The organism is Marinobacterium iners DSM 11526 (assembly GCF_900107855.1).
GTDB lineage: Bacteria > Pseudomonadota > Gammaproteobacteria > Pseudomonadales > Balneatricaceae > Marinobacterium > Marinobacterium iners.
In genome coordinates, this window is the sequence record NZ_FNRJ01000015.1 from 57,018 (window position 1) to 106,509 (window position 49,492).

Below are 49,492 nucleotides of genomic sequence, written 5' to 3' on the forward strand. Positions count from 1 at the left end.
TGTACGCCTCACGCCAGGCATCCGAGTTCATCACGCCGTTCAGGTGCGATACCGGTGACCAGGCCTGTGCCAACTCATCGTTGAGTTGCTCCAGCTCAGCCACCAGCGACCAGTCATTGCGCTCCGGGTCGGCAGTCAACGCCGCGATGCGTTCGCGATTGCGCGTCAGTAGTTCATCGACAGCGGGCACGGCATGCTCGGGCTGGATACGGCTGAACGGGGGCAGCAGGTGGGTCTCAAGCAGCGGGTTGGACATCGGTGTCTCCATCGGTTGCGGCCTTTCAGCGGTTGTACGTCTGCAGGCGTTCAAAAGTGCACTTTGCTATACAATGGGGGCCACAGAGCCTTATTTCAATCGATTCAGGAGCGGTTATGAATATACGCCCTTATCAGGGGATGACACCAAAACTAGGCGAGCGGGTGTTTGTCGATCCCAGCGCGGTTGTACTGGGTGACGTGGAGATCGGTGACGACAGCTCGGTCTGGCCGCTGGTGGTGATTCGCGGTGACATGCACCGCATCCGCATTGGTCGCTGCAGCAGCATTCAGGATGGTTCGGTACTGCATATCACACACGCAGGCCCCTACAACCCTGATGGCTTTCCGCTGATTATCGGTGATCATGTCACCGTCGGTCATCAGGCGATGCTGCACGGCTGCACCATCGGCAACCGTGTACTGGTGGGTATGGGCGCCATGATCATGGACGGCGCCGTGGTAGAGGATGAAGTAATCGTGGGTGCCGGCAGCCTGGTGCCACCGGGCAAGACGTTGAAAAGCGGCTATCTCTACGTGGGCCGTCCGGCCAAGCCCCAGCGCGAGTTGACGGAACAGGAGCGCGCGTTCTTCACCTATACCGCCGAGAACTACTCACGCCTGAAAGACAAGCACCGCGCGGAGGACTGGGCTCAATAAAGATATTTGATAATCATTATCGTTAAATGCAGAATGTGCGGCAGGTCATAACCAACGTATTGGAGCCCACCCCACATGCCTCCGTACATCATGTCCCTGGCGCTGACATTGTGTGCTTTTGCAGCACTTAAGGCCCAAGCGTTCTCACCGGATGACTACCGGCAGCCGGCTGCACAGTGGCCTGCTGCCGAACTGCACAAGCAGGCAGGTCCCGTAGCTGAGCTTGCTCCGCTGCCTGAGCTTCCTCCTGTCGACTGGCATACGCCGGCTATCGAGACGCTGGGACAGCAGCTGTTTTTTGACCCCCGACTGTCAGGCTCTGGCCAAATTGCCTGCGCCAGTTGCCACGATCCTGACTTGGGCTGGGCCGATGGCCGCCGTGTCGCCTTTGGTCATGACCGTCAGGCCGGGGCACGCAACAGTATGAGCATTCTGAATGCTGCCTGGTTCGATCATCTGTTCTGGGATGGCCGCGCCACAGGCCTGGTTGAGCAAGCACTGCTGCCGATCACCAACCCGATAGAAATGAATGCCAATCTGGACCAGGTCCTGACGAGGCTGAACCAGATCCCGGGCTATCGTCAGGCATTCACAAACGCTTTCGGTCCCGGGCCTGCGGATGCAGTGCGGCTGGCCAAGGCTCTGGCCGCTTTTGAGCGCCGCATTGTTTCACGACCCAACAGGCTGGACCGTTTCATTCAAGGACAGTACAACGTCCTCAATGACCAGGAAATCTTCGGCCTGCACCTCTACCGAACCAAAGCTGGATGCCTGAACTGCCACAATGGCCCGTTATATTCCGATGGCAAGTTTCACCACACGGGACTTAGCTACTATGGCCGTAAATACGAAGATACGGGACGAGAGCAGGCAACAGGGCAAATCGAAGATCGGGGCAAGTTTCGCACACCAAGCCTGCGTGATCTCAGCCACACGGCTCCCTGGATGCACAATGGTTTTTTCCCCAGCCTTCGCGGCATACTCAACATGTACAATGCCGGCATGATCGGCGATAGTCAGTTGCACCCCGATCTGCCTCAACTATCGCCACTTATACGCCCACTGCACCTGAGCAACCATGAACTTGATGCTCTGGAAGCCTTCCTGAATACCCTGAGCCGGCGCCCACTGGCCTTGCGGGCGCCTAAGTTACCGCCCAAACAAATAAACATTAATGATAATGATTCGCATCATTAAATAGTTTACCATGTTGTCACTCCCCGCTGTCAGTTGCTTCCTCTGACCTGCGGTACACCTGCCATCAACACGTTTGCCAAGGGACAACATGCGATATATCCATCTTACTCCTCTCATTACCGTGCTGGCCGGACTCTATATGCCACCCACGCTGGCAGATGCCCTCAGAGATTCAGGCGAAGCCTGCGATAACGAGGAGCCTTGCATTACATCGTTGCCGCAAATCACAGTAACCGGTTATGACATCGCCACCGGGGTTCAGGTCATCGATCAGACGTTGATCGAACAGCTACCCACAGGCGAAGGTAACCTGGCCGACCTGCTGCGCATCAATCCGGCAGTGGATTTTTCCCGCAACGGCCGAGGCTCTGCCAACAGCGGCATCATGCGCCCGGAGGAGTTTTCTTTCCATGGTCAGCCGTACTACCAAAACCTGTTCATGATTGACGGCATCGATACCACCAGCGATATAAACCCCGGTTCCGGCGGCGACCTATTCAGCAGTCCCAGTCTGACCGGTGTGATCGGTGGCAGCTCACCCCAGGGCTACTATCTGGATGTGGACCTGCTGGAACAGGTAGAAGTCTACGACAGCAACGTGCCCGCCAGCTTCGGCGGCTTTGCCGGCGGGGTGGTCAGCGCCAAGGTGAAGCATTACGACGGCAACGACTTCGTCAACCTGCGCTACGGCATCCAACGTGACGAATGGGAATCCTTCCACATCGATGCGCGTGACGAGGAAGAATTCGACACAGCTGACAGCTATAGCGCGGAATACACCCCTATTTATCGCAAGGACAACTACACTTTGTCTGCTCAACAGGGCATCGGTGAGGATACCGGCCTGACCCTGGGTGTCAGTCGACGCAGTTCCAATTTCCTGCAAAGCTACAGTGATGGCCTGGACATGCTGCACCGGGTTTACTACGACGACCGAATCGACAACCTGCACGCCAAGCTTGATCACCGCTGGCATGAGCGACTGCACACCAGCTTCAGCCTGAGGCATTCCGATCGTAGCCATGACGGTCTGACCTCCACCCGCTATGACGACATGTTCACCAAGAGCCACAGCAGCTGGGGCCTGGGTGGTAATCTGGAATACACGCTGGACTCCGGTGCCCGCTTCAACCTCGATATGGCGCTGGATCGCATGAGCGACGAGCTGGACAGCGGCAGCAACCTGTTCACACGGCACGAGTCACTGGAAGGCATCCTGCCAACCCAGTCCGGCGGCTATGGCGATACCAACCAGCAACAAACTGCCTTTTCCCTGTCGCCCGAACTGGAGCTGGCTCCCATGGCTTGGGGCAACAGCCGCCACAACCTGATCATCGGCGGCGACCTGAAATACACCGAAAGCTTCTATGAGCGACCGGAAGGCGCCTTCTTCCGCGAATACAACTGTGTCGTCGACAACGGCAGCAACGGCTGCATCGACCAGAATGGCAGTGGTGACAGTGATTTTGGCGACGAATATCTGGCTCGCGCATTCGACTACGGCGCCGGCAAGGTATCACTGGACTTCACCACTGCAGCCCTTTATCTGGACGACCGCATCGAGCGGGGCAATTGGCAGTTCCGGCTCGGCCTAAGGGCCGATTACAACAGCTGGCTGGAAAACCTGGATGTCGCACCCCGCCTGAGCGCGACCTGGGATACCTTCGGTGACGGCAGCACCCGACTGACGGCCGGGGCCAACCGTTATTACGGGCGCAGCTTCCTGCGCTATGCCATCAATGATGTCATTCGCAGCTGGAACACCCTGACCTATTACGACACCAACGGGAACATAACCAAGACAACCACCTACGCTGACCTCTCCCGCAGCAACAATCTGGCTACCCCCTATTCAGATGAGCTGATGCTGGGTTGGGCACAGCAACTGGGGCCCTTCAACAGCAGCCTGAAACTGGTGCGTCGTGCCAGCCGTGACAGTATCCGTCGCAACGAGGACGACGACGGCAACTACTACTACGACAACAGCGGCAGCAATGACACCGATAGTATTACCTGGACACTGGATCATGCCGGTCACCCTTTGAAATTAGCCGGCACTGAAACGGTCGCCAGCCTGTCCGTCGGCTGGAAACAAACCGAATCTGACCTGCAAAGCGATGACGCCTATGACCAGGAACCTAACCCTGTCTATTACAAGGGCCGCGTCATCGATGGCAGCGAGTTGCCCGCCTGGGATTACAATATTCCGCTTAACATCGGCCTGAGCACTATTACACAGGTCCCTGCGTGGAACCTGACCTGGTCCAATTTTGTCAGCTTGCGCAGTGGCGGCACCATCGCCCGTGACAACGGCGACAACTACACCGACAGTGATGGCAGCCGATACGATATCTATGAGGATTACACACTGGCCGACCTGGTGACCCTGGACACCAAAGTGCAGTGGAAACCGCGCCTCTGGTCATCCAACCAGGGTTATCTAATGGTCGAGGTCAGCAACCTGTTCGATCAGGTGGTTAGTACCAAAATCAGTCGCTACGACAGCATCAGCGATACCTACACTCCCGGCCGCAAGGTCTGGCTGGAAGTGGGCATGCGCTTCTAACGTTTTGAGAGAGCAGAGCAGTCCGTCATCCGGGCTGCCCAGCCATATTGATTCAGGAGGTCAGGCCTTGGCCTTGGCGATCTCCCGCAGCCGCTTCACCACCTGCGCATTGATGCTGCGCTGGGTGAAGTGGCCGTCTTCCTTACGCACACCGGCGGTGCGACCCATCAGGATCTCTAGGCACTCATCCACGCTAGCCACGGCGTAGATGTGGAACATGCCATCTTCCACCGCCTTGACCACCTCGGCCTTGAGCATCAGGTGACGCACATTAGCCTTGGGAATGACACAGCCCTGCCACCCGGTGAGCCCACGGGTTTTGCAGAGGTGGAAGAAGCCCTCGATCTTCTCGTTCACCCCGCCAATCGCCTGTACCTCGCCATACTGGTTGATGGAGCCGGTAACCGCATACTGCTGGCGAATCGGGATATGGGTCAGGGCAGAGATCAGGGTACAGATCTCTGCCAGTGAGGCGCTGTCGCCGTCCACATAACCGTAGGACTGCTCCATCGCCAGGCTTGCCGAAACCGCCAGCGGAAAATCACTGGCGTAGGTGTGTCCCAGAAAACCCGAAAGTATCAGAACACCTTTGGAATGGATCGGCTGGCCCAGTGTCACCTCACGTTCAATATCGATAATACCCTTGCTTCCGGGATGCACCGTGGCGGTAATGCGCGCCGGGCTGCCGAAGGAGACGTCGCCTACCTGCAGCACCGTCAGGCCGTTCGATTTGCCAATCGCCTCACCCTCGGTATCGATCAGCACCGTTTCATTGAGAATACTTTCCAGAATTTTCTCTGACAGCCTGCCGGTGCGGCGCTCCTTGGCCTCCAGCGCCAGCTCAACATGTTCGGCATTGATCAAGGCATCATTCTGTTCGCGACGGCGAAAATCCGACTCGCAGAGCAGGTCAACCAACTCCCCCACATGGGCCGACAGCAACTCCTGATCACCCGCCAAGCGAGAGCTGTGTTCAACAAGGCGTGCCACTGCGCGCCGAGTCAGGGGCGCAAGGCTTTCTTCCTGCGCCAGCGTTTTCATCAGCCGCGCATACTGACGGATGGAGTGGGGGGTGCGGTGCACATCCTCGTCAAAGTCCACCACCACGCGGAACATCTTCTCGAAGTCGTGATCCAGTTCCTGCAGCAAATAGTAGGTTTCACGTTCACCTACCAGTACCACCTTCACCTTGAGTGATGCTGGCTGCGGACTCAGCGTGATCGCGCTGATGCCGGTATATTCGCTGATCGGGTTTTCGATGCGAATCTCATGAGACTTGAGGGCACGCTTAAGCGCACTGTAAACGAATGGCTGTTCCAACAACTTCTCCGCTTCCAGCACCAGATAGCCGCCATTGGCGCGATGCAATGCCCCCGAGCGGATAAGGGTGTAGTTGGTGACCATCGAGCCCATTTCGCTGACGTATTCCACCCGACCAAACAGATTCTCGTAGCTGGGATGCGCCTCAAATACTACTGGTGCACCCTTGGTTTTGTGGTTATCGACCAGCAGGTTCAGGCCATAGTTCTGTTCCAGATATTCCCGACGCATGGCATCGGTCTTGGCTTCAAGCGGGCTGTCATCGCCCACCAGATCACCAGAATTACGGATCAGATCACGCTCTATGTGGTTAAGGTAATCCACAATGCTGTTGATATTGGCGTACTTGTCTCGCAGCGGCTGAACAAGCGGCTGCACGGCCTGTCGTGCAGTTTCTCGGTCCAGCACTTTCATCTGTTCGGCCGCGGTACGGCGCCAGACCGGCAGACCGGTCAGGCTGTCATTCAGCATCTCTTCCAGTTCTGAGATATGAGCCTGGATCGCATCCCGATCTTCTTCAGGCAACTGCGAGAACACCGCTTCATCCATCGCCTGCCCATTGCTGACCGGAGTAAAGCCTACCGTCGCACCATCCCGGTAGACAGCAATGCTGTATTCGCGCCCCTTGCGTTCCACCTGATTGAGGGCGTCGTCGTAATGGCGATTGAACTCGCGCTCAATCTGGCTTTTCATACGCTGGTAAGCGGGATTTTCAAATGCGGCCGGCAGCTCGGTCAGCACGGTATCCAGCAGCTGACGAATGTCGCGCTTAAGCTGGGAAGCCCGTCCGGCGGGCAGTTCAAGCACGACAGGGTAGCGGTTGTCATTCAGGTTGTTGATGTAACACCAGTCGCTGGGCTTGCTCTGCTTTTTGGCCGAGCTTTTCAGGCTGTCCATGGCAAAGGAGAAACGTCCCGTATGCGGATTGCCCATTACGAACAGGTTATAACCCGGCCGCTGCATGCCGATGCCAAAGGCCATGGCTTCGATGGCACGGTCCTGTCCGAAAAAGCCGGTGAAGGGCTCCAGTGACTCGGTGGTTTTGAAAGGAAGGAGTTCGGGATCGCAGTTGCGATAGAGCGCCTCGGGCGCCAGGGGCAGATGCTTGTCCATGCGCGCACTCCGCAGACAGAGAATGTTTCTCTGTTATACCGCCTCACAATTGATTGATGCAAGGCGGTTGCGGGAAAAGGCTTTGAAATTCAGTGGGCTGTCAGAGACTCGCGCAGCGCCTGAATAACAGGAGCCGTATCGGGACGCACACCGCGCCAGATCAGGAAAGCTTCAGCGGCCTGCTCAACCAGCATCCCAAGACCGTCCATGACCCGGCCCGCGCCTTGGGCCTGTGCCCAACGGCAGAACGGAGTGGACTCGGCGCCATACATCATGTCATAGCAGGCTGTGTGAGCACTTACTGTCGCTTCGGGAACTGGCGGCAGCTCTCCCTGCAGGCTGGCAGAGGTGCCGTTGATGATCAAATCAAAGGCAGTCGCCGGAATGGCATCAAAACCACAGCCCATTACACCTGCGGCCGAATCAAACAACTGCGCCAGTGTTTCGGCTCTGGCAGAGGTGCGATTGGCGATCAGGATAGACCTAGCACCCGCAGCCAGCAGCGGCTGCAATACGCCACGAACGGCGCCACCGGCACCGAGGATCAGCACCCGAGCACCCTCCAGGTCGACTTCATTATTGTCGGCCAGATCACGCACCAGACCGACTCCATCGGTGTTGTCACCGGCAAGGCGGCCATCTTCGAGGCGATACAGGGTATTGACCGCGCCCGCCAGCTCAGCGCGTTCACTGCGCCACTGAGCCAATGCCCATGCCCGTTCCTTGAACGGCACCGTGATATTCAATCCCTTGCCATTGCCCTGCAAAAAATCCTCAACTGCCGCTTCAAACGCATCCTCATTAATACGCTCGGCGCTGTAGCTCAAATCCTGTGCCGTTTGATGCGCGAAACGAGCATGAATCTGAGGTGATTTGCTGTGGGCTATCGGATTGCCAAACACGGCGTAGCGGTCGGTCATGTTATACATCCAGCCAGTTTCGCGGTTTCAGGTAACGTTCATAGAGCACGGCTTCCTCGGTGTCAGGCTCAGGCTGCCAGTTGTAGTCCCAGCGCACCTCCGGCGGCAACGACATCAGGATAGACTCGGTGCGCCCCCCAGACTGCAACCCGAAGAGGGTTCCACGGTCATATACGAGGTTGAACTCCACATAGCGGCCACGTCGGTGCAGCTGAAAATCACGCTGCCGCTCACCATATGGCATATCCTTGCGTTTTTCGATGATCGGCACGATCGCCGGTACATAGGCATCGCCGATGGCTCGCATCAAGCCAAAACTGTCGTCAAAGCCCAGCTCATTAAGGTCATCAAAAAACAGACCGCCGATACCACGTGGCTCCTGACGGTGCTTGAGGTAAAAATAGTCATCACACCACTGCTTGAAACGCGGATAGATATCGTCACCGAAAGGAGCACAGGCGTCGTGCGCGACCTGATGCCAGTGTCGACAGTCATCGTCGTTGCCGTAATAGGGAGTCAGATCGAAGCCACCGCCAAACCACCAGACCGGCGCTTCTCCTTCCTTTTCGGCAATAAAAAAGCGCACGTTGGCATGGGAAGTGGGTACATAGGGGTTGTGAGGATGGATGACCAGTGACACACCCATCGCCTCGAAGCTGCGACCGGCCAGCTCTGGACGGTGAGCCGTTGCTGAGCCCGGCAACGCCTTGCCATAAACGTGAGAAAAATTGACCCCGCCTTTTTCAATCACGCCGCCCTGACTGATTACTCGACTGCGACCACCGCCGCCTTCGGCACGTTCCCAGCTGTCCTCAACGAATCGCGCCTTGCCATCAGCCTGCTCCAAAGCAGCACAGATACGCTCCTGCAGATCGAGCAGATAACGTTTTACTTCTTGGGTATCAGGGACGGACATATATAATCTCCATTCTCAAGAAAGTAAGTATTTACTTTCGCTATAGAGCTTTAAATTTAGAGTCTCATCGTAATAAAAAGACTGAGCAGGCAAAAAAAGGGCGCACACCTTATAAAACAATACCCATAGGCGTAGTCAACACTTACTTCGCCTACAGGCCTTTATAGAAAAGCCTGGATGAATAGCTCAACTTGCCAGCTGAGCCAGCGCCCATTCGGCAACCACGCTGTCTTCTTCATCCAGCTGAGCACCCAGCGCCTGCAAGCTTTCAGCAAGAGTAGGCACATCAGGCCGACAGATGTTGACGTGACCTACCTTGCGCCCCGGACGGATCTCTTTGCCGTACCAGTGTACATGCGCACCCTGTACGCTCAGCCATTCGGGCTTCCAGTTGCGACCAAGCAGGTTGTACATAACCGAGACACCGCTGACTTCGGGGGTGATCAGCGGCAATCCTGCCAGCGCGCGCAGGTGCAGCTCAAACTGGCTGGTGCTGGCACCTTCCTGAGTCCAGTGACCGGAGTTGTGCACTCTGGGTGCCAACTCGTTGACCAGCAACTTGCCGTCCACTACAAAACACTCCATCGCCATCACACCGATGTAGCCTTCGTCATCCATGATGCGACCCAGCCAAGCTTCGGCATCACGCTGCTGTTCGGCGGGTATGGGCAGGCCGGCAATGCTGGCACGCAAAATGCCGTCCTGGTGCCAGTTGCAGGTAAGGGGGTAGAACACTTTTTCACCTGCGGCATTGCGGGCACCGACCAGTGAAACCTCATGGCTGAACGGAATCATCGCCTCGGCAATGCACTCACCTGCCCACTCGGCTTCAGGTTGATTGCCTTTCTGCCAGCGCCACTGACCACGACCGTCATAGCCACCACGGCGGCGTTTGACGATAACGCGTTCGCCAACCGACTCCAGCTGTGCCTGCAGATCATCGCCTTCGAGGGACAACCAGGGGGAGGTCGGTACCTGCAGACGATCGAGCAGCGACTTCTGCCGCTGACGGTCGATCACCATATGCAGGGCAACCTTGTTGCGAAAGTTGGGGTGCTGTTTAAGCTGCAAGCCGCTGACGCTGTCAGACCAGTGTTCGATCTCAACCGTGATCACATCATCCGCACGCAGTTCCAGCTGCACGTCAGCGTTGGGATCAACCGGCATCACTTCCAGTTGTATGGGTGCACCGGCCTGCTGCAACATCTGGCCCAACTGGCCGTTACCGGCTACGACGATTCGTGGCAGCATCACTCAACCTCGCGGATCGGGATTATCAAGTACGGTTTGTGTCTGAGCCTGACGCCAGTCTGCCAGGCGCTGTCCCAGCGCGGAATCTCGAGTCGCCAGAATCTGGGCGGCCAGCAGACCGGCATTGAAGGCACCGGCACCACCGATGGCCAGAGTACCGACCGGTACGCCTCGCGGCATCTGCACAATCGACAACAGGCTGTCCTGACCGTTGAGCGCCTTGCTTTGAACCGGAACACCCAGCACCGGCACCAGCGTCTTGGCGGCAATCATCCCGGGCAGGTGGGCAGCGCCACCCGCACCGGCAATGATCACCTCAATACCGTTGGCAGCCGCGGTTTCGGCAAAGCGGAACATTTTGTCAGGGGTGCGATGGGCTGACACCACTTCTGTGTGATACTCGACACCCAGGGTGTCCAGAATTGTTGCCGCCTCTTCCATGGTGGGCCAGTCTGAACGTGATCCCATCACGATCGCCACTTTTGCGCTCATCGGTTATCTACTCCCGTCATCACTCTGACAGCACCGGCCGCCTGGCGGCTCCGGTACAATCCGGTCGGGTTTTCCGGCCGGACCGGAAAACGGAAAGGCGGAATTATAGCAAGCACTGAGGCAAAATTCCCCACTGGATCAGCGGATACGACACACCCGCGAGGCGGTCAGTTCTATCAGACCTTCCAGTTGCAGCTGCATCAGCAGCGCCTGCAGGCGAGGCAGGGGCAAATCAGACTGGCCGGCCAGCGTATCCAGCCAGATCGGTTCCCAAGGAATTTTTTGCAACAGCTGCTGCAACTCAGGTGCCAATGGCGAGCTTTGCGAAGAAGCCTGATGACGAGTCGGCTCTTGTACCAACAGCCCCAGAATACTGCCCACCTGTTCAACCACGTGGTCAATCGTTTCAACCAGCGTGGCTCCCTCCCGAATCAGCGCGTGGCAGCCACGGCTCAGCGGGTTGTGGATAGAGCCCGGGATGGCAAACACTTCGCGCCCCTGTTCCAGGGCTTGTCGCGCGGTGATCAGGGAACCGCTGCGCAACGCAGCCTCCACCACCAGCGTACCGATTGACAGGCCACTGATAATTCGATTTCGACGTGGGAAGTGCCCCGGCAGCGGTGCTGTTCCTGGCGGGTATTCCGATACCAGCACACCGCCGCTGGCCAGAATCTGCTCTGACAGCCGTTGATGGCGCCGCGGATAGATGCGATCGACCCCGGTCCCGAGTACGGCAACGGTGGCACTATCAACATCCAAACATGCCTGATGTGCCGCCGCATCAATCCCCAGTGCAAGGCCGCTACAGGCGATGACACCGGACTGCGCAAGTGCGGAGGCAAAATCATATGCCAGTTGTACGCCACTTCGACTGGCATGCCGACTGCCGACAATGCCCAACTGCGGCACATTCAGTGCTGCCACTTCCCCCTTGATCCACAGTACCAGCGGTGGGTCTGGAATAGCCGCCAACAACTCGGGGTAATCGGCGTGGCTGAACCCCAACACCTTAATGCCTAGTGTATCAGCCTGCTGCAAGAGCTGATCCGCCTCAGTGAATCGGGCGCCTTGATATTGGAACTGGTGTATCGCCTCGAGCGTATCGCGGCGTAACCGAATGGTGGAGGGCAGGGCGATTTCGGCTCTGAGCAGCCGTGTGATGCAGACACCTTCCTGGCGGAGTCGCGCCAGCGTTGCCGGGCCAATACCCGGCAGTTGGCTGGCAGCGATCCACTCCCTTGGATCGCTCATAACTACTGTTCCTTAACGTCCCGGGGCGCGCAACTCGTCGCCGACAGAGATCACATTGGTCGCCTTGAGTACCAGACCGTAGCTGACACGCTCGAACGCCTTGAACACCATCAGCTCACCGGCACGCTCTGCCGGCAGCGCAACAACTTCTTCCGTCACCGGATCCTTAACCAGCTCGCCTTTTTTGTAAACCGCGAATACATGGCCAGGCTCAACACCATCCGCTGCACCGAAGCTCAGTGCCACGGCGTCAAATTGACCAACCTTAGCGACACCACCCAGTACATCAATGATAACAGCGTCGGTCAGATCAGGGCCCGGCTGAGGGTGGAAGATTGACTGAATTCGCTCTTCTCCACTGGGCAGCAGGCGATCCAGTTTACGCACCTCTTCACGGCTGTTACGAAGATCCAGTGTCAGGATGTCCTCATCTCGAGATGTAATCTGCGCATCTGCCACCTTGTACAGCTCGAAGCCCAAGAACTCACCGGTTACAGGATGATGGTATTCACGCGCCGGACGATAAAGGCTCTGGATCTGGATATTTTCATCTACAGGTATGCCACGGGCGTACACGCGATCACCTGCCCCGGCGATAATGCTCTCGTTGCGACCACCGATAACATAGGGAGCTGTTTCAACCACATCCTGCTCTGTCACAATATTGTCGTTCAGGAAGCTTGCGATATCGCGCAGCGGAATCGCCGGAATCGGCTGGTCCAGAGGCTGGACCCTAACCTGCGGGCTCAGTTTGCGAACACCGCGCCTGACGCCCAGTCGCGGCTGGCCATCAACCCATGTCAGGTAAACCACATCGCCTGGATAGATCAGGTGAGGGTTGTCAATCTGCGGGTTAACATCCCACACTTCGGGCCAGCGCCAGGGGCTCTGCAGAAACCGGCCTGAAATGTGCCAAAGAGTGTCTCCCTTGACTACAACATATTCTGTCGGGTGCCCATCCTGGAGCTGTATCCGGTCGGCACGTTCCGCTGCGGTCGCGACACCCGCCCATAACAGGCAGGCCCCGACCAAGCCATAAAGCAATCCTCTCATTCTTCCGCTCCCTTGTAGTTTCTGGCCCGGGCAACCCGCCACACAAGCGTGCTTGAAGGCCGCAAAGCAATGCATCAGGCAAGTTATTCAGTATAATGATGGCAGATCAAACTTTTTGCCACTAAACAGCCGGATTTTAACCTCCGACAAAGCAGATTACCTATGGCCAAGCTCAATATTCTTGAATTTCCTGATCCGCGTCTACGCACCATCGCGGAATCCGTCGAACAGGTTGATGATACGATCCGTCAACTGGTCGATGATATGTTTGAAACCATGTATGACGCCCCGGGTATCGGCCTTGCCGCCACTCAGGTTAATGTACACAAGCGTGTCGTCACCATCGATATCTCTGAAGATGGCAGTGAGCCTCTGGTGCTGATCAACCCGGAGTTCACCGTATTGCAGGATGAATTGGAGCAGATGCAGGAAGGCTGCCTCTCTGTACCCGGTTTCTACGAGGATGTTGAGCGTCCCAATCGCATCCTGCTTAAAGCGCTGGACCGTGACGGCAACCCTTATGAGCTGGAAGCGGAAGGGCTGCTGGCCGTGTGTATCCAGCACGAACTGGATCATCTCAACGGCAAGTTGTTCGTAGATTACCTGACTGCGCTCAAACGCAATCGCATTCGCGGCAAGCTGGAGAAAAAGCACCGGCTTGAAGCCCATCAGGCCTGATCCGGCCACGTGTTCTTAAACAGGTTTGCACACGCAAGCCTGTTTTTGTATGGAGCCCAACCATGAGTGATACACCGCTGCGCATCATCTTTGCCGGCACCCCCGATTTCGCCGCCAGCTGTCTGGATGCCCTGCTCAAGACCAAACACAACATTGTGGCAGTTTATACTCAGCCGGACCGCCCGGCAGGGCGTGGCCGCAAGCTGCGTCCCGGCCCGGTCAAGGCACTGGCTCAACAGCATGACCTGCCGGTATTTCAACCTCTGTCACTCAAGGACCCGACTGAGCAACAGGCACTGCGCGAACTGAACGCAGACCTGATGGTGGTAGTGGCATACGGCTTACTGCTGCCACAGGCAGTTCTGGATGCACCACGTCTGGGTTGCATCAACGTACACGCATCTCTGCTGCCGCGCTGGCGCGGGGCCGCTCCGATTCATCGCGCCCTTCTGGCTGGTGACAACACAACCGGGATTACCATCATGCAGATGGACGCCGGCCTTGATACCGGTGACATGCTGAGCAAGGTTGAATGCCCGATTCTGGCTGACGATACCAGCGGGAGCCTGCATGATCGTCTGGCCGACCTTGGGGCGAGAGCACTGGTGGAGTGTCTTACACCTCTTGCAGCCGGCACACTTGTTCCGGAAGTGCAGGATGGCAGCCAGGCCTGCTATGCACACAAGCTGGAAAAGCAGGAAGCACAGATCGACTGGTCGCAACCTGCAGAGCTTATCGTACGCTGTGTACGTGGTTTCAACCCATGGCCGGTGGCGTATACCCGCCTTGGCGATGACAACCTTCGAGTGTGGGCCGCTACCGCGGACCTCCACGAAACTGCCGCAGCCGTACCCGGCACCATTGTCGAATCCTCTGCCGACACCGTACGCGTGGCCACCGGCAAAGGCAGTGTATTACTGACTGAACTGCAGCTGCCCGGTGGCAAGCCACAACCGATCAAAACGCTCATGAACGCCCATCAGGCACGCTTTGCTACTGGAGTTAAACTTGGCTGATTCCATCAACGTCCGAGCGCTGGCCGCCAAGGTACTGGCCCCCTTGCTGCGTCAGCATGGTTCCCTCAGCAGCCATCTGCCCGATGCCCTGCAGCACTGCCCAGAACAGGACCGAGCCCTGTTACAGCAACTCTGCTTCGGCACCATGCGAGAACTGTTCCGGCTTGAGGTAATTGCCGACAGCCTGTTGAAAAAACCCTTTCAGGACCGTGACTATGAGCTGCAGGCCCTGCTGTTAATCGGGCTATGGCAGTTGCGCCACAGCCGCATTCCAGCTCATGCCGCGCTGAACGAGACCGTGGATGCCACATCAGCACTCAACCATGACTGGGCCCGCAAGCTGATCAACGCGGTACTGCGTCGCTACCAGCGTGAAGCTGGACAGCTTGAAGCAGGGTTTGCAGACAATCCACAGTTCCACTGGAACCACCCGCAATGGATGATCAGCAAACTGGAGCACAACTGGCCTGAACACTGGCAGGGAATTCTTGCTGCCAATGACCAGCAGGCCCCCATGACCCTCAGGGTTAATAAGCGCCAACTTACACTGGAGAGCGCGCAAAGAAAGCTACAGGGCGCAGAGATACCCGCTCAACAGGGCCATTTCAGTGATACCGCACTGGTGCTTGAGCACGCCGTAGATGTACGCCGTATTCCCGGTTTCGATCAGGGCTGGTTCAGCGTACAGGATGAAGCCGCTCAGTTGTCAGCCGGGCTTCTGGACGCAAGAGCAGGGCAGCGCGTATTGGATGCATGCGCCGCACCTGGTGGCAAACTGTGCCACCTTCTTGAGGCCACACCCGGCCTGCAGGATGTTGTCGCCGTCGAACTGGAACCCGCACGAGCACAACGCATTACCGATAACCTTATGCGCCTGGGACTGGAGCTTGAATGCCGACTGCTGACCGCTGACGCGACCAGTCAGGACTGGTGGGACCGACAACCCTTTGACCGCATTCTGATCGATGCACCCTGCAGTGGCACCGGTGTAATTCGCCGTCACCCCGATATCAAGCTGTTGCGCCGTGGCGAAGACATTAACGCACTGGCACAGGTACAACTCAGCATCCTCAGCAACCTCTGGCCGATGCTGGCACCGGGAGGACGCCTGGTGTACGCCACTTGCTCGGTATTCAGCCAGGAGAATGAGCGCATCATTGAGCGCTTCATCAAACAGCACCCTGATGCATGCCATGTGCCGATTAATGCCAGCTGGGGCATATCAAGGCCTTACGGCCGCCAGCTGTTTCCTCAGCCTGGCAGCCATGATGGCTTCTATTATGCTGTTCTGACCAAAACGGAGGAGCGCATAGCCTCATGAAGATCATCATTCTGGGTGCCGGCCAGGTGGGCGGATCTCTGGCTGAACACCTTGCCAACGAAGCCAATGACATCACCGTTATTGATACAGATACAGCTCGCCTGCGTGAACTTCAGGATCGGCTTGATATTCGCACAGTAGAGGGCAAGGCTTCCTATCCATCCATACTGGACCAGGCCGGCGCACAGGATGCCGACATGTTGATTGCGGTCACCAACAGCGACGAGGTCAATATGATCGCCTGTCAGATCGCTCGTGGACTGTTCAACATCCCGACCAAAATTGCGCGCGTGCGTGAGCACGATTACCTGCAGAAAGATCACGCCATCTTCAGCAGCGACAAGGGGATTCCGGTTGATGTTCTGATCAGCCCAGAAGAGCTGGTGACCCAACACATCAAGCGTATGATCCAGTACCCCGGTGCACTTCAGGTATTGGACTTTGCGGGCGGGCAGGCCCAGCTGGTAGCGGTCAAGGCCTACTATGGCGGCCCACTGGTAGGGCGTGAAATATCCTTCCTGCGTTCGCACATGCCTAATATCGACACACGTGTTGCCGCTATTTTTCGTCAGGACCACCCCATGATCCCCAAGGGGGACACCGTCATTGAAGCCGATGACGAAGTGTTCTTCATCGCGGCACGGCGCGATATCCGTGCAGTGATGAGCGAGCTACGCCGCCTGGACCGCTCCTACAAACGCATCATCATTGCCGGTGGCGGCAATATCGGCGCTCGCCTGGCAAGCTCTATTGAAAATGACTACCAGGTCAAGTTGATCGAACGCAACCTGTCACGCTGCAATCTGTTGGCACGCGACCTCAACAACACCATTGTGCTGCACGGCAGTGCCTCCGATCGTGATCTTCTGATTGAGGAAAACATCGAAGACACGGATGTGTTCTGCGCCCTGACCAACGACGATGAAGCCAACATCATGGCCTCCATGCTGGCCAAACGCCTGGGGGCACGCACAGTGATGACCCTGATTAACAATCCTGCCTATGTCGATCTGGTGCAGGGCGGCGTTATCGATATCGCCATATCACCGCAGCAAACCACCATTGGCGCACTTCTTACACATGTCCGCCGTGGTGATGTAGCAGCCGTGCATTCGCTGCGTCGCGGCGCCGCTGAAGCACTGGAAGCGGTTGCTCATGGTGACCGCAAGAGCTCCAAAGTGGTTGGGCGCGCAATTGAGGAGATCGATCTGCCACCGGGTACCACGATCGGTGCCATCATACGTGGCAATGAAGTCTTGATCGCCCACGACGATCTGATCATCGAGAACGATGATCATGTCATTCTGTTTTTGGTCGATAAACGGCGTATTGCGGAAGTCGAGCGCCTGTTCCAGGTAGGCCTGGCTTTCTTCTGAGGCGACAGTATGCATTTTCATGTCATTTTACGGATCCTCGGCATACTGCTGATGATCTTCAGCATCACCCAGCTGCCACCTCTGGGGGTGTCGCTGTTCTATGAGGATTCCACACACTGGGCGTTCATCTCCGCCTTTGCCATTACGCTGGCGACCGGCTTTATCATCTGGGTACCGGTTTACACCGCCAAGCAGGAGCTCAGTATCCGTGATGGTTTTCTTGTTACCGTACTTTTCTGGACGGTGCTGGGGGTGTTCGGTTCGTTGCCACTGATGCTGGCCGAGTCACCGGGACTGACAGCGGTTGATGCCGTTTTCGAATCGATTTCAGGCCTGACGACTACAGGTGCCACCGTCATGACAGGGCTGGATAAATTACCGCACTCCATTCTCTATTATCGCCAGCAGCTTCAATGGCTGGGTGGCATGGGGATTATCGTGCTGGCAGTTGCCATTCTCCCCATGCTGGGTATCGGGGGCATGCAGCTCTACCGCGCCGAGGCTCCGGGGCCGGTCAAGGACAACAAACTGACACCACGCATCACGGAAACCGCAAAGGCACTCTGGTATATCTACCTGTCCCTGACCATCGCCTGCGCAGCGGCATATTGGCTTGCTGGCATGACGCCGTTCGATGCCATCGGCCACAGCTTTTCCACGGTCGCCATCGGTGGCTTTTCCACCCATGACGCCAGTATTGGCCATTTCGACAGCGCCATCATCGAGTCCATCGGCATCTTTTTCATGGTGGTAGCCGGCATCAACTTTGGCCTGCACTTTTTTGCCTGGCGGCACCATACGCTGACACACTATCTGAAAGATCCCGAGGTACAGTTTTACCTGTCATTGCTCGGTCTTGTGATCCTGCTGACACTGTTTGTGCTGGTAATGACTCACACCTATCCTGCGGTAGAAGCTCTGCGCAAAGCCGCTTTCATGGTGGTTTCCGTTGCCACGACTACCGGCTATGCCACGGCAGATTTTGCTCACTGGCCTGCCATGCTACCGTTCATGCTGTTTGTATTGGCTTTCGTAGGGGGCTGTGCCAGTTCGACCGCCGGTGGCATGAAGGCGATTCGTGTCCTGTTGATACTGAAGCAGGGCTACCGTGAGATTCTGCGCCTGATTCATCCCAACGCTGTCATTCCAGTCAAGCTCGGACAGAGACCCATTCCGGATCGCATTTTACAGGCAGTGTGGGGGTTCTTTTCAGTCTATCTGATCGTATTCGTGGTCATGCTGATCGCACTGCTGGCAACCGGGCTGGACCAGATCACCGCCTGGTCAGCCGTAGGTGCAACCCTCAATAACCTGGGCCCCGGGCTGGGCGACGTATCCGCTCATTTCGGAGGACTCAACCCCACCGCAAAATGGATCCTGTGTCTGGCGATGCTGCTGGGCCGTCTTGAAGTATTCACCATGCTGGTACTGTTCACGCCTGCCTTCTGGCGCCGGTGATCAGTCGTAAAAGCGTGGCATACCTTCAGGCTGATGACTGAAGCGGCGGTACTCCCATTGATATTGGGCGGGCAGGGCGCGAACACAGGCTTCCACCGAGCGGTTCATGGCCGTGGCAGCCTGTATCAAATCCTTGCTGTTGATCTCATGTTCAGCCCGCCGAAAATGCAGATCAAACCCCTCAGCCTGCGGCAGACGCTCGGCATAGCCACAAATTACGACCGCACCGGTCTGAGCAGCCAACTGCGGCAGCAGCTTCATAGTCAGAGCCTGATTGCCAAAAAAAGGCACATGAATTCCGCCGCTGGCCTCCGGCTCCTGATCCGGCAGAATACCCACCATTTCACCACGTCGCAGTGCCTTCATCACCATTCGCACACCCCGAGTATCGGCCGGGGCCATCCGGGTGCCCAGCCGCGCCCGCATGCGCTTGATCAGGTCATCCATAAGCTTAAGTCGCGGCGGCTTATACATGGCAGTAAAGGGATAGTGGGCCGACAGCCACAGATTAAGCACCTCCCAGTTGCCCAGGTGAGGGGCTATCAGGATGACACCTTTGCCCTGTGCAACCGCCTCACTGACGATCTCTTTGTTATGAATTTGACGTATTTTTTTCAGCGTGCGCTTGGCCGGCCATAGCCAGGCCATCCCCATTTCACATAGTGAACAACCCGTTTGCCTCAAACTTTCATGCACCAGTTGGTCCTGTGCATCCGAGTCCAGCTCAGGAAAGCAGCGGCTGATATTGCGCCGAGTCTGGAACGTCATCTTGGCCTTTTCGCCCTTGCGCCACTGCCGATTCCCGAGCCATCGCCCCAGCCCCTGAGAGGCTTTTAATGGCAGCAGGGACAGCAACCCAAGCACCAGAACCGCCAGTATCGCCTTGACCTGTTTCAATTCGCTCTCCGTCACATTCATATACTGAGTCGATGATTATAAATCACCGGCATGGTTGATGGCGAAAATGCACGCTTATGATGCGACTGAGTCACTCATTCAGTAGCCGTGCAACAGGTCATAAAACCTGCAGATCATGTATAATTCGGCTCTTATTTCGACCACATCCAACAACAATGGTGATTTCCGTGACTGACAAGGTGACTCCAGACGTTAGCACATTCCAGGGACTGATCCTGGCCCTGCAACAATACTGGGCCGAACAGGGCTGTGTCATCGTGCAGCCACTGGACCTGGAGGTGGGCGCCGGTACCTTCCACCCCTGTACGTTCCTGCGCGCCATCGGCCCCGAGACCTGGCGCTCTGCCTACGTACAGCCAAGCCGCCGTCCAACTGATGGCCGTTATGGTGAAAACCCCAACCGCCTGCAACACTACTACCAGTTCCAGACTGTGCTCAAACCCTCTCCCGACAACATTCAGGAACTGTATCTCGGTTCACTTGAGCGGCTGGGGATCGATCTGTCGATCCATGATGTGCGCTTTGTCGAAGACAACTGGGAATCACCAACGCTTGGAGCGTGGGGCCTGGGCTGGGAAGTATGGCTCAATGGTATGGAAGTAACACAGTTCACGTACTTCCAGCAGGCCGGCGGCCTTGAATGCTATCCGGTCACCGGTGAAATCACCTACGGGCTTGAGCGCATTGCCATGTACCTGCAGGACGTAGACAGCATCTATGACCTGGTCTGGGCACGCTACCCGGATGGCAGCACCGTCAGTTATGGTGACGTATTCCATCAGAACGAAGTGGAGATGTCGGCTTACAACTTTGAACATGCTGATGTACCGGCGCTGTTCCGCAACTTTGACCACTACGAATCCGAATGCCAGAAATTGCTGGCTGCCGACCTGCCGCTGCCAGCCTATGAGATGGTGCTGAAGGCCTCACATACATTCAACCTGCTCGATGCTCGTCACGCCATCTCCGTTACCGAGCGCCAGCGTTATATTCTGCGTGTCCGTACGCTGGCCCGTGATGTCGCCAGTGCCTATTTCGAGAAGCGCCGCGCACTTGGTTTCCCGCTGGCCCCTGAAGCGATCCGGGCAGAAGTCCTGTCTGCCTGCGAGGAGGATAAATAATGTCTCAGCATGATTTCCTGGTTGAACTGGGCACCGAAGAGCTGCCACCCAAGGCGCTGAAAACTCTTTCTGATGCGTTCCTTAGCGGCATCACTTCAGGCCTTGATGCAGCCGGCATCACCTATACGACCGCAACACCTTTTGCGTCACCACGCCGCCTGGCCGTTCTGATCAGCAACATCCAGCCACAGCAGCCCGACCGCAGCATTGAAAAGCGCGGCCCGGCCACTCAGGCACCCGAGAAGGCCGTGCAGGGTTTTGCAGGCTCCTGCGGCGTCAGCACCGACCAACTCGAAGTGATGGAGACACCCAAAGGCAGCTACTACGTCTATCGCGGCGTGGAGAAAGGGCAGAGCACCGCTGCTCTGCTGCCTGAAATCATCAGTGAATCCCTGCACAAACTGCCCATCCCCAAACGCATGCGCTGGGGCTCTTCCCGCACCGAATTTGTACGCCCGGTCAAATGGCTTGTCATGCTGTTGGGTGATGAGGTTGTTGATGCCGAAGTACTCGGCCTCAAGGCTGGACGCAAGACCCGAGGCCACCGCTTCCACTACAATCATGAGATCGAGATCATGGTGCCGGCCGACTACCAGCAGACGCTGCTGGATACCGGCAAGGTCATTGCTGACTTCGCTGCCCGCCGTGAAATAATCCGCGAACAGGTCATCCGTGAAGGCGAGCGCATCGGCGGTACAGCCCAGATTGATGAGGATCTTCTAGATGAAGTAACAGCGCTGAACGAGTGGCCCGTCGCCTTGACCGGTCGTTTTGAAGAGCGCTTCCTTGACGTTCCAGCCGAAGCCCTGATCTCCTCCATGAAGGAAAATCAGAAGTACTTCCACGCGCTGGACGCCGAAGGCAAACTAATGCCTTACTTCATCACACTGGCCAACATTGAATCCAAAGACCCACAGCAGGTTATAGAGGGTAACGAGAAAGTTATTCGTCCACGCCTTGCAGATGCCGCATTCTTCTTTGATACCGACAAGAAGCAGCCGCTTGAGGCCCGCATCGAGAAGCTCAAGAGTGTTGTTTTCCAGCAGCAACTCGGCACCATTTATGAGAAAACTCAACGCATCGAAGGACTCGCAGCCGCCATTGCCAATCTGATTGGTGGCGACAGCCAGTATGCTCAGCGCGCTGCCTCTTTGAGCAAGTGCGACCTGATGACAGACATGGTGTTTGAATTCACTGAACTGCAGGGCCTGATGGGCTATCACTATGCACTGCATGATGGCGAGGCCGAAGAGGTCGCACAGGCACTGGACGAGCAGTACATGCCCCGTTTTGCCGGCGATAACCTGCCTTCGACTCGTACCGGTATTGCACTGGCCATCGCTGACCGACTGGACACACTGACCGGTCTGTTTGGCATTAACCAGCCGCCTACCGGTTCAAAGGATCCCTTCGCCCTGCGGCGTGCCGCCCTGGGTGTTCTGCGTATCATTGTTGAGCATAAACTCGACATTGATCTGCACGAACTGCTCAGCATCGCTGTTGCTCAGCACAAAGATCTTCCCGCTGCCGACGGCCTAGCGGATCGGGTGCTTGATTTCATGCTCGACCGCTTCCGCGCATGGTACGATGATCGTGGCATCAGCGCCGAAACGTTCCTTGCGGTGCATGCACTTCGGCCCACCAGCCCACTGGACTTTGATCGCCGTATTGATGCCGTTAACCACTTCCGCAACCTACCGGAAGCGGCAGCACTGGCCTCTGCCAACAAGCGAGTCAGCAATATCCTGACAAAGCAGGGCGGCGACATTTCTACTGACACAAACCCTTCACTGCTGCATGAACAGGCTGAACGTGAGCTTTGTGAGCAGCTTGATGCGATTGAGCGCGAAATCACACCTCTGTTTGAACGTGGTGAATACCGAAACGCACTTGAGCGCCTGGCTCAGCTGCGCCAGAGTGTCGATAACTTCTTTGATCAGGTAATGGTGATGGCGGATGATGAAGCGCTCAAACTTAATCGCCTTGCCTTGCTGGCCCGCCTTCGCCGGCTATTCCTTGGTGTTGCCGATATATCATTGCTTGGCTAAACCTTAGGCATAATCTACAAACCCCGCATTGCGGGGTTTTTTTTGCTTCGCACTTAATGTTTCACGTGGAACATGTTAGCGCCATGACAGTAGCTAACTTGTCTACAGTTCGTCCTGGAACCTGGCAAAACATGCACACCATGGTTTGCTTCTCTATGCATACATATCAAATCTTTCTTAGCGCTGTCACGCAGTTGACCGGATATTCACCACACTCCACTTACCGTTTGCGCTTGCAGAGCTGCAACATTATTTCAAATACCTGGTACCAGAACATAGGCAGTCGCCGGCCAGTTGTCGGTTGTATCCTATAGCTATGCATTTATTTTACTTGACGGAATTGAGTTAAGATCCTTGTGACGTTCCATTATTGCTGCAAAAACAACTACAGAAGCTCCCAGACCTACACAACAATGATCCAGTAGCCAGTAAATACTTTTGGTAGTTGTATCAATGATTTTCATTGGTGTTATTAAAGCTTTCACAGGCTGGTCTGCCGATCAGTGACTAATCTCTGTACAGATTCGACATTGACAACATGCTTCTGATGCTGCGAGCTGAATAGGGTGCCCACGTGATCCCTACGTATCACTTGCAGCGTGTCAGCTGGCAATACCGATAAGGCCGCCAACCATCATCGTCTAGCCGGTCCAGGTAAAGTCGACCATGCGCTGCCTGCATTGATGCGTCAAGCCTGAACTTTCCGTGCATGGAAGATGACCCGTAACTGCGTAACTCTGGAACAGCCCGAACAACCGCTCGTACTTACGGTTAAAGCGCGCGTTACAGAAGTGGCATTACCTACCTCCTCAGCATGGGGGACCACTTCGCTGCAGTGGGTAGCGATTTGATATCCGGCCCGACTACGTCTCGTATTTGATGATAATGAACCTCTGAGCAAGGATGAGTTGCAGCAGGAAGCGGCATTCCGTCTTGGAAGCGTCTGGGTCTAGTGCTTTCAAAGCATGGAAACAGACCGAAAGCTGCCCTTGGATTTGAGTGTGTCTGGACGAAGAATAATTTTGATCAATGATCTTCCGGCAATCGTGGACACGTGGGAGCACTTTAGAAACCGGGAGGTTGATACCGTTATGGGAAGGCATGGTAGCGTTGCGTTGGGAACGCTGACGTAAGTGCAACAGCCGCCTGTGCCTGGTCCGCAGGATTGACGAACAGGGGCTACAAATCTTCACGATACGGTCATCGACATGCACACACTCTAGCCGACCGTGCGCATACAATCACGCGGACAACAGCGGTGAGTTCGTCGAACACAAGATCACCATCCCAAATAGTGTTCGAGGAATACCCTCAGGCTGTATAGAAGGGTGTCGCATTTCAGAGTTAGATTAGCGCGCTATGAAACAGTTGAGGCTTTGGAACTCCATCACCACTCTGCAATTTTAGTCCTATAGATAGTGACCAGATCACATAGCAAAAGCCAATCACCCTAACAAGCCACGCTTAAGATGCGAAACCAATGTTTCACGTGAAACATAAACAATGCCTCACATTTCGTGAGATCACATGGTGCTTTATTCCAGCTTGAATACGATGGGCACTGATGATAAACATCATGATGTTGGCGTAGCAGCTAGGCTGAATATCTAGACGTTCACCGTAGACTTCAAACTTAATCTATCCGATAAGGATCGCAAAGCTAGAGTAACAGCAACTGGATCGGGGCACACTGATTAACGGAAGCTCAGCGTTTTTAGGTTTTTATGTCACAAAAAAAGCAGCCAATGGCTGCTTTTGAAGCGTTTCATAATAAAAACGAAGTCGAAGAATCAAACGTCCAGATTGGATACATTCAACGCGTTGGATTCGATGAAGTTGCGGCGCGGTTCTACTTCATCACCCATCAGTGTAGTAAACAACTGATCCGCAGCAATGGCGTCATCAATGGTCACCTGCAGCATGCGGCGTGCATTCGGGTCCATCGTGGTTTCCCAGAGCTGATCCGGGTTCATCTCGCCAAGACCTTTATACCGCTGAACAGAGTTGCCTCTGCGCGACTGCTCCAGCAGCCACTGGATACCGGCCCCCAGTTCATTGAGCGGGAAGCGACGTTCGCCACGCTGAAGGTAGGCGCCATCCTCGAACAGCGACTGCAGTTCATGACCGAGTGATACGATGGACTGGTAGTCACGAGAACGGAAAAACTCCGAATCAAGCGTATAGTCGGAATCAACCCCGTGCTGAATGATCTTGATGACCGGAAGGTAGAGGCTGTGCTCACGATCCAGCTTCAGGGTGCACTCATAGCGTTCACCACCATCTACGTAAGTAGACAGGGCCTCACAGAGCTGCTCCGACCATTGTTGTACCTGCTCGGATGACGACAACTGCTCCAGTGTCAGAGTCGGCAAGTACAGCAGTCGCTTCAATACTTCATACGGATAGACGCGGCTCAACCGCTCGCACATGCGCTCGACCTGACGATAACGGGTAATCATCGACTCCAAAGCCTGACCGGAAATGGCGGGAGAACCTTCACCCGGGAACAGGCTGGTGCCGTCAAGAGCACCCTGGAGCAGGTAGTTATCAAGCGCTTCGTCATCCTTGAGGTATTGCTCCTGCTTGCCTTTCTTAATTTTGTAAAGCGGCGGCTGGGCAATATAAATATGACCGCGCTCAATCAATTCAGGCATTTGACGGAAGAAGAAGGTGAGCAGCAGGGTACGGATATGCGAGCCATCCACGTCCGCATCCGTCATGATAATGATGCTGTGATAACGCAACTTGTCAGCATTGAACTCTTCACGTCCGATACCACAGCCCAGTGCCGTAATCAGTGTGCCAACCTCGGCAGAGGTGAGCATCTTGTCAAAACGCGCCTTCTCGACGTTAAGGATCTTGCCCTTGAGCGGCAGGATTGCCTGCGTGCGGCGATCACGCCCCTGCTTGGCAGAGCCTCCTGCGGAATCACCCTCCACCAGGTACAGTTCAGAAAGGGCCGGGTCCTTTTCCTGACAGTCAGCCAATTTGCCTGGCAATCCCGCCACATCCAGCGCACCTTTGCGACGAGTCATTTCACGCGCCTTGCGAGCCGCTTCACGGGCACGGGCCGCATCGATCATCTTCTGAACAACAGCCTTGGCATCCTGCGGGTTTTCCAGCAGATAGGCATTCAGTTCAGAAGCCATCAACTGTTCAACCGCCGTTTTCACTTCGGAAGAAACCAGTTTGTCCTTGGTCTGTGACGAGAACTTGGGATCGGGAACCTTGACCGAAATAATCGCCACCAGACCTTCACGGCTGTCATCACCACTGGTGCTGACTTTGCCATTCTTGTTCAGCTGCTCAGACTCAATGTAGCTGTTGAGGCAGCGGGTCAGTGCCGCACGGAAGCCCGACAGGTGGGTACCGCCATCACGCTGCGGGATGTTGTTGGCAAAGCAGTGCAGGCCTTCCTGGAAGCCGTCGTTCCATTGCATCGCCACTTCAACGCCTACGCCATTTTCATGCATGGTGTTGAAATGAAAGATCTTGTTGATCGGTGATTTGTTCTGGTTGAGAAACTCAACAAATGCCGCAAGGCCACCTTCATATTCAAACACTTCCTCACGGCCACTGCGCTCATCCTTCAGGCGAATGCGAACGCCTGAGTTAAGAAAGGACAATTCACGCAGGCGCTTGGCCAGGATGTCATACTGGAAGCTGATGTTGGTGAACGTCTCTTCAGACGGCTTGAAGCGTACAATCGTGCCGGTCAGGTCTGTTTCACCCACCACACGCAAGGGCACTTCGGGTACACCGTGATGATAGATCTGCTCGTGTACCTGCCCCGCACGCCGAATGGTCAGCTTAAGCTCCGAAGAAAGCGCATTCACAACAGATACGCCCACACCGTGAAGACCACCTGATACCTTGTAGGTGTTGTCGTCGAACTTGCCACCGGCGTGCAGCACCGTCATGATCACCTCAGCCGCCGATACACCTTCTTCCTTGTGAATATCAGTAGGGATGCCACGGCCGTTGTCAGACACGGTAACGCTCTCATCCGGGTGGATGATCACGGCAATCTCGGAGCAGTGACCGGCAAGCGCCTCGTCAATGCCATTGTCGACCAGCTCGAATACCATGTGATGAAGGCCGCTGCCATCATCGGTATCGCCTATGTACATGCCCGGTCGCTTTCTGACCGCATCAAGCCCCTTCAGGACCTTGATACTGGACGAGTCATAATTCTGGTTTTCACCACTCATGTTTGATCTCCTGGCGCACCCCTGTGCGTTAACGTACCGGATTCCACCCTGAACAGTGCAACATCAGTCTCAGGCTGCCAGACCCGACTCAATAGGTCCGGATCCACACAGGTGATAAAGCACTGATTGGCACTCGCCTCTAAAAATTCGCAGAACTGCCGGCAGTGACGCTCATCGAGCTCGGCCGGCAGGTCATCGATCAAGTAAATACAGGCACGGTTGTTGAGGCGATGAAACAACGCACCTTGGGCCAGCCTAAACGCACTGACCACCAGTTTTTTCTGTCCGCGTGACAGCCGATCAGCTGCATTCAGACTGCCTGTCTTGAAGCGCAGGTCAGCACGCTGCGGCCCCAACGAGGTAAAGCCCTGACGCAGATCGCGCTCAAGATTTTCAGTCAGAAGGGCTTCGAGGCCCCGCTTGCGATCCCAGCCGGGACTAAACAGCAGGCGTACCTCGACACCCTGTAACAGTGCGCTCAGGGCCTGCTCAAACCCGGGCCTGAGCTGCTCAATATAGAGCTGCCGAAGAGCCGTCATCTGCTCTGCATAGTGAACGAATTCAGCATCCCAGGTTTGCCTCACGCGAGGATCGATTTTACCACACTTCAGCAGTGAATTTCGCTGCTTGAGGATACGCCTGAAACCACGCCACAAGCGGATAAAGGCAGGATCGAAATGAAAGGTACCCCAATCAAGAAACTGTCGCCGAATACCCGGACTGCCATCAAGCAAATCGAAGGTATCACTGTTGATCACCTGTATCGGCAGAAGCTCGGCAAGAGCCGCGGCATCAAGGCTTTCACCGGCATAACGCACACGCACGTCGGCATCCAGGCTGCGCTCGACACCCAGGGGCTTCACCTGTCCGGCACCCAGCGAATCGGTTTGGGCAAACACAAGTGCACGCGTTTCTCCCTCCTGCACCAGATGACGAAACTGGTTGCCGCGAAAGGAACGGGTCAGGCCCAGAAAGTGAATCGCTTCAAGCACACTGGTTTTGCCGCTGCCATTATCACCATACAGAATATTGATTCGGCTGAGCCGATCTGCAGTAACATTGGTCAGGTTGCGAATGTGCTGTATACGGAGCTGTTTGAGGGGCATCGGGAGATACAGACAGGGGGCCGAAAGGCCCCCGAAAACGGTCACATGCGCATCGGCATGACGACGTAGAGCGCATTGGGTTCGTCGTAGCCGCGAATCAGCGCGCTGCTGTTGGAGTCCAGCAGAGTGAAACGCACAACATCGGAGTTAAGGATCGACAGTACATCAAGCAAGTAGTTGACGTTGAAGCCGATCTCAAGCTGACCACCCTGATAGTCGACGGCAACGGTTTCTTCCGCTTCTTCCTGTTCAGGGTTATTGGCCATGACCTGCAGGTAACCATCAGTCAAAGTCAGGCGAACACCACGATACTTTTCATTCGACAGAATGGCGATGCGACTAAAAACCTGACGCAACTCCTGGCGGTCTCCCAGCAGTTCCTTGTCGCCATTACGAGGAATGACACGCTGATAATCAGGAAACTTGCCGTCAACCAGTTTGGAGGTAAAGGTAAAATCACCGACATTGGCACGAATATGGTTGGCCCCGATCACCAGGCGAACACTCTCATCTCCGCCTTGAAGCAGGCGTGCCAGTTCCAAAATACCCTTGCGCGGCACAATGATCTGCTGCTGAGAGCTGCTGTCAGTCTCAACCGGACATACCGAGGTAGCCAGCCGGTGGCCATCGGTGGCGACACTGCGCAGCTCGCCCTCCTTGACCTCAAGCAACATGCCATTGAGGTAGTAACGCACATCCTGCTGTGCCATGGAAAAGCCGGTCTGATCGATCAGGCGACGCAACGAGGACTGTGGCAGCTTGAGCTCAAACGTCTCGGGGCTGTCTTCAACGTTGGGGAATTCCTGCGCCGGCAGCGTCGACAAGCTGAATCGGCTCCGCCCAGACTTGATCATCATCTTCTGGCCGCTGAGCTCGAACTCGATACGGGCGTCATCAGACAGCGATTTACAGATATCCATCAGCTTGCGTGCCGGCACGGTAACGGAACCGGCTTCTGCAGGCTCATCCAGCTGCACACGGCCCACCAGCTCGACCTCTAGGTCGGTGCCGGTCAGTGAAAGCTGATCGCCTTCGGCCACCAACAGAATATTGGACAATACCGGCAGCGTCTGACGGCGTTCCACAACTCCCGCCACCAGCTGCAGTGGTTTAATGAGCGCTTCTCTGGATATAACAAGTCTCATGATTCTGGCTACCCTGTCAGGATCCTGTACTACGCCGTCAGATGACGCAGCAGATTTTTGTAGTCTTCGGCAATATCGGTATCGGTTTCACGCAACTCTTTGATTTTACGACATGCATGCAACACCGTCGTGTGGTCGCGACCACCGAAGGCGTTACCGATTTCGGGCAAACTATGGTTGGTCAGTTCTTTCGCCAAACTCATCGCCATCTGGCGTGGCCGCGCCACCGAGCGGCTGCGACGCTTGGAGAGCAAATCAGCCACCTTGATCTTGTAGTAGTCGGCCACAACCCGCTGAATGTTATCAATACTAACCTGTTTGTCCTGTAACGCCAGCAGGTCTTTAAGTGATTCTTTAATAAAGGGAGTATTGATGGTGCTGCCCGTAAAGTGAGCATTCGCTATCACTCGTTTCAAAGCACCTTCGAGCTCACGCACATTGGAGCGAATTTTCTGCGCCAGGAAGAAAGCAGCATCGTCAGGCAAATTGACCCGCGCTTCCTGCGCCTTCTTCATCAGGATGGCCACACGGGTCTCAAGCTCCGGTGGTTCGATTGCAACGGTCAGTCCCCAGCCGAAGCGTGACTTGAGCCGTTCTTCAACGCCGTGAATTTCCTTCGGATAGCGGTCGCTGGTCAGAATCATCTGCTGACCACCCTCAAGAAGGGCATTGAAGGTATGGAAGAACTCTTCCTGGGAACGCTCTTTGCCGGCAAAGAACTGAATATCATCGATCAGCAGGGCATCAACGGACCGGTAGTACCGCTTGAAGTCATTGATTGCGTTCAGCTGCAGTGCCTTGACCATGTCAGCAACAAAGCGCTCGGAGTGAAGATAGACAATACGCGCATTCGGGTTGCGCTTGAGCATTTCGGTCCCGACCGCATGCATCAAGTGGGTTTTACCCAAACCAACGCCACCATATATAAACAGCGGGTTGTAGGAACCACCCGGATTGTCTGCAACCTGTTGTGCAGCCGCCAGGGCCAACTGGTTGGACTTACCCTGCACAAACGACTCGAAGGTGAACATCGGATTAAGGTTGGACTGATGGCGCACGCTGCCTTCAACTTCAACGCGACGCCCACCCATTGAGTTCATGACAAGGCCCGAATCGACCGGTTCCTGCTGATCGAAAAAGCCCATCTGGGGAGTGGGCTCATCGCTCCATTCGTCAGCGCCTGCCTGATCGTCGGCCATAACAGCCGGGGATGTCGTCTGCACGGGCGCTGCGGCAGGCGCAGCAACCGCAACGGGCTGGTGCTGTGACGCAACTGGAGCAGCGGGAGGAGAGGGCGCACGCTGAACAGTCTGAGCAGCTTGCGCAGACTGACGACGGCTTCGGGTCGGGGCGGTACGATGCCGGGGTGTAGCCGCCATCGCTGCACTCTGCCCGGAGACGTCCAGACGCACCTCGGTGCTCATGTCACCGGTGACTTCCGAAACCGCCTGCTGAATGCGGGCCAGAAACTTGTCCGCAACCCAGTCACGCACGAAACGGTTCGGCGCCAGCAGCAAAAGCTCCTGCGAAGCATCATCCTGAGCCCGCAAGGGCCTGATCCAGGTGTTGAATTGTTGGGCAGGGAACTCCTGCTGGAGACTTCTCAGGCACTGTTCCCAAAGCTCTACCGACATCCGTTTACTCCCAACCGCTCAGGCCTTAGAGTCCCGGGGGATCACAAAAATTCGAAGAGGAACATTCTAGCGCCTAAGGCAGTGGTTATCCACAGTTATACTCGATTTTGTGTAAAAAATGCCGACCATGCGCCAAATCGGTATTTACCCCCACGCCAGCACTAAAACTGGACGCGGCGTGAACAAAAAAAGGGTTAAAAACAGCTTTGCCATGTGGTTATAAACAAAACATCCTATTGTTTTTATAGAAAAAAAAGCACTTATATACAGAATTACACAATTTCATCACCAACAGGATACAGTTGCCATGGCCCGCGCCTGTTCCAGACAGTCGTTTAGGCCAGAGCCTGCATCCAGTGATCGATAGCTCGTGCAATTCACACCTCGCCTCAAAAAGTGTTTGCAAGATAACCAGCAATCCCCTAGAATTTCGCGTCTTGATTTTATACCCCGTGGATTATCAGCCACCTCACGTACATCAGTGTAAGTAGGACTGAGGCAATGAAAAGAACATTTCAACCCAGCGTTTTGAAACGCAAACGTAATCACGGTTTCCGTGCTCGCATGGCAACTGCAAATGGCCGCCAGGTTCTGAACCGTCGTCGCGCTAAAGGTCGTAAGCGTCTGTCTGCTTGATTCAGATTCTGAATAAGGTCGCATGACTGAATGACCGATTTCCGATATCCCCGCCGTCTGCGGCTGCTGACGAGCGGGGATTTCTCGCGTGTATTTGACCGCGCAGATGTCAAAGTACCGGACCAGCACCTGCTGATTCTGGCCCGCCCCAATGATCTTGGTTATCCCAGGATCGGATTCGTAATCTCGAAGAAAAATGTCCGTCGGGCGGTGAAACGTAACCGCGTTCGGCGTATCATTCGCGAGTCTTTTCGCCTGCATCAGCATGAACTCCCGGCACTGGATATGATTATTCTCGCTCGCAAGGGCCTGGATACTCTTGAAGGCACCGAGTTGAATGCCGTTATCAGGCGCTGTTGGTCGCGTGCCGGCAAGAAAGCGCGAAAGCTCACATAACAAACTGATGGTTCTACCACCATGGATGTACAGCGAGTCATACTGATTGCCGCTCTGGCACTGGTATCCTACCTGATGGTATTGCAGTGGAACGAGGATTACGGTCCCTCCCACCAGCCTGAACAACAGGTCACCAGCTCTTCCGCCTATTCCACTGACCCGGCATCAGCCGTTTCAGAACTGCCACAGGCATCCGATGCTGCGGCAAGTGCAGATATTCCCCAGACCGGAACAGCTGCAGAGGGTGCCGCCCAAGCATCTGCCGCCAGCCTGATCAAGGTCCGCACTGACGTGCTCGAACTGCTGATCGACCCACGCGGTGGCGACATCATTCAGGCCGCTCTGCCACAACATCAGGGGGCACTGAATTCAACTCAGCCCTTTGTCCTGCTGGAGCAGAATGCCAACCGTACATATGTCGCTCAAAGCGGCTTGATCGGGCCCGACGGGCCTGATGCTAATGTCACGGGCAGGCCGCTTTACACCAGCGCTCAGACTGAATACACACTGGAAAACGATACCCTGACCGTGGATCTTGGCCTCACCACCGACAAGGGTGTTGAAGTGACCAAACGCTTCACCTTTTTCCAGGGTGAATACCGGGTTGGTATGGAATACCTGATCAAGAACCCGACAGAAGCACCTTTCCAGGGTGTGCTCTTCGGCCAGATCAAGCGTGATGGCTCGAGTGACCCCTCACAGCAGAACAGCATGGGCATGCAGTCCTATCTGGGCGCTGTTTTCTCCACCGCCACAAACAACTACCAGAAAGTTGATTTCGGCGATATGGATGATGAGCGGTTCAATGTCTCCAGCCCTGACGGCTGGGTCGCCATGGTTCAGCACTATTTCCTCAGCGCATGGATACCGGAACCGGGCACCGAATACACCTACCAGTCCCGCAAGCTGAACGGCAATTACATTGCAGGCTTCCTGTCGCCCACCTTTACAGTGTCCCCAGGACAGTCTGAAACCGTCAGCGCCACTTTCTATGCCGGTCCCAAGGATGTTGATCAGCTCAAGCTGATTGCTCCTGACCTGGACCTGACCATCGACTACGGCTGGCTGTGGTGGATTGCCTCCCCACTGTACATGCTGCTGAAGTGGATTCACTCACTGGTTGGCAACTGGGGCCTTGCGATCATTGGCATCACCATCATCGTCAAGGCTGCGCTGTTCCATCTGAACGCCAAGGCGTTCCGCTCGATGGCGAAAATGCGCAAGTTCGGCCCTGAAATGGCGCGCCTGAAAGAGCTCTATGGCGACGATCGTCAGAAGATGTCTCAGGAAATGATGAAGCTGTACCAGAAAGAGAAGATCAATCCGCTGGGAGGCTGCCTGCCAATTCTGGTTCAGATGCCGATCTTCATCGCTCTGTACTGGGTACTGATGGAGTCCGTCGAACTGCGTCATGCGCCTTTCTACGGATACATTCAGGACCTGTCGCAGATGGACCCGTACTTCATTCTGCCGATTCTGATGGGCATCACCATGTTCATTCAGCAGATGCTGAACCCGACACCGCCCGACCCCATGCAGGCGAAGCTGATGAAGATGCTGCCAGTGATCTTCACCTTCTTCTTCCTCTGGTTCCCGGCAGGTCTGGTTCTGTACTGGCTGGTGAACAACATTCTGTCGATTGCCCAGCAGTGGGTCATCAACAAACAGATCGAAGCAGGCAATGCTGCCAAAGACTAAAGGCATGCTCTGCAGGTAAAATGAAAAGGCTCCCACGGGAGCCTTTTTCGTTGTGTTAAGGAGACCACCATGCTCAGCAGTGCGCAGGACACCATCGCAGCCCAGGCAACGCCCCCCGGCCGAGGCGGTGTTGGAATTATCAGACTGTCCGGGCCCGATGCGCTTACCATCGCGCAACAGCTGCTGGGCTTTACACCAAAACCCCGTTACGCCCACTACACCCCGTTCCTGGATGGACAGGGCGGACAGCTGGACCAGGGCATTGCACTCTACTTTCCCAATCCCCACTCCTTCACTGGTGAAGATGTGGTTGAACTGCAGGGGCATGGCGGCCCGGTCATCATTGACCTTCTGTTGCAACGGGTGATCGCACTGGGCGCACGACTGGCACGCCCCGGAGAGTTTTCCGAGCGCGCTTTCCTCAACGACAAGCTGGACCTGGCCCAGGCAGAAGCCATTGCGGATCTGATCGACAGCTCGTCAGAGCAGGCCGCACGTTGCGCACTGCGCTCACTGCAGGGCGCATTTTCCGAGCGTGTGCATGCACTGGTGGAGTCCCTGATTCAGCTACGCATCTATGTGGAAGCCGCCATCGACTTCCCAGAAGAAGAGATCGATTTTCTTGCAGATGGCAAGGTGCAGTCAGACCTGGCACTGATCCTCAAAAATCTGCAGCAGGTGCGTCAGGAAGCACGCCAGGGCAGTCTGTTGCGCGAAGGCATGAATGTAGTCATTGCAGGGCGCCCCAATGCCGGCAAGTCCAGCCTGCTCAACGCACTGGCAGGGCGAGACACCGCCATTGTCACCGACATAGAAGGTACAACACGCGATGTGCTGCGCGAGCATATCCATATTGATGGCATGCCGCTGCATATCATCGATACCGCCGGGCTTCGCGATGCCCCTGATGCTGTCGAGCGCATCGGTATTGACCGCGCCTGGGAAGAGATCCGCCGCGCCGACCGCATTCTGATGATGGTCGACAGCAGCCATTCAGCGACCACTGATCCCTCTCAGTTATGGCCCGAACTGGCCGATCACCTTGACGACTTCAGCCATGTCACCCTGATTCGCAACAAAGCCGACCTGACCGGCGAACCGGTTGGCATGCGTCAGGAAGGTGAATACAGCCTGATTTCTCTAAGTGCCAAACAGGGGCTGGGAATTGATCTGCTGCGCGAGCATCTAAAGCAGGTAATGGGTTTCAATGCCACAACGGAAGGCGGATTCATGGCACGTCGCCGTCATGTCGATGCACTGGAACGCACTCGTCAGCTGCTTGAAACCGGAGCCAAACAGCTCGAAGCGCACGGAGCCGGCGAGCTGCTGGCCGAAGATTTGCGCCAGGCACAACAAGTACTCAGCGAGATAACCGGTGAGTTCAGCTCGGATGATCTGCTCGGCAGAATCTTCAGCTCATTCTGTATCGGTAAGTAAGATCAATTTTTATCAAAATCAACATTGAACCTGTAGATTTCTTGGTTATCATGTACACGCTTTTATAAAGAAGGATTCGAGCCATGGATACGGCGCCAAATCTGATGTGGATGGCACTAGCCCTCACCTTCATCACCACGGCCCTCTTATCGTTATTGATTGTCAAATATGGCAAGTCACTGCTTTCAATCTACAACGTCAAAGTAGTAGGGCATGTAGACTCGCAACTTAAGCAAAACTTCGTTTCCACCTCACCGACCCAACTTCTTGCCGCCACAGCTTTGAGTTGCATCCTGTGTGTTGCGGCAGGCTTCTTCCTGTTTGGTTTCTTCGGCGTTGTGCCGGGGCTGATTGCTGGCCTGTCCACCCCCTGGATCTACCACTGGCTCGTCAAACGAAAGCGCCGAGAAGCGTTCGTCTACCAACTTCCAGATGCTCTTTCTTCACTATCAACATCCATGAAAGGCGGAGGCAGCCTGAGCAAAGGGCTCGAAATGCTTGCCATCAGGCAGCCCAGTCCCCTCTGCCAGGAGTTTTCATTGCTGGTCGCGGAAAACAGAGTGGGAAAAGATGTGGAAGAGTCTCTGAAAGACATGAAAGAGCGTCTTAAATGCCCAGAGCTCGAGCTTCTGAATATAGCCATATCCGTCTCTCGTAACGTTGGCGGTAACTTGGCGGATACACTTGAAATTCTGGCAGACACTCTGAGAGAAAAAGCACAGGTCGAGGGCAAAATCGCGGCCCTGACAGCAACGGGCAAGGCACAAGGTTGGGTGATCAGCCTGCTGCCATTCGGTGTAGGGTTGGCTCTCTACTATCAAGAGCCCGAGAAAATGTCTGCTCTATTCAACGAGCCTTGGGGCTGGCTGATGCTGGCAGTCATGTCAGCCATGATGGTATTGGCTGTCTGGTTAATCTATAAAATAGTTAATATCGATGTCTGAATCACTGCTTTACATATCCCTGGCGGCAATAGTCACCGCTGTAGTGCTGATCTCGCTGGTACCATTGGTGATTTTGAAAGCTGCCAAAGACCCTGATATCGAACTGATGTCGTCCGGCAGTGATAGCCTCGGCTTTTTTCTGAAGGCGCTGCGTCCACTACTTCGCGCCTACTCAAACGTTTTCTCGAAGAAAACAAAACCAGAAACCCTCGATATAATACGATTAAAACTTCTTCGAGCCGATTTGCTGTTCTCTCTAACTCCGAACGAATTCATCGCGCTACGACGGCTTTCATTGGCCCTCACCACAGGTTTCGGCTACCTGATCATTCAGATACTTGATATGCATGATGCCCCCAAAATAGTGGCAATATTGGGTGGCATGGCCGTTTTGGGCCATATCTACCCGGACATCTGGTTAAACGACACAATCAAGCAACGCAGAAATCAGATAGAGAAGGCATTTCCATTCCTACTGGATCTGCTGGTTCTGATGATGAGAGCGGGGCTTCCCTTCGCGGGGGCAATCCAGCAAGGCATCAACAAAATCCCCGAAGGGCCTCTAAAAAGAGAATTTGTTCGATACCAGCGTGATATCCGTACTGGGCTGGCGAGGGCTCAAGCACTGGAAAACCTTTCAACCCGCGTCGATATCCCTGCGATTACAAACTTCACCGCTGCCATTATTCAGGCCGAAGAGACCGGCGGTAGTATTACAAACATGTTGGCCACCCAAGCAAAGCAGCGAAGAAAGGAGCGCTTTCTGCGTGCCGAGAAAAAGGCTAATGAAGCACCCGTAAAAATGTTGCTCCCGCTTGTTGGACTGCTGTTCCCGATCACATTTATGATTATCAGCGTCCCTATCATTGTCCAGTTCTTGGATTCTGGGCTTGTAGAAAAGCTGTTGAAATGACGAGTGTGGCAGAGTTGCAGTTTGAATGGATGGATACTTTTTCAAAGCGCCTTACTGGGGCTCTTACACGCCCGATTGACAAAACACGTACAATATTAGTTTTTTCACCTGGTGGCTCCATACATACTTTTTTCATGCGATATGACTTACATATATTTTTCCTGGATGCCGAATACAAGATTATAAAAGGCTACCCGGACGTGAAGCCATGGCGTGTAGTTAAAGCACCGCAGGGTACTCACTACGTGGCCGAATCGGCTGCAAGCATTCCATATATGACTGTTCTGTCGAAACTCACTTATCTTATGGCCGTAAAATGAAGATTTTTTTCACCTTTCTACTGAGTTTGACGCTGCTCGGTTGCGCTTTCCAACCTTCAAGCACACCCGAAAAAGCGGATAATGCTCCACCTAAGGAGTTGTGGAAATCCGCTGATAACGCTTACAGGAATCAAGACTGGCAACTCAGCTATAGTCTGTACAGCCAGATATCTGATCAATTAACGGATGCTGACATCGAATTCAGAAAGGGGGTTTCCGCCTTCCGGCTTGGTCGTATTAAAGCTGCCGAGCAAGCTTTCGAGAGCGCTATTGAAATTCAGCCCTCTCATAAAAAAGCATTGTTCAATTTGGCAATAATTAATATATCCAGAGGTTATGCTTTTTTGAACGAATATAATGAAAGCTTACCGATTCAAGAGCGCTCCGAAGAAATTGTCGATATTCTTAAAGCACTAGAACGTTTCAGTACACAGTAAAAGACGTGATAAAATTAAAGCCTGTAGTATACCCTGTAATTATTAGTGCAGTTTCATCAATACTAATACCAGGAATCATTTTTTATAAAATAATAGACCAGTATTTGCCAATCTATTTAGCATTAGTCATAACACACTTCTTCTATACGTTTTCAATTATATGTATAGCATCTATAAAAACACGAAACATCTTAGTAAACCTTCTAATCATGACAGGGCTTTTTAGTTTAGCCGACATCCTGTTATCAGCTTTGAGTATTCCTGTTTCATATACGTTCTTCATCAACGAATACCCACTTTTCGATAGACTTTTACCATATGTAGGATCAGAGATAGCATTTGGGTTAATTCTGGGATTTTTTGTAATTATTTCCAGGTTTTCGCTTGCCATTGCTGTCTTCTTATCGCTAATTGCCTGGTTAATACCGAATCCGCCAGCTAATACACCATCACCGTCAACCGGCTTGAATATTGCCATTATTCAAACCGTACTGCCTCAACATGTCACCAGCTACCCGGGGATTTCCGACGGGCTCCATTACTGGAAGACCCACATGATCCGCGCCCTTCAGGAAGCAAACCAGCAAACAGTGGATGTGGCAATTTTGCCTGAATCGTCCATGCCCGGTTTCCATTCCACTGCGACCCCTGTCGTTCAGGAAATACTGAACGCACGCCATTCATACCCACTCATTGCACACCATTATGTAGATACAGAAACGAATGGTATTTCAAGCCAAGTAAGATTCTGGGATCAATACAACCATGTTCAAGCTATCCACGAAAAACGAAAACCATTGCCCATCGCTGAAAAACTGATTATCCCCGGAGAGCAGGCCAGCTTCAGTCTCAAAGATTTTACCTTGGCATCGTTTATCTGCTCAGAAAGCCTGGATGTATACAATGCGCGCTTCCGTCTATCGACAAGCGATATAGGAATAGTACTAACCAATGAAGCTGAAATAGCAGATACATATCTTCCAGAGTTACACCTGATATCAGACAAGATTCGTGCACGCGAAATGGGAACGCCAATATTAAGAGCTGGCAATATCCGCTTATCAACTTATATTGATGCAAAAGGAAGAGAAATCGTTACGGCAAAGGACTCAAGCTGGCAAAACCTGTATGTGACAGTGACATCAAATAGTGACACCTTATACTCTTCAACTTTTGTCGCACAACACATACTAATTTTAATGACTCTCCCCATCCTGCTTATAAGAAAAGAAAAAATTCACATTACTTCCCCCCCTGTCGGTATTTACATCCTGATTATGATCTGTATGATTTACGCTCAAATTGCTTATGGATATGAGCACGTCTCGTCAGAACCACTCAAAGCGGAAACACCGTTTTACATTGATGGTTTCTTTCCGGCACGCCAACTCGGCATCAGTGACGCGACGAACATGGAGCAGTTCAGCACATATGTTGATTCCTCTCATATACCAGTTAAAGACATACCGCCTTCTCGTGGAGTGGGAATTATCAATACCATCCATGGGGAAATGTACATCACGGAGCGCCGTGGGGATCGTATTACCACACTAAGTGAAAGGGGGTTTTTAACACTTAAAAGTGCAGACCTTGAGCAAATATCGCTAAGCAAAGTGTTGTGGTACACCTATAAATCTGAAAATTAGTTGACGGAGGTCAAATGAAACGGATATCTGCCACGAATCCTATGGCCAAAAAACAGCGCGGCCAAGGCATGTCTGAATACATCATCATTACTGCATTGATTGCGGTTGCTGCAATCGGTGTATTTGCGGCTTTTGGTGACGTTATCGGTAACCAAACAGCGGCCATGGCTCAGGAAATGTCAGGCAACTCGGGCCAGGATGAAGTAGATGCGGCTGGAGATAATGCTGATCAAGCATCTACTTATGCGGAACAGCAGGATAATCTCTCCACTTACAATAGCCAGAACAACCAGTAATCGTTATTGCTGGCTGATTGTTCGCTAAGAGAGACAATATGAAACATGTAAAGGGGCAAATACTGCCCCTTATCCTGTTTGCAATTGCCATCGGTGGCGTAATGCTGGTGATCATGTTTAACGTGACGCAAAAAGTCACTGACAAGACCATCTCCAGCAATGCTGCCGATGCTGCTGCATACAGTGGAGGGGTGTGGGCCGCGCGCCAGCTCAACTATATGGCTTATACCAACCGCGCAATGGTTGCCAACCACGTTGCGGCGGGGCACATGATTGCCTATGTCAGCTGGACACGCTACGTGGAAAGTACCACGTCCAATATCAACCAGATTGCGCGCTTTATCCCCTATTTGAATGCTGTTGTGGCAGCACTTGAAGAATATTCTACCGTTGTCAGAGAAGCCGCCGAATACACAGCCGAAATAATGATACCGGCCATTGATACCGTTAACCTTCTTTATGCCACATCCCAGTATCAAGCACAGCTGGACCTCACCCCTACACAGGTCGAGTCAATCATGCGCACCGTGGTGGAGGCACACGACCCCATCCTGCGGTTCAACAACACATCAGACCTGAACGGCAGTAGTGGTAACTCATACAAGCCCGTGATCGATGCTGCCATCACGGTTTATCGAGCAAAATTGCTTGGTGCAGTAGAGATATTGTCACCAGGAGATGACGACAACGAAATGTCTAACCTGGTGGAGCTTAGTTACGCTGGCTCAACCCGCTGGCTGAATAACAGGAAATGGCATGAAACCCTCGTGCCCGGCCTCTACGAGCTTAAGAAAGAAGGTTCTACCCATCATGAACTGGACACAGACCTTGGGTACTGGAAAGCCGATGACGCACTCAAGTTCGGCCAATGGACTCCCAAGGGCTGGAGCTGGAGCACCCTTGGTTGGGGCAGGGCAGACACTGACGAGTTTTACGAAGACTATCAGGGCATACACTCTTACGCGCGTAAGCGATCCGATCCGGATGAAGAGCTTTATATCGACCTGGTGACCTTGGCTACCAAGTTTGACAACGAAACCGTGCCCCGCACCGTGATGGATATCGACAGTAAAGGCACCGTAATCAGCGGCTACAGCAAGGCCCGACTCTACTTTGAGAAACCCGCCACCGGCTTTGCCAACGACACGCCACAGTATTCAAACTTCTACAATCCATTTTGGAAGGTAAAGCTGGTAGAACCATGGCTATGATCCGCAGTTTAACGTTTTGTTTGGCCCTGGCCAGTGCTTCAGTCATGGCGTCGAGCTCGTGCCCGGACGGCACAGTCGAGGCTGTAGAGCTGATCACCCAACATGAGACAACCCTGCTTCCGGGCTCCAAAGGACTCAATATTCGCGGCGAGGGCCGAGGTCAGGTTAAACACTATTTCAGCGTTGGCGGCGAAGAATATATACACGAAGACAGCGAGCGTCGTATCCCTACCGGTATTTTGGAAACGGGCGGGTTTGCCTATCGATGGGCCCCATTCGAAAAAGAGACCTGGCAGGTAGATGGCTACATCTATCGCTCTTCCAAAGGTGATAAACGGGACTACAACAAGCGAAGCCAAACAGCGCCTCGCGATCATAACCCCGCGGTAGCAATCGAAGAAATATCCGCCAAGACAGACAACACCGATGTATTTGCAGGCCACCGGTGCCGAGTATCAACGAAAACGATTGCGTCAGGGGCAACCGTATCCAGCTGTAGCTTAAGAATTTATGGTCGCAACACACCCATAGACTGGCAAATTGTGCATGAGGGCGGATCAAAACAGACAAAACAGACGCTGTCACTGACCCAGAAATGTGTCGACACAACTGTATTTGAGATCCCCGAGCGCAACTGGCAGTGATGAAATCAGGGGCCATACACATGAGGAAAAATGAAACAGGCGCAGCCACTGTCGAACTCATCATAGGCTGCTTGGCGGCCATACCTTTATTCTTTGGTATCTCGCTACTCGGGAAGTACGCCGATATGCGCCACAAAACCGTCGAGGCGGCTCGCTATGTCGCCTGGGAGGATGTCATATGGCAAGGCGCAAAACAGCAAAGTGACTACCAGATTGAAGCGACCGACCGACTGATGGGGCACCGAAGCGCTTCTGTTGTCGATCGCAGTGTGCTGGATCAGCAGGGCGTATCTGAAGATCCTCTGTGGCGAGACCAGTCAACCCGGACACTGATGGTCAGCGATGGCAGCACGGTTCGCGTGAACGTCAGCCAGGAAAACAATATCGGGACAACCTCGCACCGGGCCGCTACCAGGCAGATAGCATCTCAAGCAGGTTTAGACACCAACACCGTCACGCGCTATCAAGTGTCACTGCCTTCCACCAACCGACTGCGTATTCCAAAACCGGGCCAAGCCACGACGCTTTCCAGTTTTTTTGATCCCGATCATTACCTCTCTCCGAGCGTCATGAATTTTCAAGCATCCTCGGCAATTTTAACCGACACATGGCAGGCCGATAACCTGTCGAGCTATAAACAGCGTATTCGCCGTCTGACACTGGAAGATGAACTTGACCTGGCCGTTGCACTGGGAACGCAAACATTTGGCTATTTCCCCCTGTTCAAGGAAGGATTAGACGGCGCAAATCCTGATATTGTGGCCGCTCCCGAGGCTATTCTTCAGGAGTACATACCGTGAAGTGGTTGTTACTTCTTGCCTTGGCTGTAACCCCCTTTTATGCGACGGCACTGGAGCTTGATTCACCCAAGGCTCCTGCTGGCTTGCAAATGTTCTGGATCGCTGAATACATGGAATTCAACGATATTCCAATGAGTATCCGAAGCTTTAAGACAAGGGAACAAGCCAGCTCAGTCATTCCACGACTCAAAGAACACCTCGAAAACATCGGCTCAACAGTCCAAGTCACTCAAGACAACGAAGGTTGGACAACGCTGGCAACAGCCGATGAGAATCGGTTTTACAGCATTCGACTCACAAGCGGACAGACAGAAACCGAAGGCGTATACACGGTTTCCGCAAGACGCCCTGCCAAAGAGAGCGAAACACGCTTGCCTCTGGGCTTCATCCGCATCGAAAAACAGGTTTTTTTTGATGGCCCCTCTGTTCAGGAATTTACCGTACTTGGCACTCAATCGGGTCAATCTGAAGCACTGGCAGTCGTTGAGCGCATGATGACAAACGACGGCTGGAGCACCACGCGAAATTATCGCTCCACACGCTACTTTTCTCGGCAGGAAGGGCAAGAACATGCACATGCCACAGCCCAACCGGGCGAGAAGGGCATGGGAACTCTCATTCTAATCAGTAAAGAGCTCACTAAATGAAACCTCGAAAATATGCCGCTGGCAGCAGCCTGGTGGAATATATCGTGATAGCCAGCGTATTAGCCGGTTTGTTTTTTGGTTTGCCCGCCATCCGGAACATGCTTGAACAGCATCACGACCAGGCAGTGGAAACGCTATCCATCCCCAACTGACCATAATCTCAGGAAGTAATTATGAAGGGACGCTTGATTACCATTGCACTCATACTGTTCTCCATTTTGGCGGCCAGTGCGGCGGTGTACCTCTCAAATCAATACATCCAGAACACCCTCCAGGCCAAAGAAGCCGCAATTGACAAACAGTACGAGCCGATAGAGGTGGTGGTCGCCAACTTCGATCTTCGCCCTGGTGATGTCGTTTCTCCACGTACCGTTTCATTGCGCAAGGTACCGTCCGGATTTGTTCATGGCAGTGCCATTCGCAAAGCAGATTTCAGTGCAGTAAGCGGCTTTGCATTATCTGAGCCCCTTGGCAAGGGTGAAACGTTGCTGCGCTCACATATGTCTCAACGCAAGGGAGGAAAGTTTGCCGCCTTGATCGATGAAGGCAGACGCGCCGTGACACTCAACATTGACAACCTGTCATCCGCCGCGGGCATGCTTTCGCCCAATGACGAAGTGGATATCCTTTTGACAACCCAGGACAAGGATAAAAAGGAGCTGATGACAACACTGTTGCTGGACAACATCCGTGTTTTGGCAACAGGAGTGGAAACCTCCGAAAACCCTGCAGGCCAGGTGATCCAATACAACACCGTCACACTTGATCTGTCTCCTGCAGAATCATCCACGGTCACCCACGCTCGCAAAATAGGCGACATATCCTTCGTACTCAGAGGCGCCGAAGAACGCGGCCCCGGCTATGAGGGCGTGGTGTCCAAAACAACCATTCTCGGCAACAACCAGACAGTATCGACTTCAAGCATTGAAATCATTATCGGGGGTTAAGGAAAACCGTATGCAGACTCTTCTGAACATTTATCGAGTGCTTGTTTCATGTTGTCTCATCGCAATATCACCTGGCTTGTTGGCTGTTGAGAACACACAACCACCCACCCAGCAACTCACGGTGGGCGAGACCTATATCATCCCCGCCAAATCCTTGAAGCGTGTCGCTGTGGGCAACGGCGATATTCTTCAGGTTGAAGCGCTTGAAGAGGTGGGCGAAGTACTTGTTATTGCTAAAGAGCCCGGTATCTCAGATGTGATTATTTGGGATCTGAATGGTAAAAAGAAGCGCGTTCTTATCAACGTAAAAGGCTACGTTGATGGCCCTACTGAAAAGGTGGTCAACGCTCTTTTCTCCGATATCGATGGCATCGAAATACGAAAAATCGACAACAGTTTTGTCATTGAAGGTACCGCTTCAACCGTACGCGAGCATGAGCGTATTCAGGCAATAGCCGAGGCCTACTCCAATATATACTCACTCGTTTTTCCACCTGAATTCGAACACAAGCAAACCGTACTCATCCACGCCCAGTTCCTTGAAGTCAACCGTAACGCACTGGAAGAGATCGGTATCAACTGGTCAGACGCCATCAATGGGCCGGTTTTTTCATTCCTGGACGACTACTCAACAAACAACTACTTCCGCGGAACCGGCTTACCGGGTAACGCGATTCTCAACCCCGCTCTTTCTGACCTGCCCAACGCCATCTCCGGCTCACAACAATACTTTGGCTGGTCGACTTCGCTGACGTCCGCCATCAACCTGTTGAAAACCAATGGTGACGCCAAATTACTGGCAGAGCCAACGCTCTCCTGCATCAGTGGCGGCAGCGCTGACTTCCTGGCGGGCGGTGAAGTCCCTATCCCTGTTTCAGGTAACGATGGTGAAGTCACTGTCATATTCAAAGAATTCGGCATCAGCCTTAACATTCAACCACTTGTGGATGAGTCCGGTTATATCCAAACAGAAGTCGCGATAGAAGTCAGCGCGGTGGATGAGAGCGTCAGTGTTTTAGGTATTCCCGGCTTCGCCTCACGCAAGGCCTCCACCGAAATGCATGCGGAAAGCGGCCAAACCATCGTACTGGCCGGGCTGTTCAGCCAAGAAGGCTCAAAGTCTGTCGATAAGGTTCCTGGTCTTGGTGACCTGCCCATCGTGGGAGAACTGTTCAAGTCCCGTGCGTTCCGTAATAACGAATCCGAACTCATTGTGCTGGTCACACCGCGCATCGTTGATAACCAGGCCGAGAGCGAAAAAGGAATGAAGCTCTTCGAGCGTCTGCAGCAGGAATCAGACGATGCTCTCAAATTCAGCATCATGGATTAAGCAATGTTTACGTTAGAAATAAACTCAGCCTCAGAGTCGCCTCAACGACGGGAACTGGACCCGGGTGTGTACAAGATAGGCCGATCTATCTGGTCTGATATCCGCATCAAGTCGGGTACATTACTCAAGCACCACATGACACTCGCCGTACAGGAAGACGGATTCAAGCTGATCGCGTTCGGTGAATTAGAAGTCAATGGGCGTCCGGCTCAAAGCCTGATTACTCCCAAATCCGGTACCCGTTGCCGCGTGGGAGACGTAGAGCTGGTCTTCATTCACCCCTACAAGACTGCGGAAGAGCTTCTGGACGAGTCTGATAGCCGCTACGAAGAAAGCCGGGCTCAGGTCCAACCGGAAAAGCCCAAAGAGGATAGAGAGATACCGGCGACAATATCACCTGTAGCCCCTACGGTCAGCCCCAGTGCTCAAGATATAAAAGACTCTCAAGCGTGGATTGCGACCAAGAAGGCACTGCAAAAAGCGATCCTGGAAAAAATGGACCTGTATAAACGTGGCATCATCGACGGATTGAACGATGAAGACTTGCGTGCCGAGGCCACCGATACTGCTCAGTCCATCCTGGCCAGCCAGCATATCGAAGTACCCGCACATCTGAACAAGCGTCTTCTGATTCAGGAAACCGTAGCTGAATCCATTGGTTTGGGGCCGCTTGAACCACTGTTGGCTGACAACACCGTCAGTGAAGTCATGATTAATGGCCCAGACCAGATCTACCTGGAGCGCAATGGCAAAATCGAGCGCTCCTCCACCCGCTTTACCGGCAACAGCTCTCTACTGAGCGTGATTGAACGCATTGTCTCGCCGTTGGGGCGTCGTATCGATGAAGGATCGCCCATGGTAGATGCCCGTCTAAAGGACGGCTCTCGCGTGAATGCAATTATTCCACCGCTGTCACTGATCGGCCCGGTTGTCACCATCCGGAAATTTTCCGCTGAAAAGTACAACCTGGACAAACTCGTCGGTTTTGGCTCCCTCAGCCCCGAAATGGCGCGCTTCCTGGAAATTTGTGTACGCCATCGCAAAAACATCGTCGTCTGTGGCGGCACCGGCTCAGGTAAAACGACTTTCCTTAACGCCCTGTCAGACTGCATTCCCCACTTCGAACGCATCATTACCATCGAAGACGCCGCGGAACTGCAGCTGGCACAGGAACACGTTATTTCACTGGAAAGTCGACCCGCCAACGTAGAAAAAACTGGAGAAGTCACCATCCGCGATCTGGTAAAGAACTCTCTCCGAATGCGCCCTGATCGCATCATCGTTGGCGAGTGTCGCGGAGCTGAAGCCCTCGACATGCTTCAAGCCATGAACACCGGCCACGAAGGCTCCATGACCACGGCACACTCCAACTCACCACGAGACCTGCTGTCACGGCTTGAAGTCATGGTGCTGATGAGTGGCATGGACTTGCCGGTTCGCGTCATACGCGAGCAGATCGCCTCGGCGGTAGACATTATCGTGCATCAGTCCCGCTTTTCAGACGGACGCCGTCGCGTCACATCCATCGTGGAAGTCGATGGCATGGAAGAAGATGTCGTACTAATGCAAAAGCTGTTCGAGTTCCGCCAAAGCAGTATTGATGCAGACGGTCGCCTTCATGGCGAATTCAAAAGTTTGGGTATTGCTCCACGTTTTTATACCGAGCTTCAAGAGGCCGGTGTCGAACTGGACCGCTCAATATTCATGTCCACAGCCAACGAAACCAGCACCTGCTGAGAGCCACCAGATTCAGGGATGAAACCATATGGGCAACATGATCAGGACGCTTACACACCGTATCCGTGAACGCGGGGCCGCCGCCGTTGAATCGCTGATCGCGCTGCCCATTGTCATCATACTGATGATGGGCGCAGCCGAGTGGGCCCGCGTCTACGAAGCCAAGACAACTCTCGACCATGCTGCCGTTCAGGGTGCTCGGGCCGGTGCCGTCGATCACGCCCAACCGTCTGCCATCCAACAGGGCATTGCACGGGGCATGTTACCCTTCTACGCCCCGCGGTCCGGTAACCTTATCCAGACACAGGCTGAACTGGTCGCCACACTCGGCACTCAGTCGCGCCTGCGTATCCTCAACCCCACGCCAGAAACCTTCGACGACTTCGGCCTGACTGAAAACGGCCGTCGCGTACTGCCCAACAGTGACCTGAAAAACCGCAGTACCGCTATCGGCGCCAGCAGTGGTCTGAATATCCAGGATGCCAACCTGCTCAAGGTGGAGACCACTTGGGGCGTCGAGCTGCGCATGCCGTTCATCCGCCAGGTGATCAGCTTTATCGGCCAGGGCACAACCACACCCGGCAGCTTTGAACACCAGCTGTACCGCAACGGAATGATCCCGGTCAGTGCCACCACGCTGGTGCGCATGCAGAGCGAGGCCTGGGAGAACAGCCTGATGGTCTCCATTGCTGACCAGGGCACCGAGCGTACACAGGGTGGGCCACAAGAACAGCTGGCCACCGGCGGAACGTCAACCCCCTGGGGCGGCCAAACAGGCTACGACGGCAGCCTGGCCTCCAGTTATGTACCCGATCATCTCGGCAACGGCTCTGACTTTGCGCACCCCGACTGGGCCGATGGCCATGGCCAGGGTGGAACAGGTTCGGATCTTGATACCGGTGACACCGAAGGCAACAGCGATACTCCTCCTTCGGATACCGGCAACGAAGACAGCAACCCACCAGGCACCGATACACCCAAAGGGCCTGAGTGCCAAACCACCTGGGATGATCCCAAGTATCAGGTGGAAGAGTGCGACAGCTGGTATTGCAGGGGCATCGGTGAGACGTTCCATAACCTGGCTCAGGGCGTCAAAGTCGCCATCCACGTTCTCGGTGACTTCATCGAAGGCCTGATTGATGGCCTCGGTGACCAGGTCAAAGATCTGCTGGAGATCCTTGAAGATCCCTCCGTGCTGCTGGACGTCGCCAAGGCTTTCGCCACCGACCCCATCGGCACCATGGAAGAGCTGATCGGATCGGTACTCGACGATGTCGAGACCGTGATGCAGTGCGGTCCCTACGACATCGGCCGCATCCTGGGGCAGCACATCAACCCAGCCGTCGCGCTCAAGGTCGTGGGCAAGCTGGCCAAGCTCAGCGGCAACGACAGCCTCGCCCGGTATGCCGACGATCTGGAGCACGATATCGAGTGTGCCAGTTTCCCGGCCGGTACCCTGATCTGGACGCCCACAGGCCCTGTGCCCATTGAGCAGCTCAGCGTGGGCGACCGGGTTGAGTCTCGCAACACCTCAGGCTTTACTGATGCTGCTCAGCCGATCATTCAGGAGCTCAGCCGCACCGCCCCCGGCTACCAGCGCATCGATACCGAGTTCGGCACCCTTACCGCCACCCCGGAACATCCCTTCTGGGTACAGGGCAAGGGCTGGACAGAAGCCAAGGACCTGGAGTGGGAAGACCCCATCGCCACCCTGGAAGGCGATGTGGTGGCCTATGGCAACACCTACGTTGAAGAGCCCACCCAGGTATACAACTTCAGCGTTGCCAATACGCCGAACTACTTTGCCGGTGAGGCGAAGGCCTGGGTGCATAATGCAAGCTGTGAGATACTAAAAGCAGCAAATATGTCAGAATTTTTTGAGCAAAAATTCGGAAGTACACTAAAAGATATATCACAGAAAACAAGTAAAGTGGTTAAAGGAGCAACCGTTTATCAGATTAAAGGGAAAACAAATAATCCCTATTTAAAAAAAGGTGATCAGTTTTATTTAGATACTCAGCATTATGATCACATTGAGGTATTTGATAAAAGAGGTAAGGTCAAAGCGGTATTGAATTTGGATGGAACTTTGAATTCAAAAAAGACAGATAAAGCAATAAGTGAAGGCCGCAGAATTCCATAGAAAGGATATTTTATGCATGAAGAACTATCAAAGACATTAGATATAATCCTAAATCTTAATAATGCATGCGCAAAAAAAATAATCACTCAGGAAGAAATAAATGAACAGAAAGATAATCTTGAAGATTACAAAATAATGTTTTTTGAAATTGAGAATATCCTTTCAAAAATAGAAAGAGATGACTTAGATTCAGTAGATGATACTGTTGAAGCACTTGTACAGCTTCATTTGAAATATTCAGACTATATATGGCATATAGACCAAATGCACGAATTAGTTAAGAA

The 49,492-nt window shown here is 54.1% G+C and carries 44 protein-coding genes (1 of these 44 running past the window's edge); 30 read left to right on the forward strand and 14 right to left on the reverse strand.

The genetic code is table 11. From position 1 onward, the window contains the following. Positions 1-256, reverse strand: the beginning of a protein-coding gene (gene prlC, locus BLV48_RS14480) for an oligopeptidase A (RefSeq protein ID WP_091827501.1). 1,775 nt of this gene lie to the left of the window's left edge; only the first 256 of its 2,031 coding nucleotides appear in the window; the start codon lies at positions 254-256; its stop codon lies beyond the left edge, outside the window. 116 nt (positions 257-372) lie between these two features. On the opposite strand from prlC, the gene BLV48_RS14485 reads away from it, so the two are divergent. The 3 genes from BLV48_RS14485 (at position 373) to BLV48_RS14495 (ending at position 4,678) form a co-directional block, all read left to right on the forward strand. Continuing rightward, entirely contained in the window at positions 373-915 is a 543-nt protein-coding gene (locus tag BLV48_RS14485; RefSeq protein WP_091827502.1) for a gamma carbonic anhydrase family protein, read from the forward strand. A 75-nt stretch (positions 916-990) separates the two neighbouring features. After that, complete coding sequence (locus BLV48_RS14490) at positions 991-2,112, forward strand: cytochrome-c peroxidase (RefSeq protein ID WP_254775055.1); 1,122 nt, start codon at positions 991-993, stop codon at positions 2,110-2,112. 88 nt (positions 2,113-2,200) lie between these two features. Next, positions 2,201-4,678: a TonB-dependent receptor plug domain-containing protein gene (locus BLV48_RS14495; RefSeq protein WP_091827503.1), complete on the forward strand. Its 2,478-nt coding sequence runs from the start codon at positions 2,201-2,203 to the stop codon at positions 4,676-4,678. Between the two features lie 60 nt (positions 4,679-4,738). Here the strand turns inward: BLV48_RS14495 and BLV48_RS14500 are convergent, their stop codons facing one another. From BLV48_RS14500 to BLV48_RS14530, 7 genes are all read right to left on the reverse strand, one after another. Continuing rightward, the gene (locus BLV48_RS14500) at positions 4,739-7,111 is read right to left on the reverse strand and encodes a Lon protease family protein (RefSeq protein ID WP_091827504.1); all 2,373 of its coding nucleotides are present in this window, start codon (positions 7,109-7,111) and stop codon (positions 4,739-4,741) included. Between the two features lie 89 nt (positions 7,112-7,200). Beyond that, positions 7,201-8,031, reverse strand: coding sequence for a shikimate dehydrogenase (gene aroE, locus BLV48_RS14505; protein WP_091827505.1), 831 nt, complete (start codon positions 8,029-8,031; stop codon positions 7,201-7,203). 1 nt (position 8,032) lies between these two features. Continuing rightward, a complete protein-coding gene (gene hemF / locus BLV48_RS14510; protein ID WP_091827506.1) occupies positions 8,033-8,947 on the reverse strand; it encodes an oxygen-dependent coproporphyrinogen oxidase in 915 nt (304 codons plus the stop codon). Positions 8,948-9,133: 186 nt separating this feature from the next. Next, positions 9,134-10,198, reverse strand: coding sequence for a 5-(carboxyamino)imidazole ribonucleotide synthase (purK, locus tag BLV48_RS14515; RefSeq protein ID WP_091827507.1), 1,065 nt, complete (start codon positions 10,196-10,198; stop codon positions 9,134-9,136). 3 nt (positions 10,199-10,201) lie between these two features. Next, on the reverse strand, positions 10,202-10,690 hold the full coding sequence (purE, locus tag BLV48_RS14520) for a 5-(carboxyamino)imidazole ribonucleotide mutase (protein WP_091827508.1): 489 nt from the start codon (positions 10,688-10,690) through the stop codon (positions 10,202-10,204). Between the two features lie 138 nt (positions 10,691-10,828). Further along, positions 10,829-11,941, reverse strand: coding sequence for a DNA-processing protein DprA (dprA, locus tag BLV48_RS14525; protein WP_091827509.1), 1,113 nt, complete (start codon positions 11,939-11,941; stop codon positions 10,829-10,831). A 12-nt stretch (positions 11,942-11,953) separates the two neighbouring features. Next, positions 11,954-12,994: a LysM peptidoglycan-binding domain-containing protein gene (locus tag BLV48_RS14530; protein ID WP_091827510.1), complete on the reverse strand. Its 1,041-nt coding sequence runs from the start codon at positions 12,992-12,994 to the stop codon at positions 11,954-11,956. Positions 12,995-13,156: 162 nt separating this feature from the next. Here BLV48_RS14530 and def point away from each other — a divergent pair, with 162 nt between their 5' ends. The 5 genes from def (at position 13,157) to BLV48_RS14555 (ending at position 18,843) form a co-directional block, all read left to right on the forward strand. Further along, complete coding sequence (def, locus tag BLV48_RS14535) at positions 13,157-13,672, forward strand: peptide deformylase (protein WP_091827511.1); 516 nt, start codon at positions 13,157-13,159, stop codon at positions 13,670-13,672. Positions 13,673-13,734: 62 nt separating this feature from the next. Beyond that, positions 13,735-14,688 (forward strand): methionyl-tRNA formyltransferase, encoded by a 954-nt coding sequence (gene fmt, locus BLV48_RS14540; RefSeq protein ID WP_091827512.1) that lies wholly within the window; start codon positions 13,735-13,737, stop codon positions 14,686-14,688. Then, on the forward strand, positions 14,681-16,009 hold the full coding sequence (gene rsmB, locus BLV48_RS14545; RefSeq protein WP_217633029.1) for a 16S rRNA (cytosine(967)-C(5))-methyltransferase RsmB: 1,329 nt from the start codon (positions 14,681-14,683) through the stop codon (positions 16,007-16,009). Before fmt ends, rsmB begins: the two co-directional genes overlap by 8 nt. Beyond that, positions 16,006-17,385, forward strand: coding sequence for a Trk system potassium transporter TrkA (gene trkA / locus BLV48_RS14550; RefSeq protein ID WP_091827513.1), 1,380 nt, complete (start codon positions 16,006-16,008; stop codon positions 17,383-17,385). Before rsmB ends, trkA begins: the two co-directional genes overlap by 4 nt. 9 nt (positions 17,386-17,394) lie before the next feature. Continuing rightward, positions 17,395-18,843 carry a TrkH family potassium uptake protein gene (locus tag BLV48_RS14555; protein WP_091827514.1) on the forward strand — a complete coding sequence of 483 codons (1,449 nt, stop codon included), beginning with the start codon at positions 17,395-17,397 and terminating at the stop codon, positions 18,841-18,843. Here the strand turns inward: BLV48_RS14555 and BLV48_RS14560 are convergent, their stop codons facing one another. Continuing rightward, complete coding sequence (locus tag BLV48_RS14560; RefSeq protein ID WP_091827551.1) at positions 18,844-19,740, reverse strand: lysophospholipid acyltransferase family protein; 897 nt, start codon at positions 19,738-19,740, stop codon at positions 18,844-18,846. A gap of 176 nt (positions 19,741-19,916) precedes the next feature. On the opposite strand from BLV48_RS14560, the gene glyQ reads away from it, so the two are divergent. Together glyQ and glyS are read left to right on the forward strand one after the other, a co-directional pair. Then, entirely contained in the window at positions 19,917-20,882 is a 966-nt protein-coding gene (glyQ, locus tag BLV48_RS14565; protein WP_091827515.1) for a glycine--tRNA ligase subunit alpha, read from the forward strand. Then, a complete protein-coding gene (gene glyS, locus BLV48_RS14570; protein ID WP_091827516.1) occupies positions 20,882-22,930 on the forward strand; it encodes a glycine--tRNA ligase subunit beta in 2,049 nt (682 codons plus the stop codon). Before glyQ ends, glyS begins: the two co-directional genes overlap by 1 nt. Before the next feature lie 1,790 nt (positions 22,931-24,720). Here glyS and gyrB read toward each other — a convergent pair. Genes gyrB through dnaA form a run of 4 tightly spaced genes read right to left on the reverse strand, consistent with a single transcriptional unit; the run spans position 24,721 to position 31,026 of the window. Continuing rightward, positions 24,721-27,141 carry a DNA topoisomerase (ATP-hydrolyzing) subunit B gene (gene gyrB, locus BLV48_RS14580; RefSeq protein ID WP_091827518.1) on the reverse strand — a complete coding sequence of 807 codons (2,421 nt, stop codon included), beginning with the start codon at positions 27,139-27,141 and terminating at the stop codon, positions 24,721-24,723. Further along, positions 27,138-28,247, reverse strand: coding sequence for a DNA replication/repair protein RecF (gene recF, locus BLV48_RS14585; RefSeq protein ID WP_091827519.1), 1,110 nt, complete (start codon positions 28,245-28,247; stop codon positions 27,138-27,140). The genes gyrB and recF overlap by 4 nt, the downstream gene beginning before the upstream one ends. Positions 28,248-28,288: 41 nt before the next feature. Next, complete coding sequence (gene dnaN, locus BLV48_RS14590) at positions 28,289-29,392, reverse strand: DNA polymerase III subunit beta (RefSeq protein ID WP_091827520.1); 1,104 nt, start codon at positions 29,390-29,392, stop codon at positions 28,289-28,291. Between the two features lie 29 nt (positions 29,393-29,421). After that, complete coding sequence (gene dnaA / locus BLV48_RS14595) at positions 29,422-31,026, reverse strand: chromosomal replication initiator protein DnaA (RefSeq protein WP_091827521.1); 1,605 nt, start codon at positions 31,024-31,026, stop codon at positions 29,422-29,424. A gap of 501 nt (positions 31,027-31,527) precedes the next feature. Between dnaA and rpmH the strand changes: the two genes are divergently transcribed. The 8 genes from rpmH (at position 31,528) to BLV48_RS14635 (ending at position 37,807) form a co-directional block, all read left to right on the forward strand. Continuing rightward, a complete protein-coding gene (rpmH, locus tag BLV48_RS14600; protein ID WP_091827522.1) occupies positions 31,528-31,662 on the forward strand; it encodes a 50S ribosomal protein L34 in 135 nt (44 codons plus the stop codon). A gap of 30 nt (positions 31,663-31,692) precedes the next feature. Beyond that, positions 31,693-32,058 (forward strand): ribonuclease P protein component, encoded by a 366-nt coding sequence (gene rnpA, locus BLV48_RS14605; protein WP_091827523.1) that lies wholly within the window; start codon positions 31,693-31,695, stop codon positions 32,056-32,058. Positions 32,059-32,079: 21 nt separating this feature from the next. Further along, the gene (gene yidC / locus BLV48_RS14610; protein ID WP_091827524.1) at positions 32,080-33,756 is read left to right on the forward strand and encodes a membrane protein insertase YidC; all 1,677 of its coding nucleotides are present in this window, start codon (positions 32,080-32,082) and stop codon (positions 33,754-33,756) included. Between the two features lie 69 nt (positions 33,757-33,825). Continuing rightward, positions 33,826-35,193, forward strand: a complete 1,368-nt coding sequence (mnmE, locus tag BLV48_RS14615) for a tRNA uridine-5-carboxymethylaminomethyl(34) synthesis GTPase MnmE (protein WP_091827525.1) — start codon at positions 33,826-33,828, stop codon at positions 35,191-35,193. Between the two features lie 83 nt (positions 35,194-35,276). Continuing rightward, entirely contained in the window at positions 35,277-36,137 is an 861-nt protein-coding gene (locus BLV48_RS14620) for a type II secretion system F family protein (protein WP_091827526.1), read from the forward strand. Continuing rightward, a complete protein-coding gene (locus tag BLV48_RS14625) occupies positions 36,130-37,050 on the forward strand; it encodes a type II secretion system F family protein (RefSeq protein WP_091827527.1) in 921 nt (306 codons plus the stop codon). The genes BLV48_RS14620 and BLV48_RS14625 overlap by 8 nt, the downstream gene beginning before the upstream one ends. Continuing rightward, complete coding sequence (locus tag BLV48_RS14630) at positions 37,047-37,370, forward strand: DUF192 domain-containing protein (RefSeq protein WP_091827528.1); 324 nt, start codon at positions 37,047-37,049, stop codon at positions 37,368-37,370. The genes BLV48_RS14625 and BLV48_RS14630 overlap by 4 nt, the downstream gene beginning before the upstream one ends. Beyond that, positions 37,367-37,807: a tetratricopeptide repeat protein gene (locus BLV48_RS14635; protein WP_091827529.1), complete on the forward strand. Its 441-nt coding sequence runs from the start codon at positions 37,367-37,369 to the stop codon at positions 37,805-37,807. Before BLV48_RS14630 ends, BLV48_RS14635 begins: the two co-directional genes overlap by 4 nt. Positions 37,808-37,949: 142 nt before the next feature. Here the strand turns inward: BLV48_RS14635 and BLV48_RS19005 are convergent, their stop codons facing one another. After that, positions 37,950-38,285, reverse strand: a complete 336-nt coding sequence (locus BLV48_RS19005; protein ID WP_091827530.1) for a hypothetical protein — start codon at positions 38,283-38,285, stop codon at positions 37,950-37,952. Between the two features lie 76 nt (positions 38,286-38,361). Here BLV48_RS19005 and BLV48_RS14645 point away from each other — a divergent pair, with 76 nt between their 5' ends. The 12 genes from BLV48_RS14645 to BLV48_RS14695 all read left to right on the forward strand — a co-directional run. Further along, positions 38,362-39,453, forward strand: coding sequence for a nitrilase-related carbon-nitrogen hydrolase (locus BLV48_RS14645; protein ID WP_091827531.1), 1,092 nt, complete (start codon positions 38,362-38,364; stop codon positions 39,451-39,453). 14 nt (positions 39,454-39,467) lie between these two features. Beyond that, a complete protein-coding gene (locus tag BLV48_RS14650) occupies positions 39,468-39,749 on the forward strand; it encodes a Flp family type IVb pilin (RefSeq protein ID WP_254775056.1) in 282 nt (93 codons plus the stop codon). Positions 39,750-39,787: 38 nt separating this feature from the next. Then, the gene (locus tag BLV48_RS14655; RefSeq protein WP_091827533.1) at positions 39,788-40,960 is read left to right on the forward strand and encodes a hypothetical protein; all 1,173 of its coding nucleotides are present in this window, start codon (positions 39,788-39,790) and stop codon (positions 40,958-40,960) included. Further along, positions 40,951-41,604, forward strand: coding sequence for a hypothetical protein (locus tag BLV48_RS14660; protein ID WP_091827534.1), 654 nt, complete (start codon positions 40,951-40,953; stop codon positions 41,602-41,604). The genes BLV48_RS14655 and BLV48_RS14660 overlap by 10 nt, the downstream gene beginning before the upstream one ends. A gap of 20 nt (positions 41,605-41,624) precedes the next feature. Beyond that, on the forward strand, positions 41,625-42,404 hold the full coding sequence (locus BLV48_RS14665) for a hypothetical protein (protein ID WP_091827535.1): 780 nt from the start codon (positions 41,625-41,627) through the stop codon (positions 42,402-42,404). Further along, on the forward strand, positions 42,401-43,051 hold the full coding sequence (locus BLV48_RS14670) for a hypothetical protein (RefSeq protein ID WP_091827536.1): 651 nt from the start codon (positions 42,401-42,403) through the stop codon (positions 43,049-43,051). The genes BLV48_RS14665 and BLV48_RS14670 overlap by 4 nt, the downstream gene beginning before the upstream one ends. Beyond that, positions 43,048-43,203, forward strand: coding sequence for a hypothetical protein (locus BLV48_RS19010; RefSeq protein WP_175527689.1), 156 nt, complete (start codon positions 43,048-43,050; stop codon positions 43,201-43,203). The genes BLV48_RS14670 and BLV48_RS19010 overlap by 4 nt, the downstream gene beginning before the upstream one ends. 21 nt (positions 43,204-43,224) lie before the next feature. After that, positions 43,225-43,998, forward strand: a complete 774-nt coding sequence (gene cpaB, locus BLV48_RS14675) for a Flp pilus assembly protein CpaB (protein WP_091827537.1) — start codon at positions 43,225-43,227, stop codon at positions 43,996-43,998. Between the two features lie 10 nt (positions 43,999-44,008). Beyond that, positions 44,009-45,328, forward strand: coding sequence for a type II and III secretion system protein family protein (locus tag BLV48_RS14680; RefSeq protein ID WP_175527690.1), 1,320 nt, complete (start codon positions 44,009-44,011; stop codon positions 45,326-45,328). Positions 45,329-45,394: 66 nt separating this feature from the next. After that, positions 45,395-47,065 carry a TadA family conjugal transfer-associated ATPase gene (locus BLV48_RS14685; protein WP_254775057.1) on the forward strand — a complete coding sequence of 557 codons (1,671 nt, stop codon included), beginning with the start codon at positions 45,395-45,397 and terminating at the stop codon, positions 47,063-47,065. Between the two features lie 28 nt (positions 47,066-47,093). Next, positions 47,094-49,208, forward strand: coding sequence for a polymorphic toxin-type HINT domain-containing protein (locus BLV48_RS14690; RefSeq protein ID WP_091827539.1), 2,115 nt, complete (start codon positions 47,094-47,096; stop codon positions 49,206-49,208). A gap of 12 nt (positions 49,209-49,220) precedes the next feature. Continuing rightward, the coding region (locus tag BLV48_RS14695; protein ID WP_091827540.1) for a hypothetical protein at positions 49,221-49,492 on the forward strand (272 nt) is incomplete at its 3' end.

Bases quoted from the DNA above. Each gene is read 5' to 3' on its own strand.
- mnmE (WP_091827525.1), top strand. From the start codon at position 33,826: ATGCTCAGCAGTGCGCAGGACACCATCGCAGCCCAGGCAACGCCCCCC.
- BLV48_RS14500 (WP_091827504.1), bottom strand. From the start codon at position 7,111: ATGGACAAGCATCTGCCCCTGGCGCCCGAGGCGCTCTATCGCAACTGC.
- BLV48_RS14620 (WP_091827526.1), top strand. From the start codon at position 35,277: ATGGATACGGCGCCAAATCTGATGTGGATGGCACTAGCCCTCACCTTC.
- BLV48_RS14490 (WP_254775055.1), top strand. From the start codon at position 991: ATGCCTCCGTACATCATGTCCCTGGCGCTGACATTGTGTGCTTTTGCA.
- purE (WP_091827508.1), bottom strand. From the start codon at position 10,690: ATGAGCGCAAAAGTGGCGATCGTGATGGGATCACGTTCAGACTGGCCC.
- rnpA (WP_091827523.1), top strand. From the start codon at position 31,693: ATGACCGATTTCCGATATCCCCGCCGTCTGCGGCTGCTGACGAGCGGG.
- glyQ (WP_091827515.1), top strand. From the start codon at position 19,917: ATGGTGATTTCCGTGACTGACAAGGTGACTCCAGACGTTAGCACATTC.
- cpaB (WP_091827537.1), top strand. From the start codon at position 43,225: ATGAAGGGACGCTTGATTACCATTGCACTCATACTGTTCTCCATTTTG.
- BLV48_RS14555 (WP_091827514.1), top strand. From the start codon at position 17,395: ATGCATTTTCATGTCATTTTACGGATCCTCGGCATACTGCTGATGATC.
- BLV48_RS14650 (WP_254775056.1), top strand. From the start codon at position 39,468: ATGAAACGGATATCTGCCACGAATCCTATGGCCAAAAAACAGCGCGGC.
- BLV48_RS14530 (WP_091827510.1), bottom strand. From the start codon at position 12,994: ATGAGAGGATTGCTTTATGGCTTGGTCGGGGCCTGCCTGTTATGGGCG.
- BLV48_RS14485 (WP_091827502.1), top strand. From the start codon at position 373: ATGAATATACGCCCTTATCAGGGGATGACACCAAAACTAGGCGAGCGG.
- glyS (WP_091827516.1), top strand. From the start codon at position 20,882: ATGTCTCAGCATGATTTCCTGGTTGAACTGGGCACCGAAGAGCTGCCA.
- recF (WP_091827519.1), bottom strand. From the start codon at position 28,247: ATGCCCCTCAAACAGCTCCGTATACAGCACATTCGCAACCTGACCAAT.
- BLV48_RS14625 (WP_091827527.1), top strand. From the start codon at position 36,130: ATGTCTGAATCACTGCTTTACATATCCCTGGCGGCAATAGTCACCGCT.
- BLV48_RS14680 (WP_175527690.1), top strand. From the start codon at position 44,009: ATGCAGACTCTTCTGAACATTTATCGAGTGCTTGTTTCATGTTGTCTC.
- BLV48_RS14665 (WP_091827535.1), top strand. From the start codon at position 41,625: ATGAGGAAAAATGAAACAGGCGCAGCCACTGTCGAACTCATCATAGGC.
- BLV48_RS14660 (WP_091827534.1), top strand. From the start codon at position 40,951: ATGGCTATGATCCGCAGTTTAACGTTTTGTTTGGCCCTGGCCAGTGCT.
- def (WP_091827511.1), top strand. From the start codon at position 13,157: ATGGCCAAGCTCAATATTCTTGAATTTCCTGATCCGCGTCTACGCACC.
- fmt (WP_091827512.1), top strand. From the start codon at position 13,735: ATGAGTGATACACCGCTGCGCATCATCTTTGCCGGCACCCCCGATTTC.
- rpmH (WP_091827522.1), top strand. From the start codon at position 31,528: ATGAAAAGAACATTTCAACCCAGCGTTTTGAAACGCAAACGTAATCAC.
- yidC (WP_091827524.1), top strand. From the start codon at position 32,080: ATGGATGTACAGCGAGTCATACTGATTGCCGCTCTGGCACTGGTATCC.
- BLV48_RS14655 (WP_091827533.1), top strand. From the start codon at position 39,788: ATGAAACATGTAAAGGGGCAAATACTGCCCCTTATCCTGTTTGCAATT.
- BLV48_RS14495 (WP_091827503.1), top strand. From the start codon at position 2,201: ATGCGATATATCCATCTTACTCCTCTCATTACCGTGCTGGCCGGACTC.
- BLV48_RS19005 (WP_091827530.1), bottom strand. From the start codon at position 38,285: ATGGCAATATTCAAGCCGGTTGACGGTGATGGTGTATTAGCTGGCGGA.
- trkA (WP_091827513.1), top strand. From the start codon at position 16,006: ATGAAGATCATCATTCTGGGTGCCGGCCAGGTGGGCGGATCTCTGGCT.
- gyrB (WP_091827518.1), bottom strand. From the start codon at position 27,141: ATGAGTGGTGAAAACCAGAATTATGACTCGTCCAGTATCAAGGTCCTG.
- aroE (WP_091827505.1), bottom strand. From the start codon at position 8,031: ATGACCGACCGCTACGCCGTGTTTGGCAATCCGATAGCCCACAGCAAA.
- hemF (WP_091827506.1), bottom strand. From the start codon at position 8,947: ATGTCCGTCCCTGATACCCAAGAAGTAAAACGTTATCTGCTCGATCTG.
- dnaN (WP_091827520.1), bottom strand. From the start codon at position 29,392: ATGAGACTTGTTATATCCAGAGAAGCGCTCATTAAACCACTGCAGCTG.
- purK (WP_091827507.1), bottom strand. From the start codon at position 10,198: ATGCTGCCACGAATCGTCGTAGCCGGTAACGGCCAGTTGGGCCAGATG.
- BLV48_RS14635 (WP_091827529.1), top strand. From the start codon at position 37,367: ATGAAGATTTTTTTCACCTTTCTACTGAGTTTGACGCTGCTCGGTTGC.
- dprA (WP_091827509.1), bottom strand. From the start codon at position 11,941: ATGAGCGATCCAAGGGAGTGGATCGCTGCCAGCCAACTGCCGGGTATT.
- dnaA (WP_091827521.1), bottom strand. From the start codon at position 31,026: ATGTCGGTAGAGCTTTGGGAACAGTGCCTGAGAAGTCTCCAGCAGGAG.
- BLV48_RS14630 (WP_091827528.1), top strand. From the start codon at position 37,047: ATGACGAGTGTGGCAGAGTTGCAGTTTGAATGGATGGATACTTTTTCA.
- BLV48_RS14690 (WP_091827539.1), top strand. From the start codon at position 47,094: ATGGGCAACATGATCAGGACGCTTACACACCGTATCCGTGAACGCGGG.
- BLV48_RS14645 (WP_091827531.1), top strand. From the start codon at position 38,362: ATGATCCGCGCCCTTCAGGAAGCAAACCAGCAAACAGTGGATGTGGCA.
- BLV48_RS19010 (WP_175527689.1), top strand. From the start codon at position 43,048: ATGAAACCTCGAAAATATGCCGCTGGCAGCAGCCTGGTGGAATATATC.